Annotated in this window: 18 protein-coding genes and 1 other RNA gene (2 of these 19 only partly in view); 8 read left to right on the forward strand and 11 right to left on the reverse strand. The window is 27.7% G+C overall.

Annotated features, from left to right (window positions below; all coding sequences use genetic code 11):
- The 6 genes from AMYT_RS08365 to AMYT_RS08390 form a co-directional block, all read right to left on the reverse strand.
- Window positions 1-1,574 carry the 5' portion of a type I secretion system permease/ATPase gene (locus AMYT_RS08365; RefSeq protein ID WP_114842097.1) on the reverse strand. The gene continues 544 nt to the left of window position 1, outside the view, so 1,574 of the gene's 2,118 nt are visible here — the first part of the coding sequence; its start codon is at window positions 1,572-1,574; the stop codon falls past the left edge of the window.
- A gap of 8 nt (window positions 1,575-1,582) precedes the next feature.
- Complete coding sequence (locus tag AMYT_RS08370) at window positions 1,583-3,367, reverse strand: tetratricopeptide repeat protein (RefSeq protein ID WP_114842098.1); 1,785 nt, start codon at window positions 3,365-3,367, stop codon at window positions 1,583-1,585.
- Window positions 3,364-4,194 (reverse strand): FkbM family methyltransferase, encoded by an 831-nt coding sequence (locus AMYT_RS08375; RefSeq protein WP_114842099.1) that lies wholly within the window; start codon window positions 4,192-4,194, stop codon window positions 3,364-3,366. Before AMYT_RS08375 ends, AMYT_RS08370 begins: the two co-directional genes overlap by 4 nt.
- A gap of 81 nt (window positions 4,195-4,275) precedes the next feature.
- Complete coding sequence (locus AMYT_RS08380) at window positions 4,276-36,630, reverse strand: hypothetical protein (RefSeq protein WP_114842100.1); 32,355 nt, start codon at window positions 36,628-36,630, stop codon at window positions 4,276-4,278.
- Window positions 36,631-36,927: 297 nt separating this feature from the next.
- Entirely contained in the window at window positions 36,928-38,502 is a 1,575-nt protein-coding gene (locus AMYT_RS08385; protein ID WP_114842101.1) for a tetratricopeptide repeat protein, read from the reverse strand.
- A complete protein-coding gene (locus tag AMYT_RS08390) occupies window positions 38,495-39,814 on the reverse strand; it encodes an ATP-binding protein (RefSeq protein WP_114842102.1) in 1,320 nt (439 codons plus the stop codon). The genes AMYT_RS08385 and AMYT_RS08390 overlap by 8 nt, the downstream gene beginning before the upstream one ends.
- 335 nt (window positions 39,815-40,149) lie before the next feature.
- Between AMYT_RS08390 and AMYT_RS08395 the strand changes: the two genes are divergently transcribed.
- Complete coding sequence (locus AMYT_RS08395) at window positions 40,150-40,821, forward strand: response regulator transcription factor (protein ID WP_114842103.1); 672 nt, start codon at window positions 40,150-40,152, stop codon at window positions 40,819-40,821.
- A gap of 1 nt (window position 40,822) precedes the next feature.
- Here the strand turns inward: AMYT_RS08395 and AMYT_RS08400 are convergent, their stop codons facing one another.
- Entirely contained in the window at window positions 40,823-43,708 is a 2,886-nt protein-coding gene (locus AMYT_RS08400) for a cache domain-containing protein (protein ID WP_114842104.1), read from the reverse strand.
- Window positions 43,709-43,894: 186 nt separating this feature from the next.
- Between AMYT_RS08400 and AMYT_RS08405 the strand changes: the two genes are divergently transcribed.
- The 3 genes from AMYT_RS08405 to AMYT_RS08415 all read left to right on the forward strand — a co-directional run bounded on the left by AMYT_RS08405 (window position 43,895) and on the right by AMYT_RS08415 (window position 48,407).
- Entirely contained in the window at window positions 43,895-45,820 is a 1,926-nt protein-coding gene (locus AMYT_RS08405) for a methyl-accepting chemotaxis protein (protein WP_114842105.1), read from the forward strand.
- Window positions 45,821-45,928: 108 nt separating this feature from the next.
- On the forward strand, window positions 45,929-47,698 hold the full coding sequence (locus tag AMYT_RS08410) for an ABC transporter ATP-binding protein (protein WP_114842106.1): 1,770 nt from the start codon (window positions 45,929-45,931) through the stop codon (window positions 47,696-47,698).
- Between the two features lie 181 nt (window positions 47,699-47,879).
- Window positions 47,880-48,407, forward strand: a complete 528-nt coding sequence (locus AMYT_RS08415) for a leucyl/phenylalanyl-tRNA--protein transferase family protein (RefSeq protein WP_228197851.1) — start codon at window positions 47,880-47,882, stop codon at window positions 48,405-48,407.
- Here AMYT_RS08415 and AMYT_RS08420 read toward each other — a convergent pair.
- Window positions 48,396-48,809: a hypothetical protein gene (locus AMYT_RS08420; RefSeq protein ID WP_114842108.1), complete on the reverse strand. Its 414-nt coding sequence runs from the start codon at window positions 48,807-48,809 to the stop codon at window positions 48,396-48,398. The genes AMYT_RS08415 and AMYT_RS08420 overlap by 12 nt on opposite strands.
- Window positions 48,810-48,907: 98 nt before the next feature.
- On the opposite strand from AMYT_RS08420, the gene AMYT_RS08425 reads away from it, so the two are divergent.
- Together AMYT_RS08425 and AMYT_RS08430 are read left to right on the forward strand one after the other, a co-directional pair.
- The gene (locus AMYT_RS08425) at window positions 48,908-49,213 is read left to right on the forward strand and encodes a hypothetical protein (protein ID WP_114842109.1); all 306 of its coding nucleotides are present in this window, start codon (window positions 48,908-48,910) and stop codon (window positions 49,211-49,213) included.
- Between the two features lie 131 nt (window positions 49,214-49,344).
- The gene (locus AMYT_RS08430) at window positions 49,345-50,301 is read left to right on the forward strand and encodes an HNH endonuclease (protein WP_114842110.1); all 957 of its coding nucleotides are present in this window, start codon (window positions 49,345-49,347) and stop codon (window positions 50,299-50,301) included.
- On the opposite strand, the gene rnpB is transcribed toward AMYT_RS08430, so the two are convergent.
- An RNA gene (rnpB, locus tag AMYT_RS08435) (RNase P RNA component class A) lies at window positions 50,295-50,612 on the reverse strand. The two genes, AMYT_RS08430 and rnpB, sit on opposite strands and share 7 nt — an antisense overlap.
- 30 nt (window positions 50,613-50,642) lie before the next feature.
- Complete coding sequence (gene lolA, locus AMYT_RS08440; protein WP_114842111.1) at window positions 50,643-51,167, reverse strand: LolA-like outer membrane lipoprotein chaperone; 525 nt, start codon at window positions 51,165-51,167, stop codon at window positions 50,643-50,645.
- 57 nt (window positions 51,168-51,224) lie between these two features.
- Here lolA and secA point away from each other — a divergent pair, with 57 nt between their 5' ends.
- On the forward strand, window positions 51,225-53,852 hold the full coding sequence (gene secA / locus AMYT_RS08445; RefSeq protein WP_114842112.1) for a preprotein translocase subunit SecA: 2,628 nt from the start codon (window positions 51,225-51,227) through the stop codon (window positions 53,850-53,852).
- 1 nt (window position 53,853) lies between these two features.
- Window positions 53,854-55,059, forward strand: coding sequence for an ABC transporter permease (locus tag AMYT_RS08450; RefSeq protein WP_114842113.1), 1,206 nt, complete (start codon window positions 53,854-53,856; stop codon window positions 55,057-55,059).
- A 14-nt stretch (window positions 55,060-55,073) separates the two neighbouring features.
- Here the strand turns inward: AMYT_RS08450 and AMYT_RS08455 are convergent, their stop codons facing one another.
- Window positions 55,074-57,671, reverse strand: the 3' portion of a protein-coding gene (locus AMYT_RS08455; protein ID WP_162919491.1) for a YhdP family protein. 168 nt of this gene lie beyond the right edge of the window; only the last 2,598 of its 2,766 coding nucleotides appear in the window; the start codon falls outside the window, past its right edge; it ends in the stop codon at window positions 55,074-55,076.

The raw sequence follows: 57,671 nt of genomic DNA on the forward strand, positions 1-57,671 counted from the left end.
AGTCCAGTAAGCATTCTTAAAAATGTACTTTTACCAGCCCCTGTTTGACCAATAATTCCCACTCTATCCCCTGCTTTTATATTAATATTACACTCATCAAGAGAAGGATATTTACTATTTTTATAATAAAAAGTTACATCTTTAAATTCAATATCACCTTTTAGTTTTCCAACACCTATTTCTAAATTTTTATCATTTTCAATTGGTAAATGCCAAAATTCATTAATATTATTTAAAGACTCTTTTACCTCTTTAAACCTAATAACCATCATAGAAGTTTGAATAACAGGCACCATTGCTCTACTTGAAAGAATTGTTACAGCAATAAGTCCACCAACTGTAAGATTTTTATTTGCTATTTCAAAAACTCCCACTACAATAACAAGCATTGTAACTAGCTGAACAATAGATTGAGAAAGGTTCATTGAAAATACATTTAAAGATTGTATTTTTTGTGCAACATTATCTGTTAGGGCTACTATATTTCTCCAATTAAAAAGCTTTGTAGAAGTAGCATTTGATAGTTTTATTATCTCACTTCCTTGAATTGTTTCCACCAAATAACTATGCTTTGTTTGAGTATTTTGTATATTTTTTTTACTTAAATTTGAAATTGGAATTTGCATAAAAATATTAAATATTATTATAAAAATTGCAATAAATAAAGGTACTAAAGCAACAGCAGGTGAAATAAGAAAAATCACAATTAAAGCAATAAAGAAAAAAGGTAAATCAATTACTTGTAAAATAGATTTTGTTGCAAAGAAATCTCTTATTTGATTTAACTCTTTAAATAAATTTGCTTTTGAACCAATTAGCATGGTATCATATTGAGATTTTAAAGATAACATTCTTTTCATCAATTCTTCTTCTAAATAAACCCCAAGTTTTTTACCAACTTTTTCAATAATATGATTTCTTACACTTTTAAAATAAACATCAAATAATAAAATTAAAACTACTCCACTTGATAATACAAATAGGGTTTCTATGGCATTATTTGGAATTACCCTATCATATACACTCATAGTAAATAAAGGTACAGCCAAAGCAAAAATATTAATAAATATTGTAAGTATACCTATTTCAATATATGAACGCCAAAAACTTTTAACAGGTTCCCAAAACCAATTACCACTTCTACTTTGACCTAAAAGTTCACTTTTCTTTTTATCTCTAAAAATTAAAATAACCGAAGTAAAATTTTTTAAAAAAGAATTTTCTACTATTTGTTTTTCATTTGTAGAAATATCTAAAAGTGTTGCTTCTTTTGCTTTACTTAATAAAATAAAAGGTTTATCTTCTTTATCAAAGACAATACAAGGTAAAAAGTGTGCTGGAATATCTACTGTATTCATCTGCTTAGAAATAGCATAAAGTCCCACTTCATGAGCAACATCAATTGCTATTTCTTTAGTAAATCCAGCATTTGTATTTGCACTCAAAGTTATAATTGTGTCTAAAGATATATCCCCAAAATAGAAATCTAATATATATTTAAATGAAAATAGTAAAGGAAACTCTTTTGGTGTTATTTCACTACTATTTTCAATCTTCCCTTCATAATTTTCCAATAAAAAACCTACTTAATTTTTATTTTAAATTGCTTAGATAGTTTAGCGTAAAGTGACTGAAATACACTATCCCAAACCCTTGCTGTCTTTTGTCTAAATAACTTTGCACTTGGATACCATTTAGTATCTTCACCCTTATTTGTCCATCTCCAATCTGGATATTTTTGTAAAGGAATCCAAACTGGTGCATTTATTGCTCCACAAAGATGAGCAACAGAAGTATCAGATGAAATTACTAAATCAAGTTGTTTAACCAAAGAAGCTGTTTTAGAAAAATCAGTTAATTTAGATGTTAAATCAATAATCTTTCCATTATATTTTTTTATTTGTTCATTTTCATTTCCAACTTGTAAAGAATAAAGATTTATTTTTGGATGGTTTATTAATGGCTCAAAATATTTTAAATCAAATACTTTTCCTTCATAACTCTCTCCTGTAACTGAGGCACTCCAACAAATCCCAATATCTATTTTATCTTTAGATTTTTCTATTTTTAAAGATTTATCATTAAAAGCAGTTAAATATGGCATTTGTTTTGGTAAATCATTTAAACTTTGCATATTTAAAATATATGGCATGCTCATAATTGGTAAATGATAATCAAATGCAGGAGTTGGTTCACTTCTATTTGTTAAAATATCTATTTCTTTTATAGTTTTAAATAACTCTTTTAGTTCATCTCTACATTTAACAGCAATTTTGCATTTAAATTTTTCTTTTAAATTAGGTAAAAATCTAATAAATTGTATAGAATCACCAAAACCTTGTTCTGAGTGTAATAGTAAAGTTTTACCTTCAATATTATCCTCTTTTCTTAACATAGGTTGTGAAAAAATATCTTTATTATTAAATATATGAGCTAACATCTCTTCTTTTTTAAATCTCCACTCATATTCACTCCAACCATTTTTAAAATCATTTTTAGATAAATATATAGTTGCTAAATCAAAATGTGCATTTTCAAAATTTGGGTTTAATTCTATTGCTTTTTTATAGCTATCTATTGCTTTATTTATATATCCTAAGTTTTTATATGAAGTCCCCAGATTGCTGTAAGCATTTGAGCCTTTTGGCTCTAACTCAATAGATTTTTCATGTAATTTTGCTGCTTTTTTATAATCAAATAATTTATTATAAACATTTCCTAAATTTGTATATGCTCCTGCATTTTTAGGATTTAATTGTATTGCTTTTTCCAAGTTTTGTATTGCTAATTCATAGTTTTTAAGTTTATTATAACAAGCACCAATATTACTATATAGTTCATTGTATTCAGGATCAACTTTTAAAGCTATTTTAAAAATCTCAATAGCTTGCTCATACTTTTTTTGTTTATATAAAACAACACCTATATTATTAATAGCTTTTGAATAATTTGGATTTACTCTAACAGCCTCTTTATATGCAACTATTGCTTTATTATAATCATTTATTGCCTCATAAACTATACCTAAATTATTATAAGCATTAAAATCTTTTGGATTTAATTTAATAGCATCACTAAAAGCTTTTATAGCATTTTTATAATCTTTTACTTCTTTAAATAGATTTCCTAAATTATTTAAAACAAGTTGGTTTTTACTATTTATTTTTAAAGCTTTTATATATACTTCAAAAGCTTCTTTATATCTTTTTTGAGTTTTTAAAATTACGCCTAAATTACAATAATGTTCAGAGGCATTTGGTTCAAGTTTTAATAACTCTTCATATTTTTGTTGTGCTATTTTAAATTGCTTTTTATTGTATGCTTCAAAAGCTTCATTATTTAAATTTTCAATTAATTTTCTACTCATTTTTTACCTTTTGCCATTGGATGAAAAGATGAATCTGTTATTTCAGTCATTTTTTCCACATTTATATTAAAATCTTTATGTATGCAAAGCATATTTACTGATACTATATTTTTAAAAATATTATTTTCATTTTTTGCAAAATTGTTTTTATTAAATAAAGTAGGCAAATGCCAATATAGCCTATATCCAAGAGATTTAACTAATTGTATTAACTCTTTTGAGTTTTCTTGCCTATCATTTTCTATATATAAGAAAGGTTTAAATTTTTGTATAATCTCTTTAGAGCCTTCTATAACCTCTTTTTCCATACCTTCTACATCAATTTTTATTAGTTTTAATCTTGAGATTTTATCTTTAAAACTATCAAGTTTCTCTTTTTTTACGGGTGTTCCAACTTTAAATTTATCTACACTAATACCACCAAAATTTCCCTGTTTTGAATAATCAATTTCAGGTATTGCCACATATCCTTCTTCATTAGATAAAGCCATTTGAAAAGTATGCACATTTGTAATACTATTTAATGCTAAATTTGCACATAATGTTTGAAAAACTACCCTTTGAGGTTCAAAGGCTAAAATAACACCTTTTTGTTTAACTAGCTTTGATAAACTAAGAGTATGAGCTCCAATATTAGCCCCTATTTCAATAACAACATCACCTTCTTTACAAATTTGTTCAAAAAGTGCAGTTTCATGATAAGAAAACTCCCCATACTCTTCAATAGATTTTCCTATATAAATATCATTTTTATTATAAAGTAAATATCCATCTCTTGCTTTAACAACTCTATTAAATTTTTCATTATTTAATATATTTTCTAACATATTTTATTTTCCATTTAAATTAATATCTTATTTAATTAACCCCAATAACATTATTAAATGCTATTGGAATTTAGTTCATAATTAGGCATCTATTAAATCAATAGTTAAAGTAGTATCTGCATCTAGATTATATACTCCACCATTATCAATAGAATTTGCACTTCCTGAAACAGAAGTATTATGTTCTTGGCTATCAGAAGTTGTAAAACTTAAATTTTCTGCTTGTGCTTTTGTTAATGATAATTTTAAGTTACCATTTGTACTTCCTAACCACTCTTCAACCATACTAGCAGTAATTTCAAACTCTTTTTCCACATCACTACTAAAGGCTGCACCACCATTTAAAGAAGTAATATCTAAATGCTCAATATTTGTAAAGTTTTCTGCTCCACCAAATAGATTATCTAAATCATTAGTTATAGAAATACCATTTCCTGAAACTTTAACTTTATCACTATTAGCTCCCCCATCTAGATTAAAGCTTCCAATATTACTAAAGTCTAAGGCAAAAGTATCATTTCCAGCTTCACCATTTATATTTGTAGGTTCATCACCACTTATAGTAATATCATCATCACTACTTGATAAGTTTAGTGTTTCAAAATCATCTAATTTACTAAAATCTAAATCACCTGTTATAGAAATAGAACCAAAATTAATTGTATCATTTCCACCTAAATCATTTATAGTTGTAAATTTATTATTAAAGTTTGTAAAATCAGTAATATCATCAAATAAAATTACATCATTACCATTTGAAAAATTAAGTGTTTCAAAATTTACAATATTTGAAAATGCATCAGAATCAATAGTTCCTGAAGTTGTAAAATTAAAGCTATCACTTCCAATACTTCCATCAATACTATCTGCATTTGATAAATTAGCAATATCAATATTTACACTATCATTTCCATTAGCTAAATTTGCCGTATCATCTCCACCATTTAGATTTAAAATATCATCTCCTGCGCTTCCTTGAATATTTACATTTGAAGCACTATCATTTATAGTAACTACTCCTAAAGTGCTACTTACATTGCTTAAATCTAAACTTGAATCATTTGCATTAACTACTAAATTTCCATTTCCTGTTACAGTTGTAGTTCCTAAAATCGAGTCATCTAAACTTAATGTTCCACTACTAATATTTAATTTATCCACATTTGTTAGATTTCCTGTGTATGTTGCTGTTCCTGACCAATCTACATTTATAGTATTAACTGTTAAGTTTGAGAAATCCATAGTTGTTGCACTATCTAGGTTATTAACTATTAATACTCCACTTCCACTAATAGTATCACCATTTAATAAACTTGCATTTGCTTGAAGTGTACCATTAACAATAATTGAGTTTGCATTATTTATTGTTGCACTATCAGAAACACTCATTGTTCCACTACTAACTATTAGATTTGATGTACCTAAGTTTCCAGTAAATGTTGCAGTTCCTGACCAATCAACATTTGCACTATTTCCACTTACTTTTGTTAAGTCCATTGAACTTACTGCTTCAAGATTATTTATATTTAATGCAGCATTATTTGTAATAACTGTTGCACTATTTAAAATTAAAGCATCCACATTCATAGTTCCACTACTAATTGTTAAATTATCTACATTTGATAAGTTTCCAGTATATGTTAAGGCTGAACTACTTGACCACTCTACATTTAAAGTAGTTGGATTTACATTTGTAAAGTTTGCATTTAACATTAAATCTAAATTTGTTACATTTAATGTTCCACTTCCATTTACTATTTTTGAACTAATAATTGAAGCATCAGTTGTAAATACTGTACCATTTCCGATAGTTAAAGTATCTACATTATCTAAATTTCCAGTATATGTAACATTTGAGGCTGTTGAAGCATTTACATTTAAACTACTTGCAATATTTGAAAAATCTGCATTTGGTGTAGCATCTAAATTTGTAATATTTAAAGCTCCATTTCCTATTACTTCTTTTGAAGTAACTCTTGAAGCATCAATATTTAATATTGCACCACTTACAATATTTGCTTTAGAATCAGCTAAATTTCCAGTAAATGTTGTATTTGAACTAAATTCAACAGTCTCATTTGCACTATTATCAAGTGTTAAAATTGAACTAAAATCAGTTGAACTATTGCTATTTACTTCTATTACTACATTTCCTGAACCATTTACAACTTTTGATATTGCTTGAGCTTCACTTAAAATTAAAGTAGCAGCTGTACCAATAGTAAAAGTATCAAATAATGTATTATTTCCTAAGTTTTTAGAACTTAAATCTACACTTTGTTTTACATCTAAAGTAACTTTACCACTATTTTTAGTAACTGTAATATTTGCAAAGTCATGCTCATTTGCATTTGAAGTCGCTTCTACTATTAAATTTGCACTTCCTTGAAGTTCAATATTCATAGTTTTATTATCTAAATCCACTGCATTTAAAGTTAAAGTATCTCCATCTTGTACTATGATTTTCTCAAAATTTAAAAGTGTAACATTTGATAGATCTAAATCTCCACTTAAAGTTAAAGTATCTGTTCCACTTCCTGCATCTAAAGTGTCAAGATTAGAAGTTGAACTTACTATAAAATTATCATTTCCATTTGAAGTTTTAATACTTTCAATATTTGTTAAAGTATCACTATTTGTTCCATCAGATACACTAATTGGATTTGTTCCATCAATAGTTACTGTTAAAGTAGCTGATGTTGCAGTTGAATAATCAACTAAATCATTAGAGTTTCCTCCATCTATATTAATATTATCAATTGAATCATTTTTAAATATATCTGCTTGTGATGAACCTATATATTTTTCAAAATTTGCAAAAGTATCATTTCCATCACCTGTTGCATTACCATTTGCTATATCAACAGTAACAGAAGCTGCTGCTCCTGAATAACTTAAAGTATCTGTTCCTGTCCCACCAATAAGTGAGTTATTTAAAGAGTTCCCCTCAATAGTGTTTGTTCCATTTCCAACTTTTACATGTTCAATTTGAGAAATAACATCATCTCCATTATCTCCACTTGATGTTTGAGCTCTTAAATTTACATTTGATGAAGTATTTACTCCTAAATCACTAACTGAGTAGTCTATCCAATCCTCTCCTGTTCCTCCAATAACTTTATCATTTCCACTTCCTGCATAAATAGTATCATTTCCACTTCCACCATCAAGTGTATCATCTCCACCATTTCCAGTTAAAATATCATCTCCTGCTCTTCCTTCAAATACATTTATTTGTGCATTTCCTGTAATTGAATCATTTGAAGAAGTTCCATAGAAACCTTCTATACTTGTTAAACTATCTGTTCCTGCAAGATTTATTGTAGCGTTTCCTGAAGCATCTAAAGTAACATTTAAAGAGCTTAAAAGTGAACTATAATCAACAATATCAATATTATTTCCTCCATTGATTGCATCATCACCATCTCCTAAAGAAGCAATAAATAAATCATTTCCATCTCCACCATTTAGAACATCATTATTAGCACCACCATCAAGTGTATCAGCTCCTCCATCACCATTTAAAGTATCATTTCCTGCCATACCATAAAGCTTATCATCACTTGCATTTCCACTTAAAGTATTTACTAAACTATTACCATAAATAGTATCATTTGAGTTACTTCCAACTACATTTTCAATTGAATCTAAGCTATCAGTACCCTCACCTGTTGCCTGGTTTGCATTAATACCACCTTGAGAAGAAGTTTCAATATTTACTTTAACTCCACTTGAAGAAGAGCTATAATCAATAGTATCATTACCTACTCCTCCTATTAATCTATCATTTCCAGCTCCTCCAAATAGTGTATCATTATCATCTCCACCATCTAAAGTATCATTTCCTTCTAAACCATAGATTTTATCATCCCCAGCTAAACCTTTTAAAGTATTTGAATAGCTAGTAGAAGAAGTTCCTTTAATAATATCATTTTGTAATGTTCCAATTACATTTTCTATTCCACTTAAAGCTTGATTATATTGTGTTCCATCTACTGTAAATACAGCATTATCTTGAACTTCTAAGTCAATTGCAGCACCACTCGTAGTTGTTAGTAAAGAAAAATCTATTGTATCTGCATTACCATTTTCACCAAGAATATTATCATCACCTAAAGAGATATAAAAATAATCATCTCCATCTCCACCTGTTAATCTATTTATATCATCATTTCCTAAAAAAGTATCATTGTAGTTTGTTCCAACAACATTTTCGATACCATAAACTTGTTCTAAATTTCCATATGAATCAATTAGTCTATTTGAAGCTAAAGTATTATTTCCACCATAAGTTAAAGTATCAGTTGTACTGATATTTACTATAACTCCTTGTGTTCCACCTTTAAATTGTAAAGTATCAACATCAAGTCCATCTGCATCATTTCCTGCATCAAGATAATCTGTTCCCTCATCACTAATTAAAGTATCACTATTTATTCCACCATATAAAGAGTCATTACCAGTTCCACCTTCAAGTGTATCATTTCCAGCATCTCCTCTTAAAGTATCATTGTCAGCTCCACCATTTAAATAATCAATATCATTTCCACCTTCAAGAATATCATCTCCTGCATCTCCAAATAATGAGTCTGCACTATCTTGCCCATAAATTCTATCATTTCCAGTTCCACCATATACTGTATCTAAACCACTTCCAGCATATACAACATCATCTCCACCTTGTGTATAAATAGTATCATTTCCGCCTCTTGAATTAACATTATTATTATTTGCATCTAAACTTACAATATCTGCTCTATCTGTTAATTCAAAATCTTCAATATCAGCAACTGAACCATTTTTATAAATATAATCAGTAAACCCTCTTCCATCTTTAATTTGATAAAAATCATGTGTTCCATTAGTTAATGTTGCTAAACCATCAATATTTAAAGAAGAGATTACACTACTTTCATTTGCATCATTTGTATCCCCATCATTATTTAAATCAACATTTGTAAGGATAATTTTTGCTCCTGTTGAAGAACCAAAATAGTGATAATAATCTAAAATATCAGTACCATCTCCACCAATAATTGTATCATTTCCATAATTGGCATCTATTCTATCATTTCCTTCACCCATATCATAAATATCATCACCTTCTCGTCCTAAAACTCTATCATTTCCACCATACATTATAAAAATATTATCAGTAGTACTTCCCCATACAGTCTCACTTCTATTTCCATTGTAATCTATAACATTTTCAATATTATAAGCTTTTGTATCTCCCACATTATTATTTTGTAAATCTATTGTTCCAATAGGAGTATAGTATTCAAAACTTATCCAATCTCCATTTGTATGTGTTCCACCATCAATATAATCTTGTCCAGCAGAAATATAAAAAGTATCATCTCCACCATTTCCAATTAAAGAGTTTTTAGAAGCATCGCCACCCATAGTATCATCATTATTACTTCCTTTAATATTCTCTATTTGAGTAATATAATCAAACTTATTACTATCAGTTGCATCTATAATTTTTGAGTATGTCCCTTCTAAAACTGCATCTAAAGTATCATCTTGTGTTTCACTAATAGTATCATTTAAGTTTGCAAAAATACCAGTTGATGAACTACTATAATCTGCCCAATCTTCTTCCACGTCATTTCCAGTTTGATCACCACCAATTAAAATATCTCCATCTAATCCACCAGTAAGTGTATCAATACTCTCTTCACCAAAAGCAACATCACCTGCACCACTTCCAGTAGAGATAACATCAGCTCCTGTTCCACCATAAATAGTATCAGTTCCACCTAATCCAAATAAAGTATCAGCTCCACCGTATCCAAAGATTTTATTATTGTTATTATCTCCAGTTAAAATATCATTATAATTTAAAGTACCACCAATATTTTCTATATTTGTAATACCATTTTCTGTATTTCCATATCCATCATTTATTACTGTTGAAGTTGATAAATTTACCTCTACACTATTTTGAGTATAGTAAAAATCAATTAAATCTTCATCTGCCCCACCATCATAAGAATCAATACCTTCTCCACCTCTTAAAGTATCATTTCCTAGTCCTCCTAAAAGAGCATCATTTCCTGCTCCTCCAACAAGAATATCATCTCCTAAATATCCATCTAAAGAGTTATCGTTTGCATCACCAGTAATTGAGTCTTTATATGCTGTTCCAAAAATATTTTCTATATTTGTAATTGTTGTAGTACCTAAACCACCAGAAACTGTACCACTTTCCATAGTTGCAGAAATACCTATTCCACTACCAACAGAAGTTTCATCAATTGCTTTGAAACTTAACCAATCTCCTCCACCAGTAGTTGTTGTATTGCTTCCACCATCAATAGTATCTCCACCATCAGTTGCAATAATAGTATCATCTCCACTTCCTGCTTTTATTTCATTTGTAGAAGAATCCCCCATTATAGTATCGTTATGATTTGAACCTATTACTTTTTCAATATTTAAAACATCATCTTGTGTTCCAAATCCATCTTCCATAACTTCATGTACAACAGCATTTTTATTATCATCAATTTTTCCAAGATATACTTGAACTCCACTATTAGCATCACTAAAGTCAATTGTATCTGTACCATTGTTTCCATTAATTACATCATTCCCAGCTTGACCTTTGATAGTATCATCACCTGCTCCACCATCAAGATAATCATCACCAATTCCACCATTTAAAATATCATCATTACTCTCTCCAAAGAAAGTATCATTATAATTTTCTCCCACAAGTGCTGTTCCATTAAATCCAGAAATAACATCTGCATAATTAGAACCTTTGATAATTTCAATATGATCAGATAAAACATCATCTCCATCAGTTGAGCTTGTAATATTTCCATAATCACCATTACCTTCATTTAAAGTAACTGTAATTCCCGAATCAGAAGTTGAGTAATTTAAAGTATCTATTCCTAATCCACCCTCAAAAGTATCATTTCCAATACCTCCATAAAGAGTATCATCTCCTGCATCACCTTTTAAAGTATCATTTCCTTCATCTCCATATATTCTATCATTGTCAGCTCCACCAAAAATTATATCTTTTCCAGTTCCACCTTTTAATTCATCATTACCTGCTCCACCATCAATGCTATCATCTCCCTCTCTTGCATTAATAGTATCATTACCACTATTTCCTATTAAAATATTACTATTACTATCCCCATAGATTTTATCATCACCTGTTGTTCCAATAACTTTTTCAATACTTACTAATTTATCTTTTACAGCAATTCCACCATTTTGATACCCATCATCACTAGCTTCTTGTAATCCTAAATCAACAATTACTGCATTTCCACCATTTGCTAAATCAACATTGCTATAATCAATAGTATCAAGACCTTCACCACCTTGAATCTCATCACTTCCTTTTGAAGAGATAAAAGAGTCATCACCTTTATAACCATCAAGGATATTTACTGTTGTAAAGTTATCATCACCTTTAATAATATCATTATTTTTTGTACCAATAATATTTTCAATTCCATCTAAATTATCAAAAATTGTAGCATCACTTTGAAGCTGAACTTCACTTGCTGTTCTTGTTAAATCTACATTTATAGCTTTTGAATCTGTTATATAACTATAATCAACTGTATCATTTCCACTATCAGCTAAATTATCTCCACCATAAATAGTATCCCCATCTAAACCACCTAAAATAGTATCATTTCCAGCTTCACCCATTAAAATATCAGCTCCACCTGCACCAATAAGAATATCATTATCTCCACCGGCTTTAATACTATTTACCTCATCACTACCAACTAAAGTATCTATTAAATTTGAACCATTTATATCTTGAATATCATATAATCTATCAGTACCCTCACCTGTAGAAGTTTGAGTTGCTAAATTTATATTTGTTTCTTTTGAGAAATTAATAGTTGAAGTAGTATCAGAAAGATTTACTTTAACACCTGTTGATGAAGTAGAATAATCAACTAAATCTCTATTTGTATCAACACTTGAAATATTTTGTGCATTTCCAAAAATAACATCATCACCTAAACCACCTCTAAAAGTATCTGCACCTGTTCCACCTACTAAAGTATCACTTCCTGCTCCACCATAAATAGTATCATCTTGCGCTCCACCTTCTAGTTTATTATCACTATCATTACCAATAATTGTATCTGCACTATTTGTACCAATAATATTTTCTATACCATCAATATACTCTTTATTTCCAAATCCATCATCTTGAACTCTATATGTAGTGTTATCTGCTAAAGTTTGACTTCCAGATAAATCTACTTTAATTCCTTGTGTTCCATCAGAATAATCAATAGTATCTGCATTTCCAGAACCACCATCAATATAATCAGTTCCTTCTAATCCTTTAAAAGTATCATTATCTCCACCACCAAATAAAGTATTATCTTTTTCATCTCCTGTAATATTATCAGCTCTTTCTGTACCAATTACATTTTCAATATTTCTTAAAGTATCTACTTTACTATTTGAAATAGCAGTACCCTCAGCAGCAGTTGCACTATTATTATCAGTATCTAAATCAACCACAACACCATAGGCTAAATCAGAGAAATCAGCTGTATCAATATCATCTCCTCCATCAATAACATCTGCACCTTCACCACCTCTTATAGTATCATTACCACTTCCTGTTGTAATAATATTTGAAGCACTATCAGCATAAATAGTATCATCACCATTTCCAGTAATAATATTTTCTACACCATCTAGGAACTCTTTATTTCCAAAACCATCATTTTCTACTCTATATGTATCACTACTTCCATCAGTTTGAGATTTTGTCATATCAATAATTACATTTTGATTTCCAACTGAAAAATCAGCAGTATCAATTCCAGCTCCACCAATAATTCTATCTGCACCTTCTAATCCAGATAAATAATCATCTCCACTTCTTCCTTCAAGTGTATTATCTTGTGCATTTCCTTTAATATAATCATTTTTATTTGAACCAATAATATTTTCTATATTTGTAATAGTATCTATTCCATATTCATTATGAATTCTTTGGGCAGTTGTAACTGTTAGATCAACTTCAATACCACTATATAAATCATTTGAGCTTTCATTTCCTATATATCTAGTATCTCCTGTATCATCATTTATAGCAATAGTACTATAATCTAAAGTATCGCTAGTTCCATTAGTAGTTGAATCATCTGTATCATCTCCATCAATAATATCATTTCCAGCTCCTGCATAAATATAATCATTTCCAGCTCCACCTTCTACAACATCATCTCCTGCAAGTTCAGAAATTGTATCATCTCCTGCTAGACCTTTTAAAGTATTATTTTCATCACTTCCTGTAATATTATCTGCTTCATTTACTAAATTACTTCCAGTTATATTTTCAATTGATTCAAAAGTATCTGTTCCTATACTAGCACCAACTGCAAAAGAGTTAGAGATATTTGCATTTATTGATGAGCTTTCACTACTATAATCAGCAGTATCACTTCCTTCACCACCTTTTAGTTTATCATCATCAGCTCCACCAATTAAGGTATCATCTCCATATCCTCCAAATAAAGTATCTTCTCCTGCTCCACCATTTAAAATATCATTATTTACCATAGAAGAGCTACTTAAAGAATCATCTCCATAGATTTTATCATTTCCATTTCCACCAAAAATTGCATCAATACCATCTCCACCATAAATAGTATCAAAACCATCTCCACCAAGTAAACTTTCAACTCCTGTATTTGCTCCACCATCAATTACATCATTTCCAAAACTTCCATCAATATAATCAGTTCCATCATTTCCTTTTAAAGTATTATCCCCTAAATCTCCAATTATATTATCATCTTTATTTGTTCCATAAATATTTTCAATATTTACAATTGTATGGTTTGTTGTATCACTATTAACAGTTACTGTAGCAATAGTTGAATCATTTAATGTAACAGAAATTCCAGATACCATACTTGTAGTATCTAAAGAGCTATAATCTATTGTATCACTTCCTCTACTACTATCATCTTCATTTCCACCATCAATACTATCTGCTGTAAAATCAATATCTACAAAAATATCATTTCCAGAACTACCAAATAATTTATCAGCTCCACTTCCTCCAGTAATAGTATCATTACCAGCTCCACCATCAATATAATCAATTCCAGCTTTACCATCTAAAGAATCATTTCCTGCCATACCTAATAAAGTATTAGCATCAGCATTTCCTAAAATAGTATCATTTCCAGCTGTTCCTGTAATATTTTCAATATCTTTTACTTTATCATTAGCTGCATTTGTTCCACTAACTGTTACAGTTGCATAATCTTGCGCATCTACTGTATCTAAATCAACTACAATTTTAGTGGCACCATTTGAGCTATAATCAATAGTATCTCCCCTTACTTCACTACCATTTTGAATACCATTTGAGTTTGTTTCACCTGCATCTATCACATTTGCAGTATTTAGTTTTGTAATAAAAGTATCATCATAATCTGTACCAACAATATTTTCAATTTCACTAATTGTATCAACTAATATTGTTCCATTTATATTTTTTGTTGTTGTTTGGGCATTTAAATTAGCTACAATTCCTGCTGTTAAGCTTGCATATGTATAAAAAACGGTATCAATTCCTAATGAACCATTTAGTGAATTTACTTGGTCATTTCCTCTAAATGTATCATTACCACTTGTTCCAATAGCATTTTCTATTGAAACAATACTATCAGTTTTAACAATTGCATTTGCATTAGATGAATCATAAATATTTGTTGTTTGAGAAGTTAAATCTATATTTGCATAGTATTGAGTATCAATTATTGCACTATAATCTATTGTATCACTATTAGCTCCACCATTTATAGTATCGTTTCCATCAAAAGTATTTGTAGTATAAGTAGTTTTAAAAATATCATTTCCAGTTCCACCTGTTAGTGTATCATTTCCTGCTCCACCATAAATAATATCATCACCAGCTTCCCCATCTATACTATCATTATCTTCTCCACCAAATAGTGTATCATTATTGTCTCCACCATAAATAGTATCTTCTCCAGCATTACCATAAATAGTATCATCTTCACCCATACCTGATAAAATATTTTTTTCACTATTACCATTGATTAAATCTTTTCCTAAGTTAGAACCAATAATATTTTCTATTCCAAATAATTTATCATTACCTTGGTCAGCACTTGAAGCACTTCCTTCATTATTTCCTTCAGCTAAAGTTACAGTCATACCAGAAATAGCTTGAGAATAATCTACAGTATCAATTCCACTATCGCCATTTTCATCATCACCATAAATAATATCTACTTTATTATCTGCTTGTTCAAAAGTAATAATATCATCACCACTTCCTCCATAAATAGTATCTGCACCTAAACCACCATTTATAGAGTCATTTCCAGCACCTGCATAAATAATATCATCTTCAGACTCACCTAAAATAGTATCTTGTCCATCTTCACCATATAAAGTATCTTTTCCTGTTCCACCTTTAAGAATATCATTTCCATCTCCACCATAGATTAAGTCATCTCCTGCTTTACCATCTATAATATCATTACCTGAATTTATACTATTAGCACTATCAGCTCCACCATAAAGTTTATCACTTCCATCTTGTCCACTAATAGTATCATTTCCACCCATACCTTGGATTTTATTTAAGTTAAAATCTCCAGTAATATTATCATTAAACTCAGTACCAATTACATATTCAATTTCTGTTAAAGTATGAGTATTTCCACCAATATTTACAGTTGCAGTTGTAACCCCATCAAGATTTACAGTAATTCCTTGATCAACCCCTTGATAATTAACTGTATCATAGTTATCTCCACCAATAATTTCATCACCTGTAGCATCTGCTGTTGAATCAATAATAAAAATATCATCTCCTGCTCCACCATCAAGTTTATCAGCTCCACCTGCACCTTTTAAAGTATCTGCTCCACCATTTCCAATTAAAGTATTAGAAGCATTGTTTCCAAATATAGTATCACTATTATTTGTTCCTTTAATATTCTCTATACCGTAAACTCTATCTGTATATATTGGTGTTGAAAAATCACTATTTGAAGATAAAGAGACTTTTATTTCTGAATAATTATTTACTCCATCTGATAATATATTATTTAAATCTACAAATATTTTATTATTATCATTTATACTATTACTATAATCAATTAAATCAGAAGTATCAATATCTTGGTGAATATTAGAAGTATTTAATTTACCTCCATAAATAGTATCATTTCCTAAAGAACTTATAAAAGTATCATTTCCACTATTTCCTTGTAAAGTATTTACAACATCACTACCTGCTATTTTATCATCTACACTTCCACCAATTACATTTTCTATAGAGTATAAATTATCTTTATCATTTGTATCAACTAAAGCCGTTCCTGCTTGTAAATCTACATCTACACCTTTTGAAGTAAGATATTCATAACTTACAGTATCATATTCAATTGATGTTTCACTTTCACCTTTTTTATATCCATAAATTTCATCATTTCCACCATTACCTGATAGAAAATCTGCACCCTGACCACCTTGAATTTCATTTGCTTTTGAATCTGCAATAATTGTATCATTTACAGTAGAACCAATAATATTTTCAACATCTTTTACAATATCATCATCTCCATTAGTTACTGTAACTTTCCACGAATCAGCCCCTCCAACTCCATCAAAATCTTCAGTTGCAGCAGTGCTTAAATCTAATATAATACCTTCATTTAAATTACTATAATCAATAGTATCAATTCCCGTTGAACCATCAATATAATCATTTCCATCATTTGCTGATGTAGCAATTATTGTATCATTACCACTTCCAGCATAAATTGTATCATTACCATCTCTTGCTTCAATATAATCATCATAAGCCTTTGAATTAATTATATTATTTGCAGTATTTCCATAAATTGTATCAGCAGAGAAATTTGAACCAATTACATTTTCTATTCCATATAATTCATCAATACCTTGACCTTGATCTCCTGTTGCACCATCTGAACGCCCTTCTTCATTACCAAGAGCATCTAATCCACCAGCTGCATTTACATCTAAATCAATAGTTAATGATTCTAAAGCATTTGTATAATCAACAGTATCTATACCTAAATCTGTATGAGTTGTACCATTAAATGTTCCACCATAAAGTTTATCACTTCCAACTCCACCTGTTAAAGTATCATTGTCAGCTCCACCTTCTAAAATATCATCTCCACTTCCTCCAAGTAAAGTATCATCGCCACTTCCACCTTGAAGTTTATCCATTCCTGCTTCACCGCTTAAAATATCATTTCCAGCTTCACCTACTAGTGAGTTATTTTGAACATCCCCTTTTATACTATCACTATCTTGCGTACCTTTTATATGTTCAACATTTAAAATAATATCATTTGAAGCTTGCCCATTAACTTTTACTTGAGTTTCATTTGCACCATCTAAAGTAAGTTCTATTCCATTTGTTGAAGAGTTTGCATCATCTAAAATTACTGAATAATCTGCCCAATCTCCTGTACCAATTCCTCCATCAAAGTAATCAGCTCCATCATCTACATTTTCTAAAATACCATCATTATTTGTATCAACCCCTGCAATAAAAGTATCATTTCCACTTCCTAAAATAATAGAGTTATTTAAACTAGAACCAATAACAACATCGTCTTTTAAAGAACCAATAATATTTTCAATATTTAAAATAGTATCAATATCTCCTGTTGTTACCGTTTGTACAGTTGTAGTGCTTAGATTAACTTTTACTCCATTAGTAGTGTAATATTCATAAGAGATTGTATCTATACTTGTATTTCCATCAATAATATTTGTTTTATTATCTTCATTCATTTTAAAAGTATCAGAAGAAGTTCCTCCAATAGCATTTTCAATATCAATTAAAGTATCAGTTTCTGTTGAAGTTGTTGCTTTATTTGTTTTAAAATCTACTTCCACTGCAACATTTTTCTCACTAAATGAAGCTGTATCCTTTCCAGCACCACCATTTAGTACATCATCTCCACCTTGACCACTTAAAGTATCATCACCTTCTAAGCCTATTAAAGTATTTTTATCATTATCACCAGTAATTGTATCATTACCCTTACTTCCTGTAATATTTTCCATATTTTTTAAATAATCGCTAGTTACAATTGAACCATCTTGGTAAATATCTGCTTTATAATAGCCTTGTGCATCTGCACTTGTTGATAAATCAATTACTACTTTATCATCTATACTATCTACATTTACTTGTTCATAACTAATACTATCACCATTTACTTCACCACTTTCATCATTTCCACCATCAAATCTATTTGAAACTGTTAGTTTAGAAATAAAAGTATCATCATATTTAGAACCAATAGCATTTTCTATATCATATAGTTCATCAATACCCTCTCCAGTTGCTCTATTATTTACAAAATCAACAACAATTCCATTTGTTGCATTTTCATAAGTAACAGTATCAATTCCTGAATCTTGACCTAAAACACCACCATATAAGTAGTCATTATTGGCCCCACCACTTAAAGTATCATCTCCAAATCCACCATAGATATAATCAACTCCATCTTCACCAAAAATTGTATCATTATCATTTCCAGTAGGAGTTTTATTTAAATCAATTTCATCTCCATAAATAGTATCCCCTTCTGTTCCACCATAAATAGTATCAGCTCCAAGTCCACCTCGTAACTCATCAACTCCAGCTTCACCATTTATAAAGTCATCATCATCTCCACCATCTATATAATCAACTCCACTTCCACCTTTAATAATATCATTTCCAGCTTCTCCATATAAAGAGTCATCTCCAACACCAACTCCACCTAAAATAGAGTCATTTCCAGCTCCACCAAAAATTGTATCATTATCAGCTCCACCATCTAAAATTTCATAAACAGTTGAAGTTTTGTCATTATTTGTATTATCTCCACCATAAATAATATCATTTCCTGCTTCACCTCTAATAGTATCAGTTCCACCTTCACCTTTTAAGATATTTTTAGAGCTATCACCTATAATTTTATCTTCATTTTGTGTTCCAGTAATATTTTCAATATTTAATACATTGTCATCTCTAACTATTACATTTGAAGAGTTTTTTAATAATAAATCTTGTGAACTTAAATTTACATCCACATAATAACTAGTAACTTGGCTAAAATCTACTGTATCCCCAACAGTTGTATTTGTTCCACCATTTATAGTATCACTTTCACCTACTATTGCAGCATCTTTAATAAAGAAAGTATCATCTCCACTTCCTCCTTGAAGATTGTTACTATCACTATTTCCTGTAAAAGTATCATTTCCTGCTGTACCTATAACATTTTCTATATTTATTAAAGTATCACTACCTTGTGCTGCATTTGCCACCGTTACAGCTACATTATTTCCACTTGTATTACTTAAATCTACTACTATTTTATCATTGCTATTTGTGAGATTTGAATAATCAACTGTATCATTTTCATCATTGTTATTTTCAATATTTGTTGATAGGTTTGCTCCACCATTAAAAGTATTTGATTCACTATTATTGCCTCTAAATGTATCTGCATAACCTGAACCAATTATATGCTCTATATCAACTAAAGTATCAACTCCTTGACCTCCACCAACACTTTGAGCTACTCCATCAATACCTAAATCAACACTTACTCCTGAAGTGGCGTTATTATAATAAACAGTATCTCCTAAAGTATCAGTTCCTCCATCTATATAATCATCACCTGCACCACCTTCAATAATATCATCACCTGATAAACCTTTTAAAGTATTTTTATCACTATTTCCTGTGATAGTATCATTTCCAGCTGTTCCTGTAATATTTTCAATTGAAGTTAGAGTATCTACTGCACTTTGTGTTCCATCATTTATAATTACAACATTTCCTGTTTGTAAATTTGCTACAATTTTATCACTTGCATCAACTAATCTTTTTGAATAATCAACTGTATCTCCACCTAAACTATCAGTAACTCCACCATCAAAACTATTATTTGCACTCTCATTTGAATAGAAAGTATCATTATAAGCACTTCCTATAACATTTTCAATATCTGTTAAAGTATCATTTCCTTGTTCAACACTTATATTTTGAGAGATATTATTTAAACCTAAATCTACACTTACAGATGAGTTTGCTTTAGAATATGAAACTGTATCTCCTACAATACTATTTGTTCCTCCATCTAAAATATCATCTCCTGCACCACCTTCTAGTGTATCATCTCCACCTTCACCTTTTAGGATATTTGCTTGTGAATTTCCAGTAATAATATCATTAACTTGTGAACCAATAACATTTTCAATATCTTTAATATTATCTGTATCTCCACCATTTACTATTACTTGAGTAACCGTAGAAGCTTCAGCTAATGTAACATTTATAGAGTTTGCAGTTAAAGCAGAATAATCAATAGTATCACTATCTTCTCCTCCATCAATTGTATCACTTCCATCATTTGCACTAGTTGCTACAAAAGTATCATTTCCAGCTTCACCTTTTAAATTATCATCTCCACCTTTTCCTTCTAAATAATCATCTCCTCCATCACCTTCAAAGAAATTTGTAGCACTATTTCCAATAATAGTATCATCATTTACTGTACCATTAATATTTACAATTGAATAAAGCTTATCTGTTGATTCTAAGTTTGTAAAACCATCACTTGTTAAACTACTATTTGATTTTAAAACTTCTGAATAGCTATTTAAATTACTATCTGTTAGAGTAGTACTTAAATCAACATAAATTCTTTTTGCATCAATATAATCTATTTTATTATACTCACCATTTTCAACACTATGAGTATTACTTGAGTCTAAAGTTCCTCCATAAAAAGTATCACTTCCTTTTGTAGCAAAGAATTTATCATTTCCAGCACCACCAATAAAAGTATCAACACTATCAGAACCAGTTAAGCTATCTGCAAAATTTGAACCTATTACAACTTCAATTCCATCAAGATTATCTTGATTATCAAATCCATCTTGACTTACTTCAATAGCATTTTTTAAATTAACTTCAATTGCTTTTAAAGCATTAGAGTAATCAACTGTATCATGACCAACTCCTCCAATAAGAGTATCATCACCAGCACTTCCTCTTAAAGTATCATTACCTTCATTTCCATCTAAAATATTTTTATTAGAATCTCCATAAATAGTATCATCACCTTTAGAACCAGTAATATTTTCTATATTTTTAATATAATCATCTGAACCATTTGTTACACTAACTGTTGCATAGTTATTATTTGAAGTATCAATTGATGATAAATCAATAGAGATATTTTGCGTTGCATCAAAAGCAGAATAGTCAATTTTATCACCAAAATTATCCTCTTCACCAACTCCACCATCAATATAATCAATTCCATCATCACCATTTATATATGTATCACTAATTGAGTCATAAACTCCAGCAATAAAAGTATCATCACCTTCATTTCCAAGTAAAGTATCATTTCCAGCTTCACCAGCAATTGTATCATCACCTTTTTTACCTTCAAGTCTATTATTACCTGAATCTCCACCTATAATATCATTATCAATAGTTCCAATAATATTTTCAATATTTGCTAAACTATCCTTTTCTAGGCCTAAAGTTGCAGTTGCATAACCACCATTTAATTTCATTAAATTTACATCTAAATTTGTAGATTTAGAAGAATAATCAATAGTATCTCCATTTACTTCATCAGCTTCACCACCATCAATTATATCATCTCCATCTCCACCACTTAGGTTATCATCTCCTGCACCTCCATATAGAGTATCTGCATCTTCTCCACCTTCTAGTGTATCATTTCCAGCTCCACCATATAAAGTATCTTTATGGCTTCCACCATATAGTTTATCATCACCTTCTTCACCATATAAAATATCATCATCAGTAGAACCATTTAAAGTATCATTTCCAGCTCCACCATAGATTAAATCTTCTCCAGCCTTTCCATCTATTACATCATCACCCAAATTACCTTTAAATGTATTTTCAAAGCTATTTCCAATAATAGTATCATCACCAGCACCACCATATATATTTTCAACAGCTTTTACAGTATCATAAACATTACCATCATTTGTAAAATCTTTATCCCCATTTACATCAATATAAACTGTTGTTTCTGCTGAATTTTCTAAAGTTACTTTAATTGCATTTGAAGTTGTGATATTTTCATAATCAACAGTATCTTTATCAACTCCCCCAATAATTTTATCTTGTCCATCATCAAGGCTCATTTTATAAAGGTTTGAACCAATACCACCATCTAAAATATCATCTCCACCTAAACCATCTAAAGTATCATTTCCATCTGAACCACTAATATGATTTGCTTGATTATTCCCTACTAAAGTATCATTTTGTTTTGAACCTAATAGATTAATAAAATTTGCTAAAGTATCATTTCCTGCACCTGTTGCACTTGAAGCTGCTATTCCATAGTGCGAAGAAGAATCAAAATTAACTTTTACATCTGAAGTTGCACTTGCATATGATAAAGTATTTGAACCTTCTCCTCCATCTAAATAATCATCTCCATCTCCACCATCAATAGTATCATCACCCTTTAAGCCTAAAATAGAGTTATTTTCACTATTTCCAGTTATAGTATCAGCTTTTGAAGCAATATCTGAACCTTTGATATTTTCAATTTGACTAATAATATCTTTTTCATCTGTTGAACTAAAACCAACTAAACCATCACTATCAACAAAAACTTCATTAGAAGAGTTTAAATCTGTAAAAATATTATTTGTAGAGTAACTATAATCAACCCAGTCACCTGAAATACCATTATCTCCTCCAATTAATTGGTCATTTCCTAATCCACCAACTAAAGTATCATCTCCGCCTTCACCTTTTAATTGGTTATCTTCAGCATTTCCAATAATAGTATCATCATTTGAAGTTCCAATAACATTTTCAATATTTAAAATTGTATCACTTTGCTCTACTGTAGAGCCATCTTTTACTAAAGCACTATTAGAACTTACCCCTAAAATTGTATTTGTATTATCTAAGTTTATTTCTAAATGATGTATTCCATCATTTATTAAACTATAATCAATAGTATCTTTATCATCACTACTTTCTGTTCCACTTGAAGTAAAACCATCAATTACATCATTTCCATCACCAATAGTTGCAATAAAAGTATCATTTCCACTTCCTCCAACTAAACTATCACTTCCTGCACCACCTATTATCTTATCATTACCTGCTTCACCAAATAATGTATCATCTCCTGCTTTTCCATCAATAGTATCATCTAATAATCCAGCATAAATAATATTTTTTTCATTATTTCCTATTAAATTATCACTATTTTTAGAACCAATGATATTTTCAAAACCTTGAATTAAATCATTTCCATCATTTGTATTTTGAACACTTGTTTCATTTGATAAATCAACAGTAATTGCAGTTGTAGAATTAGCAAAACTAATAGTATCATTACCAGCTCCACCAATTAAAGTATTATTTCCCTCATCACCTTCAATAGTATCATCACCACTTGAACCAATTACATTTTCTATACTATATAGTTTATCTGTAGAAGCTCCACCAACACTATATTCTTCATTTGCAATACCATTACTAGCACCTCTTAATCTTACTTCAACTTTAAAAGCATCTTCATAAGTTACAGTATCACTTCCACCATCACCAAAAATATCATCTGCACCACTTCCACCATTTAAAAGGTCATTCCCTTCTCCACCTCTTAAATCATCTGCACCTGCTTGAGCATAAATAGTATCATTACCTAAATCTCCACTAATACTATTTGAATCATCATTACCCACAAAAGTATCATCTTGCTTAGAACCAATAATATTATCAAAGTTTGTAATAGTATCTATACTTCCATCACCACTTGATTGATTTGCAGTTAAAATATTTGAATCTATTGTTTTATCACTAGTTCCAATATTTGCACTCATTTTTGAAGTAGCATTTGCAAAACTTATTGTATCATTAGCCCCTGTTAAAGCATCTAATACATTATTGTTAGAATCCCCTTCAATAGTATCACTTCCAGTTGTTCCAATAACATTTTCTATATTTTTAACTGTATGTTTATCTAAACTGCTTATAATAGTTGCTTCTGAGTTTAGTGACCCATTAAGTCTAATATTAACTCCATTATTAATATTACTATAATCTATAGTATCACTATTATCTCCACCATCAATAATATCACCAGTCAATTCAGAAGCTGTATTTTCTATCTTAAAGCTATCATCTCCACTTCCACCATATAATCTATCTGCATCAGCTCCACCATAAATAGTATCGTTATTATCTCCACCATCTATATAATCAACTCCAGCCTCACCTTTTAGTGTATCATTCCCCTCTTTTCCAAAAAGAGTATTAGCCTCATCATCACCAAAAATTTTATCATCAACTGTTGAACCTGTTATATTTTCTATATCTTTTAATATATCTCTTTCACCACTTCCAACTGTTGCTGTAGCTTCACCTAGATTTAAATCTACAATAACACTTTCATTTCTATTTTCATAGCTTACTGTATCACCTCTTGTTTCATTAGCTTCTCCACCATCTAAGTAGTCATCACCAACTCCACCTAAAAGTGTATCATCTCCTGCTTCTCCATATAAAGAGTCATTATTAGCTTCACCTTTTAAAATATCATTTGAAGCTCCACCTTTAAAAGTATCTGCATTTGCTCCACCTGTAAATTCATCTGCATAATTACTTCCATGTACTTCTTCAATATTTTTTAAAGTATCTTCATTATTACTATTAGCTACTTTTGTTACTAAATATTCATCTGCATTTGCAGTTACAATTACTTTTCCACTCTCTTTTTCATAACTTGCAATATCAATATTATCTCCACCATCAATAGTATCAATACCCTTCGAACTATAAATAGTATCACTTCCTGTTAATCCTTCAATACTATTATTTAAATCATTACCTCTTAAAGTATCACCATTACTTCCACCTTTAAGATTTTCAATATTAAGTAAAGTATCTCCTGTATTATTAATATTTGTTGTCATATCAACTTCAACAGAATTTGTATAAGCTTCATAACTTATAGTATCATTTCCAGCTTTTCCATCAATTACATTTGATAAAACATCATTGCTTTTCATTATAAAAGTATCATTTTGATTAGAACCATCAAAATCTTCAATATTTTTTACTGTATCTATATTTGAAGAAGAGATACTAACTGTTTGTGTTACTCCTGATAAATCAACTGTTACTCCAGTTCCTATAACATTTGAATAATCTGCCTTATCACTTTCGCTTCCGCTTCCACCATCAAATACATTATTTACACTATTTCCTATAAAAGTATCATTTCCAGCTGTACCAATAGCATTTTCTATATTTTTTAAAGTATCACTAGGTTTTGTTCCACCACTTATAATAGTTGCTATTTCATTAGATAAATCAACAATTACTCTATCGTTATTTATATCAGTTAGTTTTGAATAATCAACTGTATCTCCAATAGAAGTATTAAGGCCTCCATCAAAAATATTTGCATTATCTACACTTCCTATAAAAGTATCATCAAAATTAGAACCAATAATATTTTCAATATCTTTTAAAGTATCTGTACCAACCCCTGCTCCACTTGCAGTATTTATAACACTATGTAAATCAACAACTACATTTCCTGTGGCATCAGAATAATCAGCTGTATCAGTAGAAGAACCTCCATCAAGGTAGTCATCTCCCCCTCTTCCTTGTAAAGTATCACTTCCTGCACCACCCATTAAACTATTTTTATTATTATCAGCTTTTAAAGTATCATTTGCTGTACCACCAATAATATTTTCAATATTTAAAATAGTATCACTAACATTATTTATATTATTTAATAAATCAACTTCAACATTTGAAGTATAATTTTCATATGAGATAGTATCACCTTTACCACTAGCTGTAGTATTATGGTCTGCACCATCTATTATATTTACCTCATCTTCATTAGACATAATAATAGTATCATCACTAGAAGAACCAATAACATTCTCAATAGAAGTTATAGTATCCGTTCCAATATCAATTCCAGTTGCACTATTTGTTTGTAAATTTGCAATAATAGAAGCACTTGAATTAGAAAAGTTTACTGTATCACTACCTTCTTCTCCACTAAAACTATTATCTAAACTATTACCAATAAAAGTATCATCTCCTGTTGTTCCAATAATATTTTCAATATTTGTAATAGTATCTTTAATAGAAGTTACACCATCAGTTAAAATAGCACTATTTGCATCAACTCCTGCAATAGAGCTATTACTTAAGTTTACTTCTAAATGATATGAGCCTAAAGAAGCTAATTTATAATCAATAGTATCACTATTATCTCCACCATCAATAATATCTTCCCCGTCATTTTGTAAAGCTACAAAAGTATCATTTCCACCTTGTCCATATAGGATGTCATTTCCTGCTCCACCAATGATTTTATCATCACCAGTACCACCATCTATATAGTCATCTCCCCCTTGTCCATCAAGAGTATCATTTCCACCATTTGCAAAAATAGTATTATTTTTATTATCAGTAGTTATAATATCTTTATAAATACTTCCAGTTATATTTTCTATTCCTTCAAGTTTATCTTTAGAACCTAAACCATCATTAAATACATTATAACCATTTGCATCAGGAGCAGTTAAATCAACTTCTATACCAATTCCTGCATTTAAAGAAGAGTAATCAGCAGTATCACTATCTTCATTTACAGTTATATTATTTCCTGTAACTGTTTGTTGTGTTTTTATATGTAAAGTATTACCTTCAACCTTAACAGAAGTATTATTTGCTTGAGCATTACTATTTGCTTCAAATAAAGATACAAGTTCTATTAAAACTTCAGCTTCAGTTTTTCCTGCACTTGTATTATCATATGAGATTGTTTGTCCATTTACTTCAAAACTAACTAAAGAAGATAAATTTGTAATTGTTAAAGCATATCCACTTCCACCTATTAAAATATCATTACCTGCTTTTCCAACTAAAGTATCGCTACCTGCTCCACCTTCTAATGTATTATTTGAATTATTTCCGATAATAGTATCATTTCCATAACCACCAGCTAAGTTTTCAATATTTTTTATTATTAAATCCCCATCACCAGTAGTTTGAATAACCTCACCTTTTGATAAATCAACAGTAATATCTTTTGCAGTATATTCAAAGCTTACAAAGTCAGCTTCTCCTTCTCCTCCATCTATATAATCATAACCAGATGAAGCTCCTCCTCCTAAAAGTGTATCATTTCCTTTATTACCAACTAAAGTATTAGCACCACTATTTCCTGTTAAAGTATCATTTTTCTCTCCACCAATAACCCCTTCTATTCCATAGAAAGTATCTGTACCTTGAGAAGAACTAATAAAATGAGCTCCATCTGAAATATCAATAACTAAATCTTCATTTTTTTCACTAGAATAATCAACCGTATCAACTGCACCTACTTCATTTGTATAAATAGCAGTTCCATCACCATCACCAGCTAAAATATCATTTCCAGCTCCACCAGAAAGAATATCACTTCCAAGCCCTCCAAGAAGTTTATCTTCTCCTGCTTCGCCACTTAAAGTATCATTTCCACTATTTCCAACTAAAGTATTGTTTGCAGTATCACCTTTAATAGTATCATCAAATGTTGTTCCAACTACATTTTCTATATTTTTTACTTGATGATGAAAATTATCACTTCCAACTTTTACATAAGCAACACTACTATCTTGTAAATCAATAGAAATAGAATCATTTACTAAAGTATAATCTAAAGTATCAACTCCCCTTGAATTATCAGCTTCATTACCACCATCAATAACATCATTTTTACTATCTGCAATAGTAGAAGTAAATTTAATTAAATCATCTCCGGCTTCACCATAAATATTATCAGCTCCACTTCCACCATCTAATGTATCATTTCCAGCACCACCATAGATTAAATCTTCTCCAGCACCACCTTCAATAGTATCATTTCCTTCTTGGGCATAAATAGTATTATTTTCATTATTTCCTAAAATATAATCATCTAAAGAAGTAGCTTTAATATTTTCTATATTTACTAAAGTATCACTTCCTGCACTACTATGTACATTTTGTGCATTTGCATTACTTAAATCTATTTCTATACCTGTATGAGTAGCTAAGACATTTGTATTATTTGTAGTAATAGAGCTATAATCAACTAAATCTTGATTATCTCCCCCATCAAAAAGATCATTTCCACTTCCAGTAGTAAAAGTATCATTCCCCTCTTCTCCATAAAGAGAATTTGAACCTTCAGCACCATTTAAAATATCATCACCAGCTCCTGCTTTAAAAGTATCATTTAAAGCTCTCCCAGTAAAGTTATCTTTATAATTACTTCCATGTACTTCTTCAATATTTACTAAAGTATCTGTTCCACCACTTTGTTTTACTACTTCATAACCACCTGCAGTTGCAGTTAAAGTAATAGAAGCACTTGAGTTTTTATAACTCATAATATCTTTTGAAGTTTGTGTTCCCCCATCAATAGTATCATTATTTAAACTTGAGAAAATAGTATCATCTCCAGCATTACCATTTAAAATATTTGCTTCACTATTTCCAGTTATAGTATCATTATTACTACTTCCTTGTACATTTTCAATTGAGATTAAAGTATCACTATCTGATGTTGCTACATTTGTATTTGTATAAATTGTTGAATTATTATTTGATAAATCTACTACTGCATTTGAAGAAGTGCTATTTAAATATTCAAAACTAACCGTATCATTTCCAATTCCACCATCTAAAGTATCACTACCACCTGCACCACTTAAAGTATCATTTCCTGCAAGACCTTTAATAATATTAGAATTAGAATCTCCTGTTATAGTATCATTTCCAAGATTTGAACCTGTAATATTTTCAATACCATATAAAGTATCTCTATCATCACTTCCATCATTTTCAAAAGTACCATTATTATTACTATCAATTGTTACAGTTGCACCCTCACTTAAAGTTACAACTATTTTATTTTCATTTGAATAATCAGCAGTATCTAAACCTTCACCACCTCTTAATTCATCATTTCCAGCCTCTCCATATAGTGTATCTTCTCCTTTATTTCCATATAAAGTATCATCTCCACTTCCACCATATAAAGTATCTTTTAAAGCCTCTTCATTAGTAGTTTCAACAGTAGCATCACTAAAACCACCATAAACTACATCATTTCCACTTCCACCATTAATAACATCAGCACCATTAGCACCAATAAAAGTATTATTTACATTATCATCACTATCACCAATAATAGTATCTGCATAATTAGAGCCTATAATATTTTCAACACCATATAAAGTATCTACATTGTTATAACCATCATTAATAACTTTTCCAATATTTAATGTTGCATCATTTTCTCCTGCAACATTCATATTTACACTTATTTGTCCATTTACATCTAAATATGTTGCTGTATCATTTTCATTATCTTCATTGGCAGTTACAACTCCATTTACAATTGTTGCTTTTCCACCAATAAAAGTATCATCTCCATCTCTACCAGCAAAAACATCACTTCCTTCTCTACCAATTAGTGTATTTTCACTATCATTACCAAATAAAGTATCATCTTTAGCGCCACCTTCAAGATTTTCAACAGTATTTATTTTTATATGTCCAGCACCAATTGTATCTTGAACTTCACTATTAGCTAAATCAATTACAACTTTTTGTCCAGAGGCCTCAATATAACTATAACTTACAAAATCTTCGCTTCCTGCACCACCTTCAATATAATCATAATTTAAAGCATCTCCAGCACCACCACCAAGAAGAGTATCATTACCCTCTCCTCCAATTAGTGTATTTACACCACTTGTACCTTTTAGTGTATCATCTCCACTTCCTCCAATTGCACCCTCAATTGAAATAAAAGTATCACTTCCCTGACTAGCACTAATAGTTTTAGAACCTTGAGAGTTTAAATCAATATCTAAATCTTCAGTAGCATCTGAATAATCAGCTGTATCTATACCTTCACCACCATTTAAAATATCATCTCCACTTCCACCTCTTAAAACATCATTTCCAATTCCACCAAGAAGCTTATCATTACCAGCAAGACCTATTAAAGTATCATTTCCTTCTTTTCCTTCTAATGTATTATCTTGTGTATTTCCAATTAAAGTATCATTATAAAGTGAACCAATAGCATTTTCAATATCTATTAAAGTATCATTTCCTTGTTCTGCACTAATATTTTGAGCAACATTATTTAATCCAAGATTTACATTAACAGAACTATTTGCATTTAAATAAGAAACCGTATCCCCAATAGAAGTATTACTTCCTCCATCAAGAGTATCATTTCCAAGCCCCCCTTGTAAAGTATCATCTCCTAAAGCACCTTTTAAAGTGTTATCGTTACTATCTCCAATAAGAGTATCATCTCCTGCACTTCCAGTTACATTTTCAATATTTTTTATCTTATCATTAGAACCATTAATAACTGTTACTTCTACTTGTGTTGAGCCATCTAAAGTTACTTTTATACTATGAGAGTTATCTAAGTTTGAATAATCAATTGTATCACTATTTTCTCCCCCATCCATAGTATCAACGCCATCATCTCCACTTTCTAATACTCCATCATTATTACTATCAATTCCTGCAATAAAAGTATCATTTCCTGCATTTCCTTGTAGGCTATCATCTCCAAGTAAACCTATTAAAGTATCATTTCCTGCATTTGCAATAAAAGTATCATTTAAAGAAGAACCTCTTAATTTATCGTCATTTGAAGAACCATTAACTATTTCAATATCAACTAATTTATCTTTATCCCCAAACCCATCATTAACAACTTGAAAACCATCACCATCAGCATCATTTAAATCAACAATAATTCCAGAAGATGAAGAAGAATAATCAGCAATATCTAATATGCCATCTCCTCCATTTAAAGTATCATTACCTTCTTTTCCAACTAAAGTATCATCCCCACTAGAACCAAATAAAGAGTTATTTGCACTATTTCCTTTAATAGTATCACTTTGAGTTGAACCTAATACATTCTCTATATCTATTAAAGTATCATTTTGAGATGAATCTTTATGAATATCTTGTGAAACAGTTTTAGATAAATCAACATTTATCTCTTTATTTCCGCTATAATCAACTGTATCAATATCACTTCCACCATCTAAAGTATTATTTCCACTTGAAGCTTTTAATAAATCCTCTCCACTACCACCTAGTAAAGTATCATCTCCTTCTCTTCCATCTAAAGTATCATTTCCAGCTCCACCACTTAATACATTTTTTTCACTATTTCCTTTAATAGTATCAGCTAAAGAAGAACCTTTTACATTCTCTACTTCTGAAATTTTATCAAGTTGTGTACCATCATTGAAGACATCTTGATAAGTTGAAACTTCTAAATCAATTTGAACACTTTTATCTCCACTATAATCAAGAGTATCATAACCAGTTCCTCCAATTATAACATTTGAGCCAGTTCCTCCATATAAAGTATCATCTCCACTTCCACCATCTAGTGTGTCATTCCCATCATTTCCATATAAAATATCATTATCATCTTGACCTAAAAGTGTATCATTCCCACTTCCACCACTTATAGTATCATTTCCTGCTCGACCTTCAAATAGGTTATCTACATTATCATCAAGGTCTCCAAGAATTCTATCATTATTATTTGTTCCAATAATATTTTCGATACTAATAAGTCTATCTTGACCATTATCTCCATCAATAGAGGCAATTCCTTCATTTCTTAAAGTATCATCACCTAGATTCATATCTACAACAATTCCACTTGTTCCACTAACTTGTGAATAATCAGCTGTATCTATATACTCTTTATACTCACTTGAAATATTTGCAGAGCTTGAAAAACTATTTTGTGTTTCTAAATAGATATTTGTGCCATCATGCATAATTTTGCCTAAAGCAGTTGCAGAAGAGTTATTATTGAAATTTGTAACTAATCCATCTAAAATATCAGCTAAACTTGTAGTTGAGCTTGAAATAAAAGCAATAATAATTCCACCAAGATTTAAAGTATAAGTTGAATTATTTTGAGTAGTTACAGTAAGTTTATAAGCGTTTGTTCCTCCATCTAAAGTATCATTTTTACCTTTACCTATTAAAGTATCATTTCCAGCTCCACCACTTAAAGTATTAGCTTCTTCATTTCCTATAATAGTATCATTTCCTGCTCCACCATCAAGGTTTTCTATATTTTTAATAATAATTTTTCCAACACTTGTATCTTGAACTGTATCCCCTAAAGATAAATCAATAGTTATATCCTCTGAAGTAAAAGCAAAACTTGCAAAGTCTTTACCAAGTCCCCCATCAATATAATCAACTCCACTATTTGCACCAGAACCAAGTAAAGTATCATCACCATCATTTCCAACTAAAATATTTGCTTCATTTGTACCTTTTAGTGTGTCATCTCCACTTCCTCCAATTGCACCTTCAATTGAAATAAATGTATCACTTCCTTGACTAGCACTAATTGATTTAGACCCTTGAGAGTTTAAATCAATATTTAAATCCTCTGTTGCATCAGAATAATCAGCAGTATCAATTCCATCTCCACCATCTAAGATGTCATCTCCTCCTGCACCTTTTAAAGTATCATTTCCTGCTTTCCCACTTAAACTATTATTTTGTTCATCACCTTTAAGAATATCATCAAATTTAGAACCAATAATATTTTCAATATTTTCAACTCTATCAACGCCAACAGAAGTTCCACCAATTTGGTCATCAACTCTATTATTTGCCAAATCAGCAATAATACCTTTACTATTTCCAATAATTGAATCTAAATATGTATAATCAATAGTATCAATACCAACTCCACCATCAATATAATCATTACCTAAACCACCAATTATTAAATCATTGCCTTCTCTTCCAAGTAAAGTATCATCTCCACTTCCACCATCTAAAGTATCATTTCCTGCTTGACCATCTAAGATGTTTTTATTATCATCTCCTATTAATGTATCATCATTAGTTCCTGCAATTATATTTTCAACAGAAGAGATAACATCCTTATTTATTCCATCAATTTTTAAATTTGTAATATTATCTTTATTTAATGCAACTTCAATTTTTCCACTAACAGAACTATAATCAACTGTATCTAAACCACTTTCTCCATGAAAAGTATCATTTCCTAAACTAGAAATATATGTATCATTTCCATTATTTGCAAAAATTGTATTATTTAGATTATTACCTTTAATCGTATCATCATAATTTGAACCAATTATATTTTCTATATTACTTATTAAATCTGTTTCAATTCCAATAAAAGCACTACTTTGAGCCCCATCATCTCCCAATGTAACATTAATAGAAGTTGTTTCTTGAGAAAAATCTACAAAATCTAATCCATCAGAACCATCTAAAGTATCGTTTCCAATTCCACCAGATAAAGTATCATTTCCAATTCCACCATTTAAGTAATCATCACCCTCTTTTCCATAAAGTTTATCATTACCACTAGCACCTAAAATACTATTATTAGAAGCATTACCTTTTAAAGTATCATTTCCTGATGAGCCTAAAATATTCTCTATATTTACTACTTGTACTTTTCCATCACCAGTATCTTGAAAATCTGTTATGCTTAAATCTAAAGTAATAGGTGTATTAAGTGGAACACTTTCAAAACTTATCCAGTCATCAGAACCACTTTCACCATTTAAATAATCATTTCCCGCACTACTTATTAAAGTATCATTTCCCGTTCCACCAAAAATAGAGTTATCATCATTATTACCTTTTAAAGTATCATCATATGAAGTACCAATTAGATTTTCAATATTTAATAAAGTATCATTTCCAGCAGATTTTGTATCTTGAGAAGTTGTAAGAGATAAATCAACACTAACAGAGCCATTTATATCCCTATAAGTAGCATAATCATCTTCACCTGCGCCACCATCAATTACATCATTTCCAAGTCCACCACTTAAAATATCATTTTCAGTTCCACCATCAAGATAGTCATCACCTTCATTTCCATATAAAGTATCGCTATTTACTCCACCTTTTAAAGTATTATTATCACTATTTCCTGTAATAGTATCTGAACCTCTTGAACCAGTGGCATTTTCTATATTATATATCTTAGAATAACCTTCTCCTAAAATATAATTATCTTTTAAATTTATAATTTGAGAAACACTAGAATTTGAAGCATCAACAGTATCCCCTTTAGAGCTATTAGTTCCTCCATCTAAAATATCATCATTTCCACTAATAAAAATAGTATCATCTCCATCTAAAGCATTTATACTATTTTTTGAATCATTTCCTGTAATTGTATCATCATAATTTGAACCAATTACATTTTCAATAGATCTTAATTCATCATTCCCATCAATTCCAGTTGCTGTTCCATAAATACCATCTTCTAAATCTTGATCTAATACTACAACAACCCCTTGATTATCAACACTATTTACTGCATTTTCATAGCTTACTGTATCAATACCACTTCCACCATCAATTATGTCGTTACCAGCATTTCCCTCAAGTTTATCATTTCCAACACCACCATTTAAAGTATCATTTCCTGCATCACCACTAATAGTATCGTAACCATTATTACCATTTAAAATATTTTCTTTATCATCACCTTTAATAATATCATTATCTTGTGAACCATTTACATTTTCAATATTTAATAAAGTATCATTTCCTTCACCAGTAGCAGTTCCAGCAGCTAAATCTACAACAACACCTTCAGGATTAACACTATCTATATGAGAAAAATCTATTGTATCAATTCCTTCATTTCCATTTACAATATCATTTCCTAAACCAGAAGCAATCCAATCATCTCCTGTCCCACCTTCAATAGTATCATTTCCTGCATATGCTCTTATTGTATCATTTCCACTATTTCCATAAATAGTATCATCATTAAGCCCCGCATAAATAGTATCATTTACTGTTCCACCATTTATAGTATTTTTTAAATTTGTAGAACCATATAAAACTGTATCATTAATATTTGAACTAATTACAAAACCTGTTTGTTCACTTTGCCCATTAACTTTATCTATTTCATCATTATCTATTTCTTGATATTTATATTCAGAAGGATCGGTAATATCATTTATTTTTTTAAGATTTACTCCAACTGTTAAATCAAACTCTTCAGTTGTTTTAGAAGGAGTTTGTACATCACCTCTTAAATTTTCATCAATATTATTTATATCAAATACTGTTTGAGCTTTTATATTTAATACAAAGTTTTTATCAACATTTGTATTCATTGTAATATTTATATTTATATTACCTTTTGCATCAATTGTAAAACCTTCAACTTCATCAGTATCTGGATTATCTTTTACAAGTAACCAACTATTTCCAGATTGAACTGCATTATGAACTTTAAACCCTGCTGGTAAATCATCACTACTAATCCATACTTTTTCAATAGCAAAACCTGCCCCTTGTATAGGACTTAATTTTATAGTTCTTGAAGTATAGTTATCTCCAAAATATTCGCTATTGTCTGAGTTAATTACCACACTATCATATTTATTTATATCAGCAGTTTTATAAGACATCTCTTCTGCATTAGTTTGTTTTTTAATTTCAGAAGCGTTTGCACTTACATTTGAATTTGGATAAATATTTTCATAATATGTTCCACCTCCACCTTGTACCGTTAGAACTCTTTTAGCATCAGCTCCTGTTCCTTGAATAGACTCATCTACACTTTGTAAAACATGTTGCATATCAATAGAAAATTCAAATTTTAAAGGAGGAGCATCATTTACTTCATCTTCTTTTTGTGGAGTACCATCTTTTTTAGGAGGTTCCCCTAAAATTGGTGGTTCTTGTGGTTCTGGGATTTCTGGTGGAATTTCAGCATCTAAAGCTTTTTCTAGTTCATTATCTGAAGTAAACTCATTTTCTTCTAATTGCACTTCAGTAATAATAACTGGGGGATTTGTATTTGTATTTTTTTCAGTTACATCTTCTAATTTTTCAACCTCTTGCGTTGAACTTGGTGGAATATCTAAATCTTCATTGGCAAGAACAGCTTCTAATGGCAAATTATTAACTTCTTCTATTTCTGATAAAATATTTCCTAAAGTCATAGTTTTCCCACCAATACTTAATGTTGGTGGAGTATCATTGTAGCCCATTAAAGCCATAGATACAAAAGTATAAACTCCTCCATCAGGGAATTCTAAAATTATATCTCCCCCAATAAGTTTATACGATACATCATCTAAATTTAGATTTGCATCTTCCAAATCTATTTTATCTCCAGGCCTTACATAAACTGCAATATTTTCACCACTTTGTGGTTTACCTTTTATTTGAACTTTTTTATTTAGGTATTTTACTATTTCATCATTTTTTGCCATTAGACTTCCCTTATTTATTTTAATAACTAAATTAAATAAATTATATCTAATTAAAATGTGTTTTATTTTAGATTTTGAAAAAAATATTTTTTTTATTATGTTAAACTACATAATTATAAATAATTAAAAATAATTTTAACTATTTTATGGTAGTTCCAGAAGTTAAAATTTCATTTTTTTAATTTATGTTGTATTACATATTTATTGATTTTTTTAGAGTTTTTTTGCTTTATTTTTTCTTAAATAATAAAAGTTTTTTGTATTGTGTCTTAAAAATATATAAAAATTAAAAATTATCTAAATAGTATTTTTTTTATTTAGCAAGAATTTTTTATCTTTTTTTTCTAAGATAAAATTTAAATCTTTAAAAACTTTATCAAAAACAATCTGCCAATTTTTATCTTTTTTTTGTCTATAAAGTTTTAAGCTATCATACCAAACAGTGTCACTTCTTTCAATCATCCATCTCCAGTCAGGAATAAAAGGTAATAAAACCCAACAATTTTTTCCTAAAGCTCCACATAAATGAGCAATACTACTATCAATAGTAATTACTAAATCAAGTTGTGAGATTATATTTGCTGTATCTTTAAAATCTTTAATACTCTTACTACAATCATATACATTTGAAGCCTTAAAATTCTCTACATTTTCAATTTGTAAAGAGTAAAAAGCAACTTCTTTTAAACTAAATAATTGATGAAAATAGACAGCATCAATAGAGCGATTTTTATCATTTTTATATTTTTTATTTCCTTGATAAAAAAAACCTATATGCAATTTAAAATTTTGTTTTTTAATTTTTTTCTTATTTGCTTTAAAAGTTAAATAAGGAGTTTTTATTTTAACATCTTCTAAATCTAAATTTAAAATTTTAGGTAAACACATCAAAGATGTATAATAATCAACATTATAAAGTGTTTGATTATTTGATACAAATTCAATATCATAAAAAGAGTCTTCAAACAAAGTTCTAAGTTCATTATTTACTGCAAAATATATCTTTTTTGGATTTTTTTTAACTTTTAAATAGTTTATAAATCTTATAAATTGAATATTATCTCCAAAACCTTGCTCTTGTGCTATTAGTATTGTTTTATTATTAAGGTCTTCATTATTATAAAAGGGTAAATTATAAGAAGCTTTTTTAAGCTCATTTTTAGCTTCCCATCTATAATCATACTCTTTAAATCCTTCTTTATAATCCCCATATAATAAAAGAATATTTGATTTTGCAAAATGTGCATCTGCATAATCTTCTTTTAATTCAATTGCCTTTTCATAATGAAAAAGAGCTTGTGAATATTTTCCTAAAGCTAGCAATGATAAACCTTTTGAATAGTAGGCTTTATAATTACTTTTATCAAGACTTAAAACTATATCAAACTGTCTAATTGCATCTTTATATTTTTCTAAAGTATGTAATAAATTTGCTTTATTATATCTAGCATCTATATCATCAGTTTTATAAAAAATTGCCTTTTCATAACATTTTAAAGATAAATTATATTTTTTTAGTTTTTTATAGCAAACACCTAAGTTTATATAAGCATTTAAATAATCCTCTTTTATTTTTATGGCTTCTAAAAAATTTTCTTTTGCTTTTAAATACTCACTAATATTTAAATATAAAACACCTAAATTAAAAAAAGTTTTAAAGGCCTGGGGATTTATTTCAATAGCCTTAGTATAAAAAGTAATAGCAAGGTCATAACTATTTTGTAAAAAAAGAATATTTGCATAGTTTGTATATAAAATTTCACTCTCATTTAAAGTTAAATTTTCACTAAGTAACTTTTTATATAAAGCTTTTGCTTCTTGTAAATTTCTATCTTGATGTAAAGATATTGCTAAAGAGAGTTTTTTATTCATTATCTAAAGATTTAGTTGTATTAAAGTAACTGTTTTTTGAAACAATAATATATCTTTTTTGTAAAGTTGTTTGCATTTTTTCTGAAATAACTTTTAATTTACCATAGGCTATTTTTGCCATCTCTTCATCTTGCCATAATATTTGTACAAAAGTAATATTTTTTCTATCATATGCAACTAAATCTATATTATTAGAATTATTATCCCACCAGCTTCCAATAGCTGTTGGTTCATAACCAAAAGTAACTCTTTTATTTTTTAAAATATGCTCTTTTATATATTTTTTATAACTATCTTGAATAGTCTTACTCATAAAATTTTCTTGAATTTGCTTTGTAATAGGTAGTAATTCTTGCTTAGAAATTAAAGCTTTATTTGGATAAATATAATAAAACCAAAATTTTAAAGCGTTATCCTCAATAATATATCTTCCAAATTTTCCACTTTTTTCTTCACTATCAATTGGGATTTCTTTTATTAAAATCATCATCTCTAAAAGCTTTTGAATATATCTGCTTAAATAAGTAGATTTTACATTTAAAAACTCTGCAATATCTCCTATTTTAGTCTTACCAAGGGAAATTGCATATAAAATTGAACAGTATGTTCCAATATCTTGAATCTCTGATTTTAAAATATCAATTCCCAAATTAAATAAATAAGAATTTGTTGATAAAAATAAATTGTAAATATTTTCTGCAAGATTTATATTTTTATTATAATATTTTAAATACCTAGGAGAAGTTCCTAAAAGTGTATAGACACAAAGTTGGTCTAGTTTTGGAAGATTTGGAATCATAGTTTTAATTGTTTCAAACTCTAAAGACTTTAAAATAAAAAAATCATTATTTTTTTCTAACTCTTGAATATATTCATCTTTAAAAATAGTTGCACTTGTTAAAACCAAATAGATATTTTTTTTAGAAAGCTGTTTTTTCCAAAATAAAAGTAATTCATCTAAAGCTTTCTTATGTACTTTTAAAATATTATGAAAGTCTTCAATTACAACAATAAGCTTTTCATCTACTTCTTGTCGATTTAGAAGATTTAATACTTCTAGAAAATTATTAAATTTTTGGTTTGTTTTATATAAAGAAAAATATGAAATTATTTCATTTGCCATATTAGTAAAAAAAAGATTTTGACTCATATCATTTAAACTTATATAAATAGCTTGTTTATCTTTGATAAACTGAGTTACTAAAGCTGTTTTGCCTATATATTTTCTACCAAAAATAAACTTCATTTGAGAATTTGGTTTATTATATCCTTCTTCTAAGTACTTCAAATCTTTTTGTCTATTAATTAACATATCTTTTTCTTTAATATTAAATATTTTAATTATTATACTTTAAGATTTCTTATTTTTATAATCTATTAGAAATAGAAAACTTATTTCTTTTGACTTTGTTATGACTTTTTTTGTGTAAATTTGTCACACCTTGTTTTTTTTATAAAAAAATAAAAAGTTATAAAATAAGCCAATTTTCTTATATCATTTTTTTAAAAAGTACCAATTTTAGACCATTTTAAATAATTTTTTTATGTTTCTTCTTTTTTTTAGACACAATTAGATTTTTTCAATTAAATTGAGTTTTATATTTCTAAAGTTATTATAAAGTTAAGATTTTATTATAGGGATGAGACATGAATGCATTAAAACATATAAAAGTTCTACATATTCATGATAGACAAAGTAATGAGGATTATGGTGTTTCAGAACTCAAAGAGTATTGCAAAAACTTCTATGAAGCTAATGATTGCTATAGAGGAATAGAACTTTACAAAGAAGAGAAACCTGAAATTGTAATATATAATGTATCTTTTCCAAAAATTTCAAATGAAGAATTTATAAAAAAGATTAAACAAATTAATGAAAAAGCACAAGTTATTATAACAACACAAAGTCTTACTAAAGAGAAACTTTATAACGCAATAAACTTTCATTTAATAAAGTATTTAATTTATCCATTTAACTTAAATACACTATTAGATTCATTAAAAGATTGTATAAGAAGTATTGATTCAAATACTTCAAATATCATTAAACTATCTAAAACTTTTACATATGATAGATTTAATAAAACTCTTTTTAAAGATGAAAAATTAATTTCTTTATCTGCAAAAGAGATGGATTTTTTCCATTTATTAGTAAAAAATAAAGATAGAGCAGTTAGTTATGAAGAATTTAACCAAATTATTTGGGAGGGAGAGATGACTAAAGATGCTTTACGATCTATTGTAAAAGATTTAAGAAAAAAAATTGATAAAAATATTATAAAAAATATTTCAGGGATTGGTTATAGAGTAAATTTATAATTTACTCTATAGCCTTTGGCTCACCTAAATAAAACCCTTGAGAATAATCTATTCCCATATCTGTAACAATTTCATGTATCTCTTTTGAATGTACAAATTCAGCAATTGTTTTAATATTTAACTTTTTAGTAAAAGAAACTATTAATTCAGTTACAATTTTGGCATTTAAATCTTGATTAATATATTTAATCATAGACCCATCAATTTTTACAAAATCAACATTTAGTTTCATTAAATAATCAAAGTTTGAATATCCTGTTCCAAAATCATCAATAGCAATTTTACAACCTAAATCTTTCATAGTTTCAATAAAATTAGAAACATCTTGATAGTTTTCAATACCTTCATCTTCAACTATTTCTAAAATTAACTTTTGAGAAATACCTGGATACTCTTTTAATTTATTTTCCAATAATGCAACTGTAGGCTTATGTAAAATATCTTCTAATGTTAAGTTAATAGAAAAATCTACTTCTTTATTATGAAAATATTTAAAAGCTTTTAAAATAACTGTTTGAGTTAAAGCATGATATAACTTAGCTTTTTTTGCTATATTTAAAAATTTAAAAGGTGAGATAATAGTTCCATCTTCATCTATCATCCTAACTAAACATTCATATTTATTTATTTTATTGTCAATATTTGAAATAATAGGTTGTGCAAATATTACCAGTCTATCTTCACTAAGTGCTTTTTTAAGTTTTTGCGTCCAATTAATATTTAAAATAAGGCTTTCTTTTATATCCTTATTTTCATCAAGAACTATCAATTCTTTATTTTCTATTTTTGTATGATTTTTTGCCATTTCGGCATTAATAAAGTAATTTTTTTCAGATGAAATACCTACTACTAAATTTATTTCTAGTTTATTTGAATCAATTAAAAAACATAAGTTTTTAATAGATGTTAATATCTCTGCACAAAGAGTTTTAAACTCCTCAAGTGAGATTTTATCTTTTGAAGTTAAAAGAGCAAACTCATCACCTTGAAGTTTGTATAAAACTGTATTATCATCAATCTTTTTTTGTAACACATTAGCTAACTCTATTAAAAGTTTATCCCCTACTTCAAAACCATAATATTCATTTATTTCTTTAAATCTTTGAATATTAAAAATTGCTAAGATTAAATCATCTTTATTTTCTAAATCTTCTAAAAGTTTTTGCCTATTTGGAAGTTTTGTTAAATGGTCTGTTATTTGAAGTCTAATTCTTTTTTCTTGATTTATTAAATCACTTACATCATATCTTATTGCAATAAACTCTTTTATACTTCCTGATACATCTAAAATAGGAACAATTGAAGATTTAACATAATAAGTTTTTCCCTCTTTTGTTCTATTTTTTAAAACACCTTTCCATACTCGTTTATCTAAAATCGTACTCCATAAGTCTTTGTATACTTCTTTTTTTGTATCTGGGTGTTTTACTAAATTATGTTTTGCTCCTAAAAGTTCATCTCTTTTAAATCCTGAAATTTTACAAAACTCATCATTTGCAAAAGTAATAACACCTTCTTTATCTGTTTTAGATACAATGGCACTTGCATCAACTGCTTTTTTATACTCATTTAGCAAAGATAAATTAATAAGAACTTCTTTATTTTTATTTTCTATTTCCTCTTCGTTTTTTACTCTTGTTTCTATCATTTTATTTGCACAAATAGCAAGTTCACTAAACTCATAAAATTTTATATCTTTTAAATCAATTTTTTTATTATCTGTATTTGCTTTTTTGAAAAAATCAATAAATAAAGAAAAAGTTTTATCCATATTTTTTGAGATTTTTTTAGTAATATAGAAAATTAGAATACTAATAATTAAGAAAAATACTAAAGAGTAAAATAATCTATAAATCATCTTTAGTTTTAAAGCCTCTTCTTGCTTTTCTAAAAACTCATACATATTATCAAGATATACTCCAGTTCCTATAATCCAATTCCATTTTTCAAAAGTTTTTACATATGTTAATTTATCAGATAAAATATCTGTATTTGGCCTAAACCAAGAATAACTTATAAAAGCTTCTGTATTACTTTTTACAGAATTTACTAAAATATTTAAAATCTCTTTTTCTTTTATATTAGTAACTTCATTTATATTTTTATTTTCTATTTCTTTTCTATATTTATGAGCTAAAATTGTCCCTTGTTTATTTAAAACAAAAACATAACCTTTTTTATCATAAGAAATTTTTCGAATTCTATCTAAAGCCTCCTCTTTAAGAAGTTTTTCTATTCTAGATATATAATCAGCAGTAACAATAATAAAATTATATGGTTCAAATACCTTTATATAGCCTTTTTTATTTTCTTCAGTATTTTCTTTTGGAGATAAAAATCTCCAATTTACAAATCCTTCTTTTTTTTCTTTTGCCACATCAATTATTCTTCCAATAGAATTTTTGCCATTGATGTCCACATAACTTTTTAGTTTATAATTATTTTCATATTCAGAATTAAATCCATGAAGTAAAGTTTTACCTGAAAAATCATATATTGAATAATACCCATAGCCATCAAAAAACCTCACATTTCTTAAACTATTTTTTATCAACTCTAAAATTTCTTCTTTTGATTTCTTATTTTTATATTTATTATAAATATTTAAAGTAATATTATAAGCTTCATAAGTTCTTTGTTTTAAATCAGTTTTAACTAATTCTTCTTGTTTTTGATAATTATATTCTATTAAAGAAATTGCCCTATTAACTTCTGATTTTAAATTCTCTTGTTCTTTTTCAAAAAAACTTTTTTTTAATTCTTCAGTGCTTTTTTTAAAATGATTATATTCATAAGTCGTATCAAAAATCTCAATAATTGCAACAGAAATAAATGAAATTGCAACCACAATATAAAAGATTATTTTAGATAATTTATATCTCGTCATTATTTACCTTTTAGGAAGTTATATTTATTTTATCAAAAAATTATTTATAGAATTATAAGCTTTTTTTATATAAATATAAAATGAGTTTACACTAAAAAATTATTAAATAAAATTTGACACTTTTATATTTTATATAAAATTAATAATTAAAGTATTATTATTAGTTATATATATAAAGGATCTAACATGAAAAATTCATCAATAAAACTAAAACTTTTAGTGTTGGTAATATTTTCTATAATTATAGTAGCTTCTACTATCATCGTAAATTCAATTATTTCTATAAAAAATATTTCTGAAACAAATATTTCAAAATATGAAAAAGAATCATATAAATTAAAAGAATTAGAATTGAAAAATCATGTTGAAAGTGCAATAAATATTCTTATTGGTATAGCAGAAAAATCAAACTATAAAAGTGTCGAAGAACAACAAGCTATTGTAAAAGAAGTTATAAAGAATATGACCTATGGTAAAGATGGTTATTTTTGGATAAATGATTCAAATCATATAGTTATTATGCATCCAATTAAACCTACACTTATTGGTAAAAATATGTTTAATTCAAAAGATCCAAATGGAGTAATGATTTACCAAGAAATAGTAAAAGCTGCAAATGCTAAAAAAGAAGGTGGCTTAGTAAAATATGGGTGGACTAAACCAGGAGTTGATGGAGTACAACCAAAATTTTCTTATGTTATAAGATATGAACCTTGGGATTGGATTATAGGAACAGGTGCATATGTAGATAATGTTCAAAGAGAAGTTAATGCCATGAAAGAAGAAACTAATAGTGAAATAAATCAAATTATTACAAAAACTTTAATATTATCAATTGCTGTTGCTATAATTATCTCAATTATCTTTATTTTTATCTCAAATAAAGTTATTATCACTCCAATTATAAAATTTCAAAATGGACTTTTAGAGTTTTTTAAATTTATAAATAAAGAGATAACTGAAGTTAAACCCTTAGAAATTTTAGCAAATGATGAAATTGGTAAGATGTCAATTGTAGTAAATGAAAATATTGATAAAACTCAAAAAATAATTGAACAAGATGCAAAATTAATTGATAATGTAAAAGAGATTGTAAAATCAGTTAATATGGGACTATTAGATAAAAGAGTTACAAAAGAGAGTGATTCTCAATCTTTAAGTGATTTAAAAAATTTAATTAATGAGATGTTAAATACTCTTCAAAATTTAGTAGGTGCAAATATTAATAATTTAAGTGCTGTTTTAGAAAGCTACTCAAATTATGATTTTACTAAACAATTAGATAAAAGTAATTCTGGGAAAATTGGTAATGAAATTATGCAATTAAATGCCATGATAACAAAAATGTTAAATCAAAATAATAATGATGGAATTATTTTGGAAAATAGTTCAAAAGAGTTATCACAAAATGTAGAGACAATAAGTAAAAATGCCACAAGTCAAGCAGCATCATTAGAAGAGACAGCAGCAAGTATAGAAGAGATAACAAGTAATATAAAAAATACAAATGAAAAAGCACAAGAGATGCTAAGAATTTCATCAGATACAAAAAACTCAGCATTAAAAGGAAAAGAGTTAGCAACAAAAACAGTAAGCTCAATGGATGAGATAAATGAACAAGTAAATGCAATAAATGAAGCCATAACAGTAATAGATCAAATAGCATTTCAAACAAATATCTTAAGTTTAAATGCAGCAGTAGAAGCAGCAACAGCAGGAGAGGCAGGAAGAGGATTTGCAGTAGTAGCACAAGAGGTAAGAAACCTAGCAAGTAGAAGTGCCCAAGCAGCAAAAGAGATAAAAGATTTAGTAGAGAATGCAACAGTAAAAGCAGATGAAGGGAAATCAATAAGTACCTCAATGATAGAAGGGTTTTCACAATTAGAAGAGAAAATAAATCAAACAAATAGTTTAATAGATGATGTAACAAATGCAGCAAAAGAGCAAACAATAGGGATGACACAAATAGCAGATGCAGTAAATCAACTAGATAAATTTACTCAAGAAAATGCAACTATTGCTGATAAAACTAATGATATAGCAAGAGATACAAATAAAATTGCACTTGATGTTGTAAAAGTTGTAAAAGAATATAAATTTAATGAACTTTAAAAATACAAAAGCTTTAGCTTTTGTATTTTTACTTTATATAAATAAATTTTTAACCATCTATTTAATATTTTTATAGTAAAAGTTTATAAAAATATATATGGACTATTAATGAATAATCAAATAACCTTCAAATATCTTTGGACTTTACTTCTTAATAAAAAAAAGCATTTAATTATAGGTCAAATTATCACTATTATTGCTATTTTAATTAGTATTCCAATTCCATTAATGCTCCCTGCACTTGTAGATGAAGTATTATTAAATAAACCAGATTTTTTTGTAAATAATATTAATACTTTAATAGGTAAGGGAAGTGCTTTTTATTATATTGCCATTGTCACTATTTGTGTAATATTTTTAAGGTTTATACATTTTTTATTTAGTGCAATTATTACAAAACTTTTTACTTCTATTGCTAAATATATTACTTTTAAAATTAGAGAGAAGCTTTTAAATCATTTAAAAAATGTATGTATGAATGAATATGAAACTTTAGGAAGTGGAGCAATTGCAGCAAATCTAATAACAGATGTAAATACACTAGATAACTTTATTATTACAGGTGCAAGTAAATTTATAGCATCAATTTTAACTTTAATTGCAGTCTCTTTTGTACTTATAGCTATACACCCTATTTTAGGATTAATGATATTAATTATTCAACCTATAATTATGATACTTTCAAAAAAAATTGCAAAAAGTGTAGGAACTTTAAAAAAAGAAGAAAATAGTGCTATTGAAAAATTTCAAAATAATCTTGGAGAAGTTTTAGAACTTTTTGGGCAAATAAAAGCAAGCAATAAAGAAAGATATTTTTTTACACAGAGCATAAAAAGAGCAAAGCAAGTAAAAGATACCTCAAATGAGTTTAATTATAAAAGTATTGCTTATGAAAGATTTTCTTTTACTATCTTTTTAGCTGCTTTTGAAATATTAAGAGCAGCAGGACTTCTTATGGTAGCTTATAGTGATTTAAGTATTGGTATGATGTTTGCTATGTTTGGATATATTTGGTTTATTATGACTCCGGTACAAGATATTTTATCAATGCAATACTCATATGCACAAGCAAAAGCAGCTTTAGAAAGAATAAATAAGATTTTAGAATTAAAAATGGAAACAAGTGGTAATACTTTACTTTCTAAACAAAATGATTTTAGTATTGAACTTAGAAATCTTTTCTTTAGTTACAATAGTGAAAAAGAGACTTTAAAAAACATCTCTTTAAAAATACAGCCAAAAGATAAAATAGCTTTAATTGGAGCTAGTGGAAGTGGAAAAACTACACTAGCTCAAATAATTGCAAGTTTTTATACAAAAAATTCTGGAGAATTGCTTTATAATAATATAAAAATAGAAGAATTAAATAAAGAATCCATAAGAGATAATATATTTTTAGTTTTACAAATGCCTATTCTTTTTAATAATACTCTAAGATTTAATATTACAATGGGAAATGATAAAATTGATGATTTAGAAATTTATAAAGCATTAGAAATTGCACAATTAAAAGAAAATATTGATAAAATGCCAAAAGGATTAGATACTATTGTGGGAAAACATGGTATTAGATTAAGTGGAGGACAAAGGCAAAGATTATCAATAGCAAGAATGATAATAGCAAACCCAAAAGTTGTAATCTTTGATGAATCAACTTCTGCACTTGATGTACCTACTGAAACAAAACTATTTGATGCTTTAAAACCTATTTTAGAGAATAAAACAGTTATTACAATTGCTCATAGATTAAGTACAGTAAAAAATGCTAAAAAAATCTATGTTTTAGAAGAAGGTGAGCTTGTACAAACAGGAACTCATGAAGAGTTAGAAAAAGTAGAAGGACACTATACTAAATTTGTAAAAAATCAATTGATATAAAGGATTTAAAATTATAGATTATATTTCAATAGAGTGTTTAAAAAATAAAGAAATTTTAGAAGAAATATATAAAAATAAAAATAAAAACTACTATTATAGTGATGATTTTTCAAATGAATTTTATGTAAAAGCAGCATATGAAGGCTTTATATCTATTTCTTATGAAGAAAAAGAAAACTTTGTGATTTTACCTGAGATTCAATTTGATTATGCAGTTTTATATTTTGAAAATCTTCATATTCCTAAAAAAGTAAAAAAACTTTTAAAAGAAAATGAGTTTGAATTTAAAATTAATAAAAATTATGAAGAAGTAATAGAACAAATAGCAAAAATACATAAAGATTCTTGGATAATAAAAAAATATAAACAAACCCTTTTAAATTTAAAAGAGTATAAAAGTGAAATTGATTTTAAAATTTTTACTAGTGAAGTTTACTCAAAAGATAAAGAACTAGTTGCAGGAGAGATAGGATATAAAATAGGTGCAACATATACAAGTTTAAGTGGCTTTTGTAAAAAAGATAAAAGCTTTAATAATTATGGAAAATTACAACTTGTACTTTTAGCAAAATATTTACAAAAAAATAGTTATAAATTTTGGAATTTAGGACATCCATATATGAAATACAAATTTGATTTAGGAGCTGAAATACTTAATAGAGAGGAATTTTTAAATATTTGGCAAGAAGCAAGAGGGTTAAATATCTGATTGGGCTTGAGCATATTCTTCTAAGTTTATATCCTCAAAAAAATTTGAAGGATTTGAAACAGATACTTGAAAATCTATGCAGTAATTATCAAAATCATCAGTGTAATATCTATCTTCTTTATCTATATTTACTCTATTTATAGATAATAATTCTTCATATGAATCATTTGAAAAGCTTGTCTCATTTAAAAAATCAAATAAAGTATCTTGTTTAACTTCTTTTTCTAACATTGTATTAATATTTTCTTTTGAATATGAAAGTAAAAGTTTTGAGTCTATGCAATATCTTTTAGAAACAATATATGTAGGTTTTTCTAAAGTATTATTATATGTAAAACTTTTATTACTACAAGCAGTAAAGAAAAAAGGAACAAATGCTAAAAAAGCTAAACTTCTTTTCATATATACTTCTTTTTTAATTAATATAAAAGAATAATATCTTTATTTATATAAATTTACAAATTTATTTATTAATTTAAATTTTTTTAGTATTATTCCATATGGCAAAAAAATATATTAAAATATCTATAATTTCATCTTTTATTGGTTTTGCATTGGCTTATGTCTTTATTGAATATTTCTCTTATAATTTAAAAAAAGAGTTATATTTATATGAACAAAAAAAAATAGAGCTACAAGCTTTAGCTGATTCTTATGCTTTATGTGTAGGCTTATACAATGCTAACCCCTCACAAGATAAAGAAGAACTTTGTACTTATATAAAACAAAAAGTGTATCTTGAAGTAGAAAATTTCGAAGGTTCTTATCCCTACTCTGCTTTTTATAATAAGTTTTTAGGTAAATAGTTTTTTTAAAGTTACTATATTTAACTTTAACAATAAAAATCTATTTTTTTAATATTTTTAATTATTTCTTTTATATTTTTTAGACACAATTATAAAAATAATTTTATTAAAATCTATAAAAGAAAGTTTTTATGAAAGAAAAATCCTCTAATAATATAAACCCAAATATGACAGAACAAAATGATATTAATTATTATTGGGTAAATATTGGTAAATCAAAAAAAGAAGTTGAAGAAAAAAAATTTTTATGGGCTCCTGCTTATACATATTTAAAAGATGGCAAAACAAAAACAATTAATGCAGGTTGGAAACATGTTCCAGAAGTAAAAAAAGGTGATATATTATTTTGTCAATTTGATAAAAAAATTCACTTTATTGCAATTGCAACAACTAATGCATATAAAAATGAAAAACCTGAAGATATAACTTATGAAAATTGGAAAAAAGAAGGTTATAAAATTGAAGTAGATTTAATTATTTTAGAAACTCCTATAAATAGAGATATTTTTAAAGAAGAATTTAAACTTTTTTACAATGAACAATGTAGTCCAAAACTTTTTACAAAGACAGAAGGTATTACCCAACAATATTTAATATATCTTCCCAAAGGTGCTGGAGCATTAATTCTTGATTATATTGGAGATAAATCAATAGATATTTATGATAGAGTAAATGAAAATAAATCAAGAAAAAAACCAGATATAAGACAAAGAGAAGCTATTGTAAAAGCAAGAGTTGGTCAAGGAATATTTAGAGAAGAAGTACTAAATTTATGGAATAATACTTGTCCTGTTACTAAAGTAAAAAATAAAGAACTTTTAATAGCTTCACATATTGTTTCTTGGCAACTTTCAAATGATGAAGAAAAGCTTGATAAATATAATGGTTTACCTCTTACTCCAAATATAGATAAATTATTTGATAAAGGATTTATCTCTTTTTCGGATGAAGGAGAATTATTAATACATAAATCTTTTGATAAAAATATTATTAAACAATTAGGGATTGATATAAATACAAAAATAGAAGGGTTGAAATCTAATCATAAATTTTATTTACAAAGGCATAGAGAACAATATAACTTCTAGGCACAACATAAGCCGAGTTTTGTTTTGACGATAATTTATCTACTTGCTAAATCACTCTAGCACTCTAGCGAAGAGCAAATTTGTGAAGTTTATACCACACTCTTCTTGCTGCAGGTTGGGTTTACAAAGCACTTAAAATTACTTAAAAGTCTGGTAAGCTCTTACCTCACCGTTTCACCCTTACCCCAAAGGGGCGGTTTAATTTCTGTTGCACTATCCCTTAGATTACTCTAGCCATTCGTTAAATGGAACCATACTTCACAGCAGCTCGGACTTTCCTCTTTATAAAAAGCTATCGTCTGTTGTACCTAAAAAGTTATGAAATATTACCCAATATTTCTTTATTTTCTTATAATATCATAATAATCAGGTGCAGCAAATTTAAAAATCATATCATCTATTACTATATTTTGTTGAATATCAAAGAAACTAATTAGCACTTTATTTTCAAGTTCATCACTATATGAAATAGAAGAGATTTGATTATTTTTTACAAAAATATTATATTCTATATTATAAACCTTTGCTTTATAATTATTTTCATCTATTTTTTTGGCATTATTTAAAAGCTTAATAATATTTATTTCTCTTTCAAGCGAAGTAAAGATAGCTTGCTCTAACTCAGGTTCATCAACTATTGCAAAGTTTTGATTAATATATACATTTTTTATAACAGGAGTTTTATACTTCCATAAAATCTTACCATTACTCTTTATAAAAACTTCACCTTTATATTCAATATTACTACTAGAACTATTTGTTATTGTTTGAATAAATTGTGCTTTAAAACTTTTTATATCTGTAAAAATATTTGCATTTAAAAAAGAAAAAAACAAACCTAAAATAAAAATAAACCTATAAAACATACTTTAACCTTAATTTTTATATAATCTTAACGATTATAACAAAAAGGAATTTATTTTATGTTAAATGTATTTGCAAAGATATTTGGTAATAAAAATGATAGAGAAGTAAAAAAATATAGAAAAAGAGCAAATGCTATTACAAGCCTTGAAAGTAAATATGAAAAACTAAGTGATGAAGAGCTTCAAAATTGTTTTGAAGAGTTAAAGCAAGCAGTATTAAATAATGAAAAAAGTTTAAATGATGTGTTAAATGACTCTTTTGCTATTACAAGAGAAGCAAGTAAAAGAATCCTTGGTATGAGACACCATGATGTACAGCTAATAGGTGGTATGGTTTTACATGATGGAAGAATTGCAGAGATGAAAACAGGGGAAGGTAAAACATTAGTTGCAACTTTACCAGTTATTTTAAATGCAATGACAGGAAAAGGTGTACATGTTGTAACAGTAAATGACTACTTAGCACAAAGAGATGCTAATGAAATGAGCAAACTATATAACTTCTTTGGGTATAGCGTTGGGGTTATTTTAGGTGAATTAAAAGATGATATGTTAAGAAAAGAGCAATACATTTGCGATATAACATATGGAACAAATAATGAATTTGCTTTTGATTACTTAAGATCAAATATGACTTTAGATATAACTGAAAAAGTTCAAAGAGAACATAATTTTGTAATCGTAGATGAAGTTGATTCTATTTTAATTGATGAAGCAAGAACTCCACTTATTATTTCAGGACCTACAAATCATAAAAATGTAAATTATGTAAAAGCAAATGAAATTGCTTTAAAACTTGAAAAAGGTGAATTAATTGAGCCTAAATCTGCTGATGAAAAACCATATTCAACAGGTGATTTTACAGTTGATGAAAAAAATAGAACTATTCTACTTACAGACCAAGGAATAGCAAAAGCAGAAGAGTTATTTGAAGTAGATAACCTTTATTCATTAGAAAATGCTATGTTATCTCATAACCTTGACCAAGCATTAAAAGCAAATTATTTATTTGTAAAAGATGTTGATTATGTAGTAAAAGATAATGAAGTAATTATTGTAGATGAATTTACTGGAAGATTAAGTGAAGGTAGAAGGTTTAGTGATGGACTTCACCAAGCCTTAGAAGCAAAAGAAGGTGTTGCAATTCAAGAAGAGTCTCAAACACTTGCAGATATAACATTCCAAAATTACTTTAGAATGTATGAAAAATTAGCAGGTATGACAGGTACAGCACAAACAGAAGCTACAGAGTTTGCAGAGATTTATAATTTAGATGTTGTTTCTATTCCTACAAATCTTGCTGTTGCAAGAATTGATAGAAATGACTTAATTTATAAAAGTGAAAGAGAAAAATTCAACGCAGTTTGTACAAAAATCAAAGAATACCATCAAAAAGGACAACCAGTATTAGTAGGTACTGCTTCTATTGAAAAATCTGAACTTTTACATACTCTTTTAACAAAAGAAAAAATTCCTCACACTGTATTAAATGCAAAACAGCATGAAAAAGAAGGAAAAATTATTGAAAAAGCTGGTGAAAAAGGTGCAGTAACAATTGCTACAAATATGGCAGGTAGAGGTGTTGATATTAAGCTAACAAAGGAAACTTTAGAGCTTGGTGGACTTGCTATTATTGGTACAGAAAGACATGAGAGTAGAAGAATTGACAACCAATTAAGAGGAAGATCAGGAAGACAAGGAGATGTGGGTGAATCACAATTCTATCTTTCATTAGAAGATAACTTACTTAGAATCTTTGGAAGTGATAAAATTAAAGCTATTATGGAAAGACTTGGTATTGAAGAAGGTGAACATATTGAGTCTAAAATGGTTACAAGAGCAGTTGAAAATGCTCAGAAAAAAGTTGAATCAATGCACTTTGAAAGTAGAAAACATCTATTAGAATATGATGATGTTGCAAATGAACAAAGAAAAGTTATCTATAATTTTAGAAATGACTTATTAAATCCTGAATTTGATATTAACTCAAAACTTGATGAAAATAGAAGAGAATATGTATTAAATCTTCTAAGCGAAGCAGAGATTATCAATGGTATGCCAAGTGAAGATTACAACTATGATTTAGTTATTGCTAAATTAAGAGAAGAGTTAAATTTAGAAATTTCAAAAGAAGATTTAACTTCGCAATCTTTTGAACAATTAGAAGAAAAATTAACTACTATGCTAAAAACTATCTATGAAGATAAGATGAGTATAGCAGCACCTGAACAAAAAAGTGAAATTGAAAGAATTTTATACTTACAAATTTTAGATAATGCATGGAGAGAGCATTTATACTCTATGGATACTCTTAAAACTGGTATTGGACTTAGAGGATATAACCAAAAAGACCCATTGGTCGAGTATAAAAAAGAATCATATAATATGTTTATTGATTTAATTGCTTCTATTAAAAATGAAATTATCAAAGTTTTATTTACTATTAGATTACAAAGTTCAGAAGATGCAAAAAAAGAACAAGAAGCAATTGAAAGAATGAAAGCTTCAATGGAAGAGATAAATGAAAAAATTCAAACAAATCTTGATGAAAATGAAGATAAAACTATAGAAAGAAAAGAAAAGAAAATTGCAAGAAATGAACCTTGTCCTTGCGGTTCTGGGCAAAAATATAAAAATTGTTGTGGGAAAAGTGGACCTAAAAGAGGTTTAGCAGCAGGAAACTAATTTGAATAAAAAGTTAGTAAATTTTATAGTCAAAAAATATTTAAGATTTGACAAAAAAAACCCTTTTATATCAGTAAGTGCCATCTTGGCATTTATTGGTGTTGCTATTGGTGTAATGGTTCTTATAATCTCTATGGCCATTATGAATGGAACAGCAAAAGAGTTTGAAAGTAAACTTTTTACTATGAACTATCCTCTTTCAATCTATCCAAAATATCAAAATAGTGTTGATAAAACCCTATTAGAAAAGCTAGAAAAAAACTTCCCAAATTTAAAATTTTCTCCATATATTTCTTCACAAGCTATAATTCAAAATGGTGATAAAATGAGTGGAGCAGTTATCTTTGGAGTAATTCAAGAAAAAGAAGCAGAAATAAACTCTATTTATAAAGAAGCTATTGAAAAAGACAAACTTAAAAAATATGATTTAGTTGTGGGGCAAGGAATAAGAGATGAACTTATGCTTTTTACAGGAGATAAAGTAACTTTATATTTTACTTCATTAAATCCAAGTGGATTTTCAATGATGCCTAAAATGAAAAGATTTACTTATGAGAGTGCCTTTAGCTCTGGTCTTCATGCATATGATAAAGCTTATATTTATACTTCAATTGAAGCCTTACAAACAATTTTAAAAAAAGATTCAAATAGCTATGATGGAATACATGTATATTCAAATGATGCTTTTAAAGATATAGAATTTTTAAGAAAAAATCTAATTGAAGATGGCGTTGGGATTATTGGTTGGTGGCAACAAAATGGAAACTTTTTTGCAGCAATGGAAATGGAAAAAAAAGCTTTATTTATAGTTTTAATGCTAATTATTCTAGTTGCTTCACTTAATATAATATCTTCACTTTTAATGACAGTTATGAGTAGAAGAAAAGAAATTGCCCTACTTTTATCTATGGGAGCTAGCTCTAAAGAGATAAAGTCTATCTTTTTAAGATTAGGTACTATTATAGGTTTTTCTGGAATTTTAGTAGGTATTGCTTTAGGTTTTTCAGGTATGTGGATACTTGATACTTTTGAGGTTATCTCACTACCTGCAGATGTTTATGGTACTTCAAAACTTCCATTGGATTTAGATACTCTTGATTTTATCTCTATTGTTATTGGTGCAGCAATTATTGTGATTTTATCTTCATATTATCCAGCTAAAAAAGCTACAAATATTGATGTAATTGATGTATTAAGAAATGAATAGTTAGAGTTTTCTAACTATTCAAATAGTTTAATAGGCGAAGTTATAATTCTTTTTATAACATTAACAGGAGCATTTATTGAATCTTGTGCTACATTTGATTTAATTTTAGGCTCATCTAAAGTTCCAGTTATTTCAACTTCTGTTTCTACTCTTTTATTATCTCCTAAAAGTACATAGTTTAAAACAGGTATAGAGTTTACAACACTAGTATAACCTTTAAAGAAAATAAGATTTATTTTTGCATCAATTAAATTTGTATCAAAATCAATTGCAGCTTTACCATCAAAATCAATCCCATTTCCAACTGTTACTATTTTTGTCATATCTAAATATTTTGTATCAAAGTTATATTCAAAATCAACATATCCATCATTTACTTTATAACCATTTACAACAAAACCTTTATTAGTTGCCATTGAGGCAATTGAAGGTATTGCAAGTAGTGGATTTATTAAAGCAGGTGAAGTATTTATTAAAGTTATTAGGTTTGTTAAAATTGATAAACCTTTAATATTATTTTCACTTAAAAATAGTTTTCCTTTTAAAAGATTATCTTTTCCAGAAGCTACAAGAACAACTTTTCCACCTGTTATTAATTCTTTATTTGCTAAGCTATTTATCAATTTATCATTTAAATTATTTGCTCTTAAAACAATATCTTCATTCTTTTTAGAATAAGTAATTTGAGAATCTTTATATAAAGATAAGAACTTTTGTAAGTTTTTAGAATACTCAAAAGTGTACTCTTTAGATAATAAAGTATATTTATTATTTATTATAATATTTGAGTTTTTAGCTTTTAAAATAACTCTTTTTAAGTTTGATATATCATTTTGTTTAGTTGTATCAAATAATAAATCATAATCTTTTAAATTTAAAGATACATCACTATTATCTTTAATAATAAGAGCTATTTTTTTATCAGTTGTATTAATAGCTAAATTTTTATTTTTATAAGTATAAGTTCCAACAATATCTAAAGATTCAACTTTTTTATTATTACTAAAAAGTGGTAACTCTAAATTGGAGAATTTTCCTTTAAACTCTACTTTATTTGAATCTAAATTTATATTAGCTTTTGAAGCTAAATAGCTATCCTTATCAACTTTTATTTTTGAGTTTTCAAGGATTAGTATTAAATCTTGTTTTATAGAAGTAGTATCTACTTTTTTAGTATCAATATTTAAATCAATATCTTTAAAAAAAAGTTTTATACTTTTATTTTTAATACTTTCTAAAATAATATGATAATTAGTCCCATTTATATATAAGTTTTCATTTTTAATAAGACCTGTAATTTCAAGTTTTTTAATTGGTTTTAAGTCTTTTTCTATTGGAAAATTCAACTCATCTAAAAAGGCTTTAAAAGTAATATTATTTTCATCTATTAAATCTAGGCTTATATTTCCTTTTTTAATATCAAGCTTTTTTAATAAAGAAGAGTGTTCATAAATCAAAGCTAAATCAGCTAAAGAGATTAAGATATTATCTTTTTTTATCTCTAAGTTTGTTTTTAAAGTAGGAAATTGTAAAACTGTATTATTTTTAAAATCTACTAAAATATCACTTTTTATATCTTTTGTATCAATTATCTTATCAGAAGAGCTTTGTATTAGAACCTTACTTAAATTTACATCACCTTTTGCAGTTGAACTATTTGTATTTATATTTAAATTTAAAACTCCCTCAAACATCTCTTTATGCTTAACATAAGAGTTTTTAATTATTACATTTGCACCTTTTAATTCCACATCAGCATTTTTGGCTTCAAACTCAAAGTTTTGAAGTTTAAAAACTGCATCTTTTGCTAAAAACTTTCCTGTTGTTTTCATACCTTTTTTTATAAGGTATGGTACTACTAAAGTAAAACTTGAATCTGTTGTTCCTTTTGTTTGAATTAAAGGCAAAGTAATATTATATGCTTTTAAAATATCTAAAATATCTCTATTTAATGCACTTTTTGTTTTAATATCTACAACCACTTCACCTTTTGCTTCACTTGTTAGATTATTTATTACAACCGAACTACCATAGATTTTAGTAGTATCATATGAAGGCTCTTGCATAGAAAAAAGTAATTTATCATCTTTATAATCAACTGTAAGCTTTTTAGTATCTACAACTTTTGCATTTTTATGAAATCTTATTTTTGCATCTTCAATTGTAGCATTACCTTTAAAACTTTCTAATACTGGATAAAAATTTGAAGTATTTAATTTCCCATAAAAATAGTTTAGTTTCATCTTTCCTGTAACATTATCATACATCCACTTTTCTGCTTCAGCTGGCAATCTTACAAAATCTCTTACAAATTTTATATCTTTTACTTCATTTGTATTTACATAAAAATCAATAAAATTTTCATCTGCTTGAATATTAAATTCACCACTTAAATCTTTATAAGCATAATCTCCTACAAAATTAGCAACTTCTTTATGCATATTAACTTTAAATTTACCATTTAAAAGAATTTTTAAATCTTTTAAATATAGTGAATATAGATTTAATTTTATCGTTTGAGAATGAACTTCTACTTTTGTTGAAAGATTTATATGCTTATTATCTAAATAAAGATGTCTTTCATTAAAAAAGATTGTAAATTCATTATCATT

Origin of the sequence: Malaciobacter mytili LMG 24559, assembly GCF_003346775.1 — a bacterium.
Lineage (GTDB): Bacteria > Campylobacterota > Campylobacteria > Campylobacterales > Arcobacteraceae > Malaciobacter > Malaciobacter mytili.

Coding starts and splice junctions, on each gene's coding strand:
- AMYT_RS08420 (WP_114842108.1), bottom strand. CDS start 48,809: ATGAAAAGAAGTTTAGCTTTTTTAGCATTTGTTCCTTTTTTCTTTACT.
- secA (WP_114842112.1), top strand. CDS start 51,225: ATGTTAAATGTATTTGCAAAGATATTTGGTAATAAAAATGATAGAGAA.
- AMYT_RS08400 (WP_114842104.1), bottom strand. CDS start 43,708: ATGACGAGATATAAATTATCTAAAATAATCTTTTATATTGTGGTTGCA.
- AMYT_RS08430 (WP_114842110.1), top strand. CDS start 49,345: ATGAAAGAAAAATCCTCTAATAATATAAACCCAAATATGACAGAACAA.
- lolA (WP_114842111.1), bottom strand. CDS start 51,167: ATGTTTTATAGGTTTATTTTTATTTTAGGTTTGTTTTTTTCTTTTTTA.
- AMYT_RS08385 (WP_114842101.1), bottom strand. CDS start 38,502: ATGAATAAAAAACTCTCTTTAGCAATATCTTTACATCAAGATAGAAAT.
- AMYT_RS08425 (WP_114842109.1), top strand. CDS start 48,908: ATGGCAAAAAAATATATTAAAATATCTATAATTTCATCTTTTATTGGT.
- AMYT_RS08390 (WP_114842102.1), bottom strand. CDS start 39,814: ATGTTAATTAATAGACAAAAAGATTTGAAGTACTTAGAAGAAGGATAT.
- AMYT_RS08370 (WP_114842098.1), bottom strand. CDS start 3,367: ATGAGTAGAAAATTAATTGAAAATTTAAATAATGAAGCTTTTGAAGCA.
- AMYT_RS08395 (WP_114842103.1), top strand. CDS start 40,150: ATGAATGCATTAAAACATATAAAAGTTCTACATATTCATGATAGACAA.
- AMYT_RS08380 (WP_114842100.1), bottom strand. CDS start 36,630: ATGGCAAAAAATGATGAAATAGTAAAATACCTAAATAAAAAAGTTCAA.
- AMYT_RS08375 (WP_114842099.1), bottom strand. CDS start 4,194: ATGTTAGAAAATATATTAAATAATGAAAAATTTAATAGAGTTGTTAAA.
- AMYT_RS08405 (WP_114842105.1), top strand. CDS start 43,895: ATGAAAAATTCATCAATAAAACTAAAACTTTTAGTGTTGGTAATATTT.
- AMYT_RS08410 (WP_114842106.1), top strand. CDS start 45,929: ATGAATAATCAAATAACCTTCAAATATCTTTGGACTTTACTTCTTAAT.